The organism is Archangium sp. (assembly GCF_045802675.1).
GTDB lineage: Bacteria > Myxococcota > Myxococcia > Myxococcales > Myxococcaceae > Archangium.
Genome location: NZ_JBJMQO010000026.1, coordinates 115,343 through 171,311 on the forward strand (window position 1 = coordinate 115,343; position 55,969 = coordinate 171,311).

Here is a 55,969-nt window from a genome sequence, read left to right on the forward strand (position 1 = left end):
TGCCGGGAAACGCCGCCCTGCCGTCGTTCTCGCTGGAGGCCACCGGCCGCGCCGAGGTCACCGTCTTCCTGCACCTGCTGGAGGACACGCGCGGGACCGAGGGCGTGCCGCTCTACGCGGACGAGCCGCCCAACGTGCAGCGCGTGTTGCACCGGCTACAGCTCTCCAGCGAGCAGTCCGTGGACCGGGCCCTCTCCTCGTTGGAGCTGGCGCCCTTCTCCAAGGATCTCCAGGGCGCGTGGCGCCCGTCCGGCCGCAAGGTGCCCCCGCTGCTGCTGGTGGGCCGCAACCCCTTCCTCAACGAGCTGCTCGGCGAGCTGGATCTGCTGCTGGAGAAGGCCCACGGCCAGCTGCGCACGCTCCTGCTGGACAGCTATCAGCGCGGGGAGCGGCTCGCGGCCGCCCGCCGGACGCTGCTCGAGGTGCGCCGTCTGCAGGGCCTGCGCGACGACATGCGCGGCGGCATCTGCCCGCACCCGTACCACTTCTTCGACGCCCTGCGCCGGTTCTACTTCGAGGTCTGCTGCTACCTGGAGCTGGTGCCCGAGGCCGAGCTGCCCGTCTACCACCATGACAACCCCGGCGAGGGTCTCTGGGGGTGGATGAAGCTGCTCAACCGGGCCTTCCGCCCCGAGGACACGCGGCTCACCTACAAGCCCTTCGACTGTAAAGAAGGGCAGTTCGTCCTCACGCCGCTGCCCTCGCTGGAGGAGGGCATGCAGAGCGAGCTGTACCTGCTGGTGCGCAGCGAGGATCCCAGCCAGCCGCCCTCGCTGGAGGGCGTGAAGGTGGCCAGTCCCTCGCGCCTGCCCGTGGTGCGCCGGCTGGCGCTCCGGGGCATCCCGCTGCAGCACGTGCCTCACCCCGCCTTCCCCCACGCCTTCGGTCCGGAGATCTCCTGGTACAAGCTGTCGCTGGGGGAGGAGTGGCAGTACGCCGTGCGCGACAACGGCATGGCCTTCTACGTCACCCCGGCGCTGCAGGGCACCCAGGTGTTCCTCTTCTGGCGTAGGGCTTGAGATGGCGCGCCCTTCCTTCCTCGACAAGTTCACCGGCTCCTGGCAGCGCCAGGGGGCCGACGAGCGGGAGCAGGTGCGGGAGAACCTCGAGTCCGTGCTCAACACGAAGGAGGGTTACGGGTACTTCGTCGAGGGCTTCGGCCTGGGGCGCTACTCGGAGAAGTTCGGCACCCAGGAGCTGATGAAGACGCTCACCGGCGAGATGCTGCATTCGATCGAGCATCACGAGCCGCGCCTGCGTGAGGCGGAGCTGGAGCTGCGCGGCCAGGACTCGGGGCTGTGGCTGCACTTCGTGCTGACCGGCACGCTGCTCGGCACGCCCTCCACGTTGCGCATCCTCTTCCACACCGTGAGCGGCCAGGTACGGGTGGAAGAGGACGAGGAGGCATGATGGAGCAGCGCACCTTCGACGAACGGCTGGCCGTCTCGCTCACCCTCACCATCGCCGGCAAGGCCCACAAGGTCATCGCCGGCAGCATGAAGCGCTTCGCGATGGACCTCTGGAGCTGGGGTCTGGAGGGCGAGGCGGAGTTCCTGCTCACGGACAACTCGGCCCAGGGCGGCGGGAACAAGGACGAGCTGCTGCCCGACTTCCTCAAGCCGGACCTGGTCGAGGTGGTGCTCGAGCTCAAGGCCGTCCTCCCGGAGACCTCGGGGAAGCCGAGCCACAGCGCGCTGAAGATCAAGGCCTACGTCACCGAGAAGTCGCTCGTCGAGGAGTCCGTCACCACCAGCGGCAACAGCGACGTCATCCTCCACCGCCGCTACGGCATCCGCTTCCTGGACGCCGCGCGGCTGCTGTGGCGCCAGCACTACCCCTGTGCCCTCTACACGTCCAAGACGGTCCAGGACGTGCTGGACGCGCACAAGGGCGACAAGATCCAGCTCGCCTACGACTGGCAGGCGGGCCTGGGCAAGTCGCACTCCGTGCTCTTCCTCGGGTTGGAGCCCCAGGGCGCGGCCAGCTTCTACGACTGGGTGCTGTGGTACGTGCACGGCCACGACGGCGTGTTCACCCACGACTACGCCACGCACGGCTACAAGTTCGCGGCCGCCAAGGACAGCTCGGGCACCCCGGTCAAGCTCCACGAGGAGAACCTGGAAGCGCTCGAGGTGCTGCTGCCCGAGGTCATCCGCCACGACGTGACGATCCTCAACGCCACGGCCGTGAGCCCGCAGACGCAGCCCGTGACGCAGAAGCAGGCCGTCTCCGGCATCCGTCAGGACGTGCTGCTGTGCACCCCCATCTCGGACGAGGTGCAGGCGCGGGTGGACCTGGAGACGAAGCGGCTGCGGCTGCGCGGTGCCGAGATGGAGCTGGTCTGGCGCTCCTTCCCCGAGAAGGCCTTCACCCCCGGCGCGCTGGTGAAGCTGCCGGCCAGCGAGGCCTGGGGCGCCGCGGGCGTCGCCAAGGATCAGGTACTGCGCGTGCGCAGCCTGCACCTGTCCGGCGAGGTGCTGGAAGAGCAGGGCCACGAAGAGGTGTACGGCGACTCGGAGGCGATGTTCTCCTTCCGCATGAGCACCCGGCTGGAGCCCAAGGACGAGCCCCACGTGGACCTGCCCGCCTGGCACCCTCCGGTCTATCCCCGCTACGTCGAGGGCCTCATCGTCAGCGAGCAGGGCGCGGAGAAGGACGAGACGTGGCAGGTGTATACCGACTCGGCCACCTCGCAGGACGGGTACAAGGTGAAGATCCCCCTCTTCGAGGAGCAGATCGTCCCCGCGCCCTTCAATCCCAACCTGCTGCCCGGCCACTTCTACTTCCCCGCCTACAAGGGCGAGCGGGTCCTGGTGGGGCTCGACTTCCAGCGCGCGTGGATCAAGCGCTTCCTGGACTGGCGCACCGGCGCGCGCATGCCGCAGGACGGGCAGGGCGTGCAGCTGCTGGTGGGCAAGACGCCGGAGAACGGCACCGCGCTCAAGCACTACTACACGGACGACAAGCCCGTGTTCCTCATGCAGCGCACGCACGACAAGGACACGCAGAAGATCCAGCTGAACGAGGGCACCCTGCTCATCCAGGTGAAGGAAGAGCAGTCGTGAAGCCAGGGGGCCGCTGGCCCTCCACCGAGAAGGCGAGGAACCATGGGCAAGCTCGTCTGCACCGTTGAACTGGACAAGGAGAAAGGCGTCACCGTAAAGGTGGAGAACGCCGACGACCAGATCACCCAGACGGTGGTGATGGACGGCACCAGCATCACCATCACGGTGAAGGGCTCCGAGGAGACGAGCACCTACGTCCAGAAGCAGGACAGCGTGACCGTCACGTGCAAGGATTTCACCGTGGACGCCACCGGTACGCTCACCCTCAAGTCGGCGAAGGCCTCGAGCTGGACGAGCCAGGACGTGCTCTCGCTGGAGAGCACCAAGGACATGACCTTCAAGTCCAGCGCCAAGCTCACCCAGAGCGCCTCGCAGGATGCCAAGCTGTCCTCGAGCGCCAACGTGGCCATCGAAGCGACCTCCAAGCTCGACATGAAGGGCATGAATACGAGCCTGGTGGCCTCGGGGGGAGAGAACAAGGTGGAAGGCGTCACGCTGAAGCTGGCCGGGCAGTCCCAGGCGGAGCTGGCCGCGGCGATGATCAAGGTGGCCGCCCAGGGCAAGCTCGGCCTGGAGTCCTCGGGCATGGCGGATCTCAAGGGCGCGATGACCACCGTGGCCGGATCGCTCGTGAAGCTGGGTTGAGGGTGCGGTGAGCGATTCGTCGGAACGGGTGTACCTGGACTACCTCAACGAGTTGGATGCGCTCGAGCGCTTCCGGCAGCGTTTCCTCACCTCGCACCCCACCGTGCCGTTGGACCGGGAGGATCCGCACGTGCGGCGCCTCGTGGAGTCCATGGCCTTCTTCTCGGTGCAGACGCGCCTGGCCACGCAGCACAACCTGCGCTCCACCTGGCTGCGCCTGTTCGCCTCCTTCTTCGACTTCCTCCTGCAGCCGCTGCCGGCGGTGGCGCTCGTGCAGGCGCTGCCCGCGGAGAAGATGACGGAGACGGTGGTGCTCCCCCGGGGCACCGAGCTGCGGCTGTCTCCCTCGCACGGCGTGGCCGGCTCCTTCCGTACCCGGCGCCACCTGCGCATCCTCCCCATCTCCATGGCGGGCACCGACGTGGTGCGCCTGGCCGACGGGCGCTGGCGCCTCATCCTCCGCTTCGAGTCCGCCTTTCCGCGCCGGGATCCCGTGGGCCTCTTCAGCCTGCACGTGCGCCACCTGGACGAGTACAGGCCCTCGCTGGCTGTCTTCCACGCGCTGCGCCAGCAACTGCAGCAGGTGGGCGTGGTCTACGACACGGCGGCCGACGAGTCCTCCGCGTGCACCCCGTGCGAGTTCTCCCTCGGCCCCGCGCCGGCGGACCTGGATGACGCGGGCAACTACGAGCACCCGCTGCAGCGCGTGCGCGCCTTCTTCCAGATGCCCGGGCAGGGCCTGTACCTCCACGTGTCCGTGCCCTCGCACCGCAAGGAGTGGACGCGCTTCAGCCTGTGCCTGGACCTGGACAAGAACTGGTCCGTGGGCCGCTCCAGCCACCCGGACTTCCTCCAGCCCTTCGTCGTGCCGGTGGAGAACCTCAAGGCCGAGCCCGCCCAGCCCATCGTCGCCGATGGCACGCGCTCGGAGTACCCCATCCGCGGCATGACCGCCGGGCGCGACCTCCAGCTGCACTCGGTCACCGGCGTGTACGTGCTGGAGAAGACGGGGCGCATGGCCATGCGTCCGGCCTTCCTGCCGGGCGAGGGCCCCAGCTACGAGCTGGATGAGTCGCTCGACGAGGACCTGCGCGCGCGCCACAGCCTGCTGGTCCGCATGCCCGAGGCCTTCATCGAGCCGAAAAAGCTGCTGGTGGAGGCCCTCTGGTACCAGCCACAGTTCGTCTCAGAGGCCATTGGCCGGGTGAGCGTCTCCACCCCGGGCCGGCACGTGGAGGGCCTGAACTGGCAGCTGGTGGGCCGGCTCGAGCCCCACCGCGACAGCGCGCTGCGCAATGACGTGGCGGGCCTGACCCGGCTGCTCGCCTGGAAGGTCAAGTCCACCCTCGAGCGCAACGAGCTGGCCGCGTTGCTCAACTACCTCGGTACCCCCGCCGAGGAACCCTTCCGCCGCGTCCTGCCCTGGCTGCGCGAGCTCAAGGCCACGGTGGCCCCGGATGGCGCGCTGCGCGGCTCCGGCCTGCTGCACGTCTACGAGCTGCTGCTGGAGCCTTTCGACGCCAGCGCCGAGCCGCTCGTGTTCTGCTTCCTCGAGCAGGTGCAGCAGCTGCTGGAGGCGTGGAATGGCGAGGCCTCGGTGGTGCTGCGGCCCTCCATCGCCGGGGCCGGTCCCTTCCCCTTGAAGGCATCCTCATGAAACTCGAGCATTGGCAGAACGTCCTCCGGGCCCACCGGCAGGTGCGCTCGTTGTTGGATCAGTCCCTGCCCCCCGAGCCCGGCGCGGACGGGGAGCGCACGCGGGTCCTGGTGGGTCCTCAGGGCCTGATGCACCTGCAGCAGCTGCTGCTGGCCGAGGTGGGCTCGCTCCAGAAGCCCCTGGGCGAGGCCTACCGCGAGGAGGAGCTCGACGAGGCGCTGCGTCCCTTCGTGTACCTCGTGGACGAGATGGTGCTGCGCCGGCTCGCCGAGGCCGAGCAGTCGGAGTGGCCATTGCTGCAGTACAAACTGTACGGCATCGACTCGGGCGGCGATCGCTTCTACGAGCAGGCCGACGAGAAGCTGGTACAGCGCGGTGCGTCGCCGCTCGTGTTCGAGCTGCTGCACTTCTGCCTCACCGCCGGCTTCGAGGGCCGCTACGCGGGCAACACCGCCCGGCTGCGCGAGTACAAGGAGCGGCTGGCGGCACGCATCCCCAAGCCGGAGGCCATGCCCGCTCCCCCTCCAGCCGCGCAGCAGGCCCCGCTCGTCCACTCCTTCCCGTGGCGCTACTACGCCGTGTCTGGATTCGTGGTGGTGGCGGTACCGGTGGTACTGTGGTGGCTCTCCAGATGAAGGCCGCCGCGCAGCAAAAGATGATCGAGCCCGAGGGCCCCCGGACGCAGCTGATGCGTCTGGAGCGGATCCTCCACTCCGAGCTGGGAGCTTTGAGCGTGGGCGCGGAACCGTTGCTCGCCGAGGTGCGCGCCGGAGTGGCGGCGCTCTACCCGGAAGCAGGCGGCACGCGCCTGGCGCCCAAGGAGCACGAGGCCCGGCACGCGCAACTGCTGGCGTCCATGGATGAGCTGGAAGACGTGTTGGAGGCACTCCAACTGGCCGCGCGCTCTGGCCGTCCCGGGGCGAACGTGGCTCGCAGGGGGGGATGAGCCGTGGGGTCGCTGCTGCTGAATGAAGTGTTGGCGCAGGCGCCCGCGCCCGCCGACGTGGATCCGGTGAAGGCGCTCAACTCGGGCGTGCAGAAGCTCGATGCCGGGGCGAAGTCGGTCAGCGCGGACGTGACCACGCTCGGCAAGCTCTGGCAGATGGTGAGCCCGTACGTGATCTGGGTCCTGGTGCTGGGCGCCCTGGCCTTCCTCATCTACGCGGTGGTGAAGTGGGGGGTGCCGTGGTGGCGCAACCGGCGCTCCGCGTCCCCCGCCGCGGGTGGCCCTCCGCCCATGTCCTCGCGCCGGCTGCTGCAGGTGCGCCAGGCCTTCCTCTCCGGACTGCCCTGGGCCAACCGCGCCGCCGTGGTGGACCTGCCCAACGTGGTGGTGCTCGGGCCCGCCGGCGGCGGCAAGACGCAGCTGATCGGCCTGGACGTGGACTGGCAGCGCCAGGCGCGCCAGTTCCTCCCCAGCTACACGGTGGACTCGCTGCTGCAGATGTACCTGGGCCCCGACTGCGTGGTGCAGGAGGTGTCGGCCCCGCTGCTGGAGGATGAGTCGCCCGGTGCCCGCAGCGCCCTGCGCCGCATGTGGCAGAAGTGCTTCAGCCACCGGCAGAAGGGCCTGGCCGTGCTCGCGATGGTCGTGCGCTGGCTCGCGGACACCCCGCCCGATGAGCAGAAGCGCATGGCCCAGCTGCTGCGCGGCAAGCTCAACCTCATGTCCGAGGCCTGCCGCGGCCCGGTGGAGACCCGCCTGTGCCTCACGCACATGGACGGGCTGGAGGGCTTCGAGGATTTCGCCCGGCTGCTGAAGAAGCACGGCGTGCCGCTCTCCTTCGACATCCCCAAGCAGGGCGAGGAGAGCAAGCTGTCGTCGCTGCTACAGGGACAGGAGCAGTACCTGGCCCTGGGCCTCACCTCGCTGCCGGTGGACGACTTCGAGCGCCTGGAGCACTTCTACTCGCAGGGCGATCGCTCGTTCTCGGCGCTGGGCCGCTTCGTCTCCGCGCTGTTGGAGGGCGACACGCTCTCCTACAAGCCCAAGCTCACCCGGCTCTACTTCTCCTCGCTCACGCCCGAGGCGCGCGCCAGCGGCACGCTCTCCGTGGTGACCGAGGAGAACTCCACCGAGTCGCTGCGCCAGCTCTACCTGCGCACCCACCTGCGGCGCGCCGCGCTGATCGCCGCCGTGGGCTGCTTCCCGGTGCTCGCCGCGTACGCCCACTTCTACTCGTTGCTGGGGGACGCGCAGGAGCAGCTCCAGCGCTTCGAGGACACGGTCTCCGAGCTCAAGGAGCAGGGACTGGAGGGCAGGGGAGAGGTCGTCGAGCAGCAGGTGAACACCGCCGCCGACGCGCTGCTCCAGCTCAAGCGCGCCGAGCGTTGGTGGCCGCCGTTGAGCACCAGCTTCCCCGACGAGATGCTCGACCTGCGCCAGCGTCTGGCCCGCGGTATCCGCGAGAGCCATCTGCGGCCCGCCCTCGAGCGCTGCTCGAAGCGGCCCCAGGACTGCCGCCCCGAGCAGGTCGTCTACCTGCTGGCCACCCTCCACGCCTCGAGCTCGGACGGCCTGGGCACCTTCGTGAGCTCCAGCATCCAGCCCCAGCGCTCGCGGCGCTCGCCCAGCGGTTCGTCCAATGAGTCCGCGGCCGTCTCGTCCTCGCTCGAGAAGAGCCGCACGTGGATCTCCGCGCTCGAGCTGCGCGAGCCGCTGGTGGCCACCTACGTGCTCGCCAGCGATACGCCCTGGGAGCGCACGCCGCCCTGCCGCCGCGGCGCGGTGCAGGTGTCCAACAACAACGCGGACGAGGACTGGTCCTGCTGGCCCTACGTGGAGCGGATCACCTTCGAGAGCCAGCTCAAGCCCTGGGTGGATCACCTCCTCTTGCTGCGCAAGACGATGGAGGCCGGACCCAAGGCACTGCCGGAGCTCAACCTGCTCCGCGAGGAGCACGAGCGCCTGCAGGCGCAGCTGGCCGACCTCGACGTCTACGCCTCGCTGCCCACCGTGCTCAACCTGATCGACGCCTCCGCCGTGCAGGTCAACACGCGCCACTTCCAGGGCGTCGAGACCACCGTCGAGGTGCTCGAGTGGTTGAGGACGAACCGGGACACGCTCGCCGCCGTGCTGCGCATGGAGGAGGAGGCCTACGCGGGCTACCTCGCGGTGGAGAAGATGACTCCCTCCGAGCTGCTCACCCGCGATGGTCTCTGGCTCACCGGCAACAACAAGGGCCCGTACCGCATCGAGCTGCTCCAGCAGTCCTTCGAGTTCCGCCCGCCCCAGCTGTCGCGCGATCTGCTCCAGGCCCTGCTCGACTCCTACGAGAAGGCCGGCCGGCTGAACGTCGGTCCCCAGGCGGCGCCCCGCGAGGGGCAGCTGATCCTGACCCGCACGCCTTTCGACGCGGATCTCAAGCCGCTGGTGGACGACTTCACCCAGCGCCTGAAGAACGCCCAGCTCCCGCTGGAGGAGGCCGCCAAGCGCGAGGGGTACATCCAGAAGCGCGTGGCCGTGTTCTCCCAGGGCTACCGCGAGGGCCTCTTCCACACCATCCGCGGCTACCGCTTCACCGCGCCGCGCCGGTTGCTGCTCGACGAGCTGGCCCGGCTCACCCAGCCCTCGTCGGAGCAGGTGGACATGCTGCGTGACGTGGCCACCCGCGCCAACCTCGAGCCGCTCGAGGGCGCCTACTACGAGCCGCTGCGCAACGCCGTGGCGCCCTTCCGGCCCATCATCCAGCTCATGACGGCGGACAAGAACGGCTTCTACGCCGCGCTCGGCCCGTACCAGGCGCTGGTGGCGCAGATGCACGACGAGCTGGACGCCGTGTCCAAGCCCGGCAAGGACAAGGCCAAGGCGGGTGGCAAGGACGCCGCGGCCGCGGACGCTCCGGCCAAGGACAAGGACAAGGACAAGGCCTCGGGGGACGGTGACGCGGCGCAGCCGGAGACCGGTACCGGCGAGCTCGCGGACATGATGACGCCGCTGGAGAAGGTGGCCCTCACCATGCTCCTCGAGGAGGAGGGCTCCTACCTGCGCAAGGCCCAGGAGTGGTTGGATCAGCAGGGCATCACCGGCGAGCTACGCCAGCCCTTCCTCGAGCCGTTCCTCCAGGTGCAGCGCCTGGGCAAGCAGGAGCTGGAGAACACCCTGGCGCGCCAGTGGGAAGAGGCCACCGGCCGCATGCTCAAGCCCATGCTGGAGCGCTACCCCTTCAACCCCGACTCGAAGGAGGACGTGGATCCGGGCGAGCTCGAGGTGCTGCGCCGCAAGGACGGAGTCTTCTGGCACTTCGTGGACCAGATGTTCTCCCGCATCGCCATGGCGCGCGGCACGCAGTGGTCGCTGCGCGGCCCGCTGCGCGACAAGCTGACGCTGCCCGACGAGATGCTGCTGTCGCTCAGCCGGTTGGATCGGCTCGCGAAGCTGCTGTGGGACGACGACGGCCGGCCCCGGCCGCTGATGTTGAAGGTGCAGCCGCAGCCGCTGCCCGCGCCTCCCATGACGGGCGTGTTCGTCACCATGTCCTCGCTCAAGTGCGGGAAGACGGCCGCGTACGGCTTCAACCAGAGCCCCACCTGGCAGGAGTTCCCCCTGAGCTGGTGGGATCAGCAGGTGTCCTCCATCGTGCTGGAGCTGCGCTCGCCCGCGCGCGACGTGCCCCAGTACCTGTCCCTGCCGTGGAACCGCTCGGCGTGGAGCTGCTTCCGCCTCTTCGAGGAGGCCACCCTCACCACGGATCAGCGCCGGCAGTGGAGCCTCGCCCTGCAGGGCAACAACGTGAGCAAGCGCGGCGTGGACATCAGCTTCGGCCTCAAGGGAGATCCCTGGGTGCCCTTCCGTGAGGTGCCGCGATGAGCGCACGCATGTACCGGTGGACGGCCCTGGCGGCTCTGCTGCTGAGCGCCTGTGGCCCGAGCAGCATCAACCTCAGCATCAAGTCGCCCCCCGGGACGAACCTGGGCCGGCCCATGTACATGCTCGTCCGCAAGGTGGACCCCAAGCAGTACGCCAACGAGGCGTACTCCGAGGTGGCCGCCAAGGTGGGCGCGCCCGACAACACCGTGCTGCAGACGTCCGTCATCTACCCGGGCACCATCCAGCGCTTCCAGGTGAAGGCGCCCAAGGACGGCGCTCTGGCCGTCTCCTTCCTCTTCACCGCCCCGGACGGCAACTGGCAGCTGCTGCTCACCCCGCCGTCGCCGAACGCGGTGGATGTCGAGCTGACGGTGAGCCGCATCCTGAGCGACTCGGTGCCGCCGGCCCTGCCCTCGGACGGGCAGGAGGCCCCCGCGGCGCCGGAAGCCCCCAAGGGGCCGGAGCTGCCCAAGATGGAGCTGCCCAAGGGCCTGAAGCTGCCCGGCGCCTCCTGAGTCAGGCCGCCAGCGAGCGCACCTGGGCGTCGAGCGTGTCCATCGCCCCGTCCACCCAGGTGCGAGCCTGCTCCAGCGGCTGGGCGAAGAGGTTGGACTCCTGGATGGACTTCTCGAGCTTGTCCAGGGGCGCGAGCAGCTGCTCCCGGACCGTGTCCACCCGGCCGGACATCGCGTCGATCTGCTTCGCCGCCGAGTCCATCAGCCCCTCGGCCTTCTTCGCGAAGGTGTCGAGCGCCTGATCCACCTTCTGGGTGATTTCCGCCTCGAGCCGCTCGCGGGCCTCGTGGACCTCCGTGAGCGCCTTGCCCACCGAGCCGCGGGACGTGTCGAACCCGGACTTCATCTGATCATGCGCGGTGGTCACCTGCTTCTGGGCCGCGTCGCCCACGGCCTTCACCTGATCGGCCGCGGCCTTCACCCCGTCGGCGAGGCTCTGCTGGAGCGCTTCCAGCTTCTGCTTCACCTCGGTCTTGAGCTGATCCACGCGCGCGGAGACCTGCTTCACCATCGCCTCCACCTGCTTCACCACCTGGTCTCGCGCGTTGCCGATCTGCGTCGTCACCTGCGCCACGAGTTGCTCCACCTGCGTGACGGCCTGCTCGATGCTGCTCCGCACCGAGTCCAGCAGGGTCTGGATCTGCTGCACGATCTGCTGCTGCATGTTCTGCACCTGCTGCACGGCCTGCGTCTGGATCTGCTCCACCTGGGTGATGAGCTGATCCTGCAGTGACGTGAGCTGCTGCCCCACCTGGGTGGAGATGCTCTGGAGCTGGGTGGAGATCTGCGTCACCACCTTGCTGATGGCATTCATGGCCGGGTCCACCAGCGCCTTGGGCAGGTCCGAGGCGGGAACGGCATCGAGCAGCTGCACGGCCTTGTTCAGCAGGGACTCCAGCGTGCCGACCAGCGTCTTGTAGAGCGTCTGGAGCTGCTCGAGCTTCTCGGGCAGCAGCGCGAAGAGCTTCTGGAGCTGCTTCTCGAGCGTGGCCAGGGTGTCCATCAGCGTGTCGAGCACCTGGAAGGCGGCGTCGATCGTCTGGCGCACGGGCGCCTGGATGGACTCGAAGGTGGTCATCGCCGTCTTCATCAGCGTGTCGATGGCCTCGCTTCCCTGGGTGATGAGCGTGTCGATCTGCTTCGCGATCTGCTCGATGAGCTCCTCGACGACCTTGATGCCGTTGGCCAGCTGCTGCACCTGTCCGGCGAGCGTCTTCTCGATGGCATCGAGCGCGTGGTTGAGCTGCTCGCGCCCGGTCTCGAGGGTGTTGCCAACGGTCTTCTCCAGCACCTGGAGCAGTTGGTCGGCCGCCTCGGTGGCGCCCTTCACCTGGGAGCGGATGGGCGCCAGTCCCGAGCGCAGCTGGCCGATGAGCCGCCGGGCCTCGGTCTTCGAGGTTTCGCCCGCCGAGTGAATCTCGTCATGGACGCTCTGCAGAGCCTCGAAGGGCGGGGCGAGCACGTCGGTGATCGCCTTGTCCAGCCGCTCGGCCTCGGTGCCCACCGTCTCGCGGACCTGGGTCACCGGAACGAGTAGCAGGTTCGTCACCTCCTCGAGCTTCGCGGCCGCGCTCTCGAGCTCCTCTCCCGTGCGGGTCCGGACCTTCTCGAGCTCCTTTTCGAGCTGTTTCTCGCGCTCCTCGATCTCCTGGATCGGCTTCTCCAACTCCTTCTCCGCCTGGGCGCGCAGCTTCTCGAAGTCCTCCTTGAGCTGTTTCTCGCGCTCCTCGAACTTCTTCTTCTGCTCGCCCACCAGGTCGCGGACCTTCTGGATCTCCTCCTTGAGCTGCTTCTCGCGGGCGTCGACCTGGGCGGTGGCGTTCTTCACCTGCCCATCCACCTCGTCACGCAGCTTCTGGATCTGCTCCCGAAGCTGCTGCTCGCGGGCGTCGACCTCGGCGGTGGCGTTCTTCACCTGTCCATCCACCTCGTCGCGCAGCTTCTGGAGCGCCTCCTGAAGCTGCTGCTCGCGGGCATCGACCTGGGCGGTGGCGTTCTTCACCTGCTCATCCACCGTAGCGCGCAACTTCTGGAGCTCCCCGTCGAGCTGCTGCTCGCGGGCATCGACCTGGGCGGTGGCGTTCTTCACCTGCTCGTCCACCGTAGCGCGCAGCTTCTGGAGCGCCTCCTGGAGCTTCTTCTCGCCCGCCTCGAGCTGTTCGGCCGCCCCCGGCACGTTCTGCTCCACCTGGTCGCGGAGCGGCTGCAGCTCGTCACGCAGTTGCTGCTCGCGCGCCTCGAGCTCGGACTCGAGCTTCTGGACCTGCTCCTCGGCGGCGGCCTTCAGCTGCTGGATTCCCTCGTGCAGCTGCCGCTGGCGGGCCTCGAGCTCGGACTCGAGCTTCTGGACCTGTTCCTCGGCGGCGGCCTTGAGCTGCTGGATTCCCTCGTGCAGCTGCTGCTGGCGCGCCTCGAGCTCGGACTCGAGCTTCTGGACCTGCTCCTCGGCGGCGGCCTTGAGCTTCTGGATTTCCTCGTGCAGCGGCTGCTGGCGGGCCTCGAGCTCGGACTCGAGCTTCTGGGCCTGCTCCTCGGCGGCGGCCCTCAGCTTCTGGATTTCCTCGTCGATCTGCTTCTCACGGGCGTCGAGCTCGGCCGTGACCTTCTTCATCTCCTTCTCGGCCTCGGCGCGCAGCTTCTGGTACTCGCCCTCGAGCTGCTTGACGCGCTCGTCGAGCTTCGCCTTCAAGGCGTCCTTGCGCTTCTTGAGCACGGCCACCAGCTCGGCGGAGAGGGCCTCGGTGCGCGTCACCACCTGCTGCCCCAGCGCGTCGAGCTGCTTCACGAAGGACTTCTCCTTGTCCTTCGCCGTGTTCTCCAGGGCCTTGCAGCGCGAGGAGACCGCGGGCTCGATGGCCTTCACGGTGCTCCGCACCCGGCCCGCGGAGGACTCGAGCTTCTGGCGCAGGGCGAGCATCTCGTCCGCTGCCTTGTCGAATCGGGTCCACAGCTGCTTCACTCAGGGCTCCAGCTCCGCCAGTTCGGCGTCCAGTGCGTCAATCTTCTTGGAGAGCTCTCCCCCGAACGCGTCCACCTCGGGACGCAGGGTGGAGATGGCCGTCTCCAGCTTGCCCACCAGGGCATCCACCTCGGTGCGGATGGGCTTCAGTCGTGACACCACGCCCGTGCTGAAGGCTTCCAGTTCTCCGCGTAGCTCCGCGATCTTGCCGCGCAGTTCCTGCATGGGTGTGCTCCGTCCCCCGAATGGTTCCTACCGAAGCTTCGCGAGTGATGCCTTGGCCGCCTCCGCCGCCCCCGACAGCTTGCCCACTCCCTGGGACAGCCGCGAGGTCGCGCCCTGCAGCCCGCTCTTGGCCTCCGCCACCTTGGCGCCCACCTCCGCCCGAGCCCCGCTGATCGCCGCCTTGGCCTCGGCCTGGGCGCTCTTCATCTTCGCACGCACGGCGGCCATCGCGCCCTGGTAGGCGGCCGAGGTCTCCCCGATCGCTCCCCCCACGGCCGTGGACAGGTCGCCCTTGGTGGCCTCGACCTGGGGGGTGACATCGTAGGTGGGCGTGGGAGGCCCTCCGGCCTGCGTCTCCTTCACCTGGATGAAGAGGTGGCCCTCGCCCATGCGGACGATCTGCGTGTCCCCCTGGTTGATCCGGTGCATGCGCCACACCGGGTTCTCGTCCTGGAAGTCGTGGGTGAAGGCCGTCTGGCTCTTCTTGTTCCAGCCCAGGAGGATCTGATCTCCCTGGCCGTCCTGGGGCGTGCGCACGCCTTCCTTCCAGTCGATGAAGCGGAGGAACTCGGCGCGCTCGAAGTGCAGCCCCAGCAGCACCCGGGTGTTCTTGTACGGAGGGAAGAAGAACTCGCCCGTGGAGTGCATGGGCTCGGCGGGCACGCTCACCGTCTGGTTCCACAGCGGCACCGCCATCCGGAAGTACGAGAGCGACGTCTTCTCGTCATCGACGATGAGGTAGCGCCGGTCCTCGGCCTCTCCGCCCGGGCTGTGCACCAGGCCCTCGACATGGATGGGGTAGCGCGGGGCGCGGTAGGGGGGCAGGGTGGCCACTGGCTCCGAGGAGGACTCCAGCCGCGCCGACAGGAGCACCTGGTAGGTGGCCTCCTTCTGCTGTTGCTCGTCGTGCTGGCCCTCGTGCTCGGCGTGGGCCTCCAGCTCCAGCTCCAGCACCCGCTGGTCCTCGTCCAGCCCCGTCAACCCCGAGGGCCAGAGCGGGCCCTCCAGCTTCACCAGCGCGCCGGGGTACACGTCCACCGAGGGGACGCGGTTGAAGGACAGCAGGAGCTGGCGCTGGCGCACCTGGAGACGCGTCTTCTCCAGCTTCTGCCGCTGCTCGGCCTGGGCGGTGATGGGGCTGCGCAGCAGCACGTCGTGGGACACGCCCGAGACGGCCTGCTTCTGCTCGATCGCCTCGGTGGTGGGCCCCTGGGCCAGGGCGTTGAGCACGCGGGCGCCGTGGCGGATGGGCGGAGGCAGCTGCACCTGCACCTGCTGCACTCGCAGGCGGCTCAGCGGTTTCGCGTCACCCGCGGGCTTGCTGTCGGTGAACTGGTACTCGTTGCGCTGGCTGTCGTAGCTGAAGACGCCGTTGTGCGTGTGCACGTACCAGAGGACGAAGTCGTAGAAGCTCACCTCGGGGGCGTCCGCGCCCAGCGCGAGGCACAGCATCTCCTGCTTCTGCCGGAGCCCCGCCCAGTCGTAGGAGAGCTGGAGGCTGGCCTTGTGGGCCTCGAGCACCTCCTGCATCGAGATGTCGGTGTGCAGCTCGACGGGGCGGTGCTGGCGCCAGAGCACCTGGGCGGCGTCGGAGAACTCGAGCGTGTAGCGGCGGAAGACGCGCTCGGCCTTCTTGGCGCCACCGTGCGTCTCGGCCACCAGCCGGCGGCTGCGCACCAGCCCCTGGAGGACCAGGGGTGGGGGAGGCGGGGAGAGCTCGGGGTCCACCGCGGCGATGGACAGCCGCACCTGCACGAGGTCCGGCTTCTGGAAGGCGGTGAAGAGCGGGGCGTCCTTCTTCTCCAGCGCGGTCCAGAAGGTGACCGAGGCCGAGAAGCCATGGTTGGCCAGGCGGGCGGACAGGTGCTTGACCTGTCCGCCGGGGATGGAGAACGACTGCCCCCCGATGGTGAGCGTCAGCTCGAACCGGAGCTCCTCCTGGAATGCCGTCCTCACCGGGTGGGGCCTCCTCTCGTGCCAGGCGCCGGGCGCATCATCTCACATCTTCGCGCCCTTCGTCCCCGGCCAACGCGGCCCCGGGCCTCCTCCGGGAGCAGAGCCTCGCCCCGGCTCACCTTCTCAGGGGCAGGGTGAACTCCAGCTGCACGTGCGTGCCCGCCAGCTCGGGCTTCAACGCGGCCCGCACGTGCACGCCCCGCTCGCCATTCCCGGTGGGCACCACCCGCCCCTGGAGCTGACAGCTCTTCCCCGGGCCCAGGGGGAGGAAGGCCTCGGCGGCGCGCGTGAAGACGGCCGATACCGCGTCGGGGCTGGCTCCCGGGGGCAGCCGCTCGGTGATCTCCTGCGCGAGCCGCACCAGCCGGCCCGTGAGGAGCTGCGCGGGCAGCGGCGTGCCATCGCGGCCGCCGTACACCGTGGGCGCCTTCGCCAGCAGCACGGAGTCCGAGTCCCACCAGCCATTCACCCCCAACACGCCCCGGGCGGCCAGCCGCTCCTGCTCGTGCAGCGAGAAGCCCACCTCGGTCGCCACCGTCGAGCGGGCGTTGGGCCGCCACACCGCGGGCGCCCGGGTTCCGCTGCCCGGCCCCACCAGCCGGCCAAAGGTGCGCGTATCCCGGAAGCTCGCGGCCAGCAGCGCCGCCACCCCGAGCACCGGGTTGGTGAAGCACTCGCGGCGCACCTCCCCGTGCTGCTCGGCCATCATCAGCACGGGGTTGAGGGCGGCCCCCAGCCAACGCGAGGACTCATCGGCTCGCAGCCGCTGCCAGGCTTCCGGCGACCCGTCTCCGACGAACGCCGGAGGCACCGCCACCACCATGGGCACCCACGCCTGCTCGCCCAGCGCCGCGAGCCGGTGCAGCCTGTCCAGGCTGTCGCTCGTGTCCAGGAGGAAGCACGCATCGGGGCGTTGCAGCGCGGGCACGTCGAGGCACCGCTCGAGGGACTCCACGAGCTGATCCGGCCCGGTGTCGAGCACCTCGAGGTCCATGCCGGAGGCGGCGGGGCAGTGCGTCCACAGCCAGTGCAGGCCCCGCCACGCGGACTCCAGCTTCGCCACCTTCGGGTGCTGGAGGAGGTCGCGCGCGGTCTCGAAGAGGGCTTCCTCGAGGCAGGTGAGCACGGCGCGGCGGGCCTCCTCGGGCGAGCGTGCGCCCCGGAGGGCCTCGGCCACGGCGGCCGCCAGCCGGCCTCCGCCCACCAGGGACTTGAGGCGGTGGGCCTCCTCGGGGCCGAGTGTCCTCGCGCCCGAGAGCGCGCTCAGCAGATCGCGCAGGGCGCGCAGATCCGGAACGGACTCGACGACGCGCGAGAGCCGGAAGGCGTCCAGTCCGTCGAAGGAGAGCGCATGGGAGCTCGCGTCGCCCGAGCCGATGCGATCCGCGACGGTGACGTGCAGCCCGCTCGCGGCGCGGGCGAGCTGCTCGGCGAAGGACTCCGCGGTGAGGTGCCAGCGGCGGCCCGTGGGCGAGGGGTGGAAGGCTCCGGCGACGAGCCAGCGCACGCGCGCACCGGGTGGAGGGGTCGTGTCCATGGGGCTCCCGTCAGAGCGTGAGCGTGTTGGCTTCCACGCCGAGCAGCACGCTGCCGATGATCTCCAGGGTGGGCGGGGCCACCATGGCGTGCTGCGTGGCCACGTGGATGTCGCGCAGGCAGCGCTGCAGCGGGCTGGAGCGGTAGACGGATGCGCCTCCGCCCACCTCGTACATCCGGTCCACCACGCGCGCGGCGCTCCGCGTGGCGTGGGTATAGGCCAGGCGCAAGTCCGCCCGGTGGCGCAGGGTCACCTCTCGGCGCATGGCGGCGTCATAGGTGGTGTTCGCGGCCTCGAGCAGGAAGGCGCGCGCGGCCCGCCAGGTGGCCTCGGCTTCGGCCACGGCCTCCTGCACCGCGGGCCGGGTGGCGAGCGTATGGCGGCCGAGCGGCATGAGCTTCTTCTGGTTCGCCAGCGTCGTCAGCTCGTCGATGGCTCGCCGGGCGATGCCGAGCGCCACGGCCGGAATGCCCACCCCAAGCAGCCCGAAGGCGGGGAAGGCGTAGAGCGGCCGGTCGACCTGCGGGCGCGTGGTGAGCAGAGAGATGGCGCGCTCGGCGGGGACGAAGATGTCCCGCACCTCCATGTCACCACTGCCCGTGCCGCACAGCCCCGCGGCGTGCCAGGTGTCATGCAGCGTCACGTCCTCGATGGGGAAGAGGACGATGCGCGTCTCGGGCATGCCCTCGCGCATCACGGGGGCGCCATTCTTCGTCACCACCACGCCGCCCGTCAGCCAACGGCAGTTCTGGCTGCCACTGGCCCACGACCAGCGCCCGGTGACGCGATAGCCCCCCTCGACGAGCTCGGCGCGGCCCTGGGGCGCGGCCACTCCTCCGGTGATGACGTCCGGGGCTCCGTAGATGATGCGCGCGGCCGGCTCGGGCAGCCAGGCCGAGCACATCGCCGTGAGCGCGCCGATCATCACGCACCAGCCCGTCGAGCCATCCGCGTGGGCGATCGTCTCGACGGCCTCGATGACCTGGGCGGGGTGGAGCTCGAAGCCGCCGTAGGTCTCGGGCACCACCAGCCGGAAGAGGCCGGCCTCGGCCAACTCCCGGGCGAGATCGGCCGGCAACCGGCGCGCGGCTTCGATTTCCTCGGAGCGAGCGGACACCTTGGGGGCGAGGTGTCGGGCGGCGGCGAGCACCGGGTGCTCTCCGGGGCGCTTCGCGGCGAGGACAGAAGGGGTCGTCATGCCGGGAGCGTACGTGGAATGCGACCGGGCCCGCCACCCATGGACACGGGAGCCCTCCCGGGCGCGTTTTCGCCGGACTGGTCCGATGGTCGTACCAGTCGCGGAAAAACGCGCCCGGAGGGCTCTCCCCTCACGCCCGCTGTGGCTGCTGCGGCATGAGGGAATTGTCGATCTGGGTGGCGCGGGCGTACGCGGGGCGCTGGGTGACCCGGGCGACGAAGCGCTCGAAGGCCGGGCGCTTTTCGATGCCGCCGGACTGCATGCCCCAGCCGAGGTGAGCACCGACGTAGAGGTCGGCCGCGGTGAACCTGTCACCCGTGAGGTAGGCGTCGACGGAGACCGCCTTCTCCAGCGTGTCCATGACGTCCTCGTAGACACCATAGCCCGCCATGATGCGGCGCTCGGGCGGCGTCACGAACCCCAGGGAGCGATTGACCACCGTCTGCTCCAGCGGCCCGGACGCGAAGAACAACCAGCGGTAGTAGGGCCCGCGCTCGCGGCTGGCCGGCGGCGGAGCGAGGCCCGCCTGCGGAAAGGCGTCGGCCAGGTAGGTGCAGATGGCCGCGGCCTCGGTGACCACCGTGCTGCCATGACGGATGGCGGGCACCTTGCCCATGGGATTGATCGCCTTGTACTCGGGCGACTTCATGGTGGTGTTCCACTCCAGCAGCTCGGTGCGGTAGGGCTGGCCCACTTCCTCCAGCATCCAGCGCACGATGCGTCCGCGCGACATGGGGTTGGTATAGAAAACGAGCTCGTCGGACATGACGTTTCCTTTCGATGCGGGGAGGGGACAGCCTGGGCCGCGCCCGCGACTCTGTCCAAGAACTTCCTGGACGTTCCGTGGGTGTTCCGACAGGGGAGGGATGTGACATGCGCATCTTCGTCGCTGGCGCCACGGGCGCCATGGGTGTTCCGCTGGTGAAGCGTCTGGTGGCGGCGGGCCATCAGGTGACGGGATTGACCCGGAGCGAGTCCAAGCGCCCGTTGCTGGAGAGCCTCGGTGCCACCGTGGCGGTGGCCGATGTCTTCGAGGCCGGGCGGCTCGGGACCGTGCTCCGCGAGGCCCGGCCCGAGGTCGTCGTGCATCTGCTCACGGCCCTGCCGAAGACGGGCCCCATGCGCGCGGCGGACCTCGAGGGCACCAACCGCCTGCGCACCGAGGGCACGAAGAACCTCGTCGAGGCGGCCAGCTCGGCCGGAGCGCGGCGGCTCGTGGCCGAGTCCATCGTGCTCGTCTACGGCTACGACAACTCCGGCTCCGCTCCCTTGACCGAGGAGCACCCGTTGGCACGGACCGCGCCCCGGCCCTGGCTCCAGTCCACCGTCGATGCTGGCTTGGTGCTCGAGGAGACGGTGCTGTCGGCCGCGCGGGCGGGGCGGCTGGAGGGCCTCGTGCTCCGGTACGGCTTCATCTACGGCGCTGGTGCCGGCTCGACCGACGGCATGGTGGACAGGGTGAAGAAGCGCCGGATGCCCCTGCTGGGAGATGGGAGCGGGGTCTGGTCGTGGATCCACATCGACGACGCCGCCAGTGCGACCCTGGCGGCCATCGAGCGGGGCAGGTCCGGCGAGATCTACAACGTCGTCGACGACGAGCCGGTGACCTGGAGGGACTACCTCACGCATTTCGCCCAGGTGCTCGGCGCGCCGCGCCCCTTCCAGGCGCCGCTCTGGCTGGTGCGGCTCGTGAGCCCCTATGCCGCCCTCAGCCTCTCGAACCTTCTTCCCGTCTCCAACGCCAAGGCCCGGCGCGAGCTCGGCTGGCGGCCCGAGTACCCGACGTATCGCGAGGGCCTCGCGACCCTGGCCTCCGGAGCCCGGGCGCGAAAGGGCTGAGCCGCTCCGGCGAGCGCCGCGCGACTTCCCCGGCACCCAGGTGCCGTGGAAGGTGAACGGGAAGAAGTGCTCCAGCCAGGCGCGCGCCAGGGGGCCGGCCTCGGGCACCTTCGCATCCAGCACCGCGACATGCGTCCGGTCGCTCGTGGCGTCGTAGGTCCGCGCCAGCAGCCAGCCATCGTCCAGAGACCAGGCGTCTGGTTCCTCGCTCGCAGAGGGGACTCTGAGAGCCCCTCCCGGCCATCCCGCGCTTCCCTGGCCATGTGCACCCTTGAGCCAGGGGACAGGCATCAGGTCTCCGGGGAGGCGAGCATGCGTCGCGGTTTCGCCATCACCACGTCCACGCCCTCGGTCCGGTTGAGCGGGGCGGGCCGGGCGGAGGTCACCTTCACCGTCACCAACGCGTTGGGCCGGCCGGTGCGGGCCCGGGCCCTGCTCGAGCCCGAGGGGGCGGCGCGTCCGGAGTGGTTGTCGCTCGCCGGCGACCTCGAGCGCGACTTTCCCTCCGATGGGACGCACCAGTTCACCGTGCGGATCAACGTGCCTCCCGGCTCTCCCGAGGGCACGTATGCCTTCCGTCTCTCCGCGGTGAGCGTGGAGAACCCCGACGAGGACTTCACCACCGGGCCCTCGGTCGGCTTCCAGGTGTCACGGCCCCCCGTGCCGGCGCCGAAGAAGCCCTTTCCGTGGTGGGCGGTGGCCCTGGCGGCGGGAATCGCCTTCATCACCGTGACGCTGGTGCTCGTGGCCCACGGCCATCGCGAGCCCGCGGCCATCGGCGGCTCGGGCAATGCCGGGGAACCCACGTTCCTGCACTTCGATGGTACGGGGGTCTTCGTCGAGCTCGGCAACCCGAAGACGTTGAACCTCGAGGGCCCCATCACGCTCGAGGCGTGGATCCGCACCCAGGTCCTGGACAGTATGCGCGACGTGGTGGCCCATGGGTATTCCCTGGATCCCGCGCGCGAGGTCGTCCTGCGCATCTCCGACGGCACGTACCAGGCAGGCTCCTGGGATGGGCTGGAGCATTACGCAACCGGCCCGGCGCCAGCCTCGGACGTGGGGCAGTGGGTCCACCTGGCGGGCGTCTTCGATGGCGCTCAGTGGCTCATCTATCGCAATGGCGCACTGCTGGCCTCGTCCGGTCCCCAGCCGCCCGATTCCGTGCGCTCCTCGGTGGCCACGTGGGCCATCGGCGCCAAGGGCGGTGGCGAACAGCGTGCCTTCCTGGGCGACATCCGGGACGTGCGCATCTGGAGTGTCGCTCGCAGCCAGGAGGAGATCCTCGCCGACATGAAGCAGGCCCCGAAGAAGGATGCTCCGGGGCTCGCGGGCTACTGGCCGTTGGACGAAGGGCAGGGGACCCTCGTTCACGATCTCTCTCCCCATCAGAATCATGGGCTCCTCCGGGGCGCCGAGTGGGGGGGTGGTCCGGAGAAGAAATAAGGGGGCCTCCGCGTGGCCGGCATCCATTCGAGGCCCCGGCGTCTCGCTCGCCCAGGGAGCGGTGATGGCGCCGTTCGTCACAGGTGCGCGCATCACATGCGCGTCCGTCTTCCTCACCCTCATCTGGAGCTTCAACGGTCGGTCTCGACGGCTCCGAGGAGATCTACATGTTTCGTGTTTTCGCCATCACCACGTCCACCCCCTCCATCCGGCTGAATGCGGCGGGTCAGGGAGAGCTCACCTTCACGGTCTCGAATGCGTTGGGGAGACTCGTGCGGGGGCGGGCCGTGGTCGAGTCGGAGGGCGCGACACCGGGGGAATGGCTGACGCTCGAGGGGGAGCCCGAGCGCGACTTCCCTCCCGATGGCACCCACCAGTACACGGTGAAGGTGAACGTTCCGCCCGGCACGCCCCAGGGCCAGCACGCGTTCCACCTCTCCGTGGTGAACGTGGCCAATCCCGACGAGGAGTTCACCGTGGGGCCCTCGGCGAGCTTCCAGGTTCCACTTCCCCAGGCACCGGCGCCGAAGAAGAAGCTCCCGCTGCAGTGGATCGCGCTGGCCGCGGGAGTGCTCCTCATCATCCTGATCACGGCTCTCGTGGTTCATGGCCGGGGTGACAAGGAGGACAAGGGCGTTGGAGGCTCGGGAGACGCGGGGCAGGCCGCGGCGAAGAAGGCGTTCCTGAACTTCGATGGAAAGCAGTCCTTCATCGAGCTGAGCAACCCGCTGGAGCTGAGCTTCTTCGGCCCCATCACCATCGAGGCGTGGATCCGCCCGCGCTCCCTGAATGGTCTGCGCGACATCGTGGCCCACGGATACTCCAGCTCGCCCGTGAACGAGGTCTACCTGCGCATCAACGGCGGGAAGTACCAGGCCGGCGCCTTCCTCAACGGGCAGGACTTCTCCACGAGCGCCGACGTTCCCACCACGGACGTGGGCCGGTGGGTCTACATCGCCGCGGTCTACGATGGGGCCCGGTGGATCCTCTACCGGGATGGGGAGTTGCTCGCCTCCACGCCGCAGACGCTCGGCAACTTCTTCGTGGATGCGTCCTGGTCCATTGGCGCTCGGGGAGGCGGGCGCGATCGCTTCTTCCAGGGAGACATCCGGGACGTGCGCATCTGGAACCAGCCCCGGGGCCAGGAGGAGGTCCGGGGGGACAAGGACCGCACCTTCACGGGCAAGGAGCAGGGGCTCGTGGGCTACTGGCCCCTGAGCGAGGGCAAGGACGTCGTGGCCCGGGATGCCTCCTCCAGCAAGCTCGACGGGCTCATCCGCGGGGCGGAGTGGGCCGAGGAGTGAGGGGCGGGCCGCGTTGTTTCCGGTGCCTACATGGGAAGTAGCCAGTGGCTACATCTTGTGCGAGAACGGGTGTCGAGGGAGGAAGGCGGCATGGCCACCCGAGGCACCCGGAAGAAGGCGGCGCGGAAGCCCTACCACCATGGAGACCTGCGCCGGGCGTTGCTGGACGCCTCGCTGGCCCTCATCGCCGAGGAGGGCTTCGCCGCCTTGTCGCTCCGGGAGGTGGCCCGGCGGGCGGGGGTGACGCACGCGGCGCCCTACCGTCATTTCGCGGACAAGGAGGCGCTGCTGACGGCCGTGGCCGAGGAGGGCTTCCGCGCCATGACCACTGGCATGAAGGAGCGCATGGCCCCGGAGAAGACACCCGAGGGCCGTCTGGAGGCCTGTGGCGTGGCCTATGTCCTCTTCGCCATGGAGCACCCCTCGCACTTCCGGGTGATGTTCGGGCCGCACTTCACCCGGCCACCGGAGCTGTCCGCCGCGGGCGAGGCGGCGAATTCCTTCGGCCTGCTGCTCGGCTCCATCTCCGAGGGCCAGCGCGCGGGCGTGGTGCGCGCGGGTGAGCCCCGGGGGCTGGCGCTCACGTGCTGGTCCCTGGTGCACGGGCTGGCCTCGCTGCTGGTGGATGGGAAGCTGGCGTCGGCGGGCATCACCACCGTCCGCCAGGCCGAGTCGGTGGCCCGGGAGCAGACGCGTCTGTTGGTGCGAGGGCTGGGGCGAGCAACGAGCGATTGACCGGGAGTGCGCCTCGGCTAGGTTGGCGCCCCATGGCCAACCCACCGGAGACGGAGTCCCCCGAGAAGCGCGTGCGAGCCCGGGAACTGGGTATTCCCCTGGGCCGCTTCAAGACGGGCCGGCACAACGCCATCACGGACGTGGAAGGGGTGCTCGTCGGGCACAGCACCATCATCCGGGGCGAGGGCCCGCTGCGGCCCGGCCATGGCCCCGTGCGCACCGGCGTCACCGCCATCCTGCCCAACCTGGGCAACATCTTCATGGAGCGCCTGAACGGGGGCGGCTTCGTGCTCAACGGGGCCGGCGAGGTGGCCGGCATGACGCAGCTCATGGAGTGGGGCCTGGTGGAGACGCCCCTCCTCCTCACCAACACCATGTCCGTGGGCGCGGTGTCCGACGCCATGGCCCGCCACATGGTGGAGCAGTACCCGGGCATCGGCGACGAGCACGACGTCATCATCCCCATCGTCGGCGAGTGCGACGACAGCTACCTCAACGACATCGCCGGCCGGCACGTGCGCGCCGAGCACGTCTTCGAGGCCATCCGCAACGCCTCGGGCGGCCCGGTGGCCGAGGGCGGCGTGGGCGGCGGCACCGGCATGGTGACGTGCGACTTCAAGGGCGGCATCGGCACCTCCTCGCGCAAGCTCCCCGAGGCCCTGGGCGGCTACACCCTGGGCGTGCTCGTCATGAGCAACTTCGGGAAGATGCACAACCTGCGCGTGGGCGGCCTGCCGGTGGGCGAGGTGCTCGCCGAGAAGTTCAAGGACACGCCCCGGCGCGGGCAGACGTACGGCTCCATCATCGCGGTGGTGGCCACGGACGCCCCCCTGCTCAGCCATCAGATCAACCGCCTGTGCAAGCGCGTGGCGCTGGGCATCGGCCGGGTGGGCAGCTACGCGGCGCATGGCTCGGGCGAAATCGTGGTGGGCTTCTCCACCGCCAACATCATCCCCCGGCGCACCCAGAAGATGGTCTACAAGCTGAAGATCCTCCTGGATCAACGCCTGGATCCCCTCTACGAGGCGGTGATGGAGGCGACCGAGGAGGCCATCCTCAACTCCATGTGCATGGCCACCACGATGAAGGGCGTGAACGACAACTACGTCCCGGCGCTGCCGCTGGACGAGGTGCGCCGCTTCGTGCAGGCCTGCCGGCCCATCTTCGCCTCGGTGAAGAAGCGCCCCCAGCAGACGAGCGCCCCGGTGGGCCGGGACAAGCCCGTGGACGTGAACAAGGAGGGGGAGGTGACGGCCGGAGCGGTGCTGCCCACCGAGGTCCGGGGGGCGGAAGGCATCCCTTACCCCACACGCCCGGCCCCGGAAGACATCGAGGACTCCTCATCCGGGGGAAGTTCTGGTAGTTAGGCGCCCCTGTTTTGTCCTACCTCCTTCAGGAGACACCGACATGGCCCGTAGCAAGAGCAAGCACCGTCGCGTTCAGCGCAAGATCAAGCAGAAGTGGAAGCGCCAGGAGAAGCGCAAGGCGGCCAAGGCGGCCGAGGGCGTGAAGAAGTAACTCGTCCCGTTGCCTCGGACCCGCTCCGCGCGAGCACGCCCGCCTGCCTACTGGCGGGTCGCCGTGAAGGAGCGGGTCACCGAGCACCGTTTCGTGCCGCTGGCCGAGGTGCTCGAGAAGTTGCCCTGCCAGTCCCCCAACAACTTCGGCACGCCGCCGTCCCCCACGCCCGGGACGTAGCGCCCGGAGAGGCTCGCCGAGTCGAGCCCCGGGGTTCCCCCATCCGTGTCCTGTCCCAGACTGCTGCCCACCAGGCTGAAGTCATTCGTCTGGTAGAGCGTGCCGCGCAGCGTCAGACCGTCGAGCTCGGCGGAGATGTCGCTGTCCTGACGGCTCACCTCCAGCGGCCCCTCGGGGAGCGTCACCGGGATGTCACCGCAGGCCGGGGGATTGGTCCCTGGATCCAGCTCCAGGGAGTAGCGGCCCTCCATGGGTGCGCACTGGAGGCAGCCCTGAGAGGAGCCGCCGTGACACGCCGAGGCGCTCAGGGCGAGGGCTCCCGCGAGGACGAGGGGAAAGGTGGGAAGTTGGAAGCGTCCAGAAGTCATGGTTCAGCTCTTCGTCGGAGGGGGCCCGGGCTTCCCGAGAGGAAACGACGTTCCTACGTTCTGTCGCATCCTGGGCGGGCGTTGTGGGGTGGGGGTGGGGGCGTGACGGGTTTCGACAGCAAGCGGTGGTCCAATCTTATCTTCGCGGGGCTGTTCGCCCTGGCGTTGATTCTCTTCTCTCGGATTTTGCTGCCGTTCGTGATGCCGGTGCTGTTGGGTGGCTTCCTGGTGGTGCTGTTCCTGCCGCTCCAGGACTCGCTGCTGCGCACGCGGCTCAAGGGGTCCCCGTCGCTGTGCGCGGGCCTGTCCACGGCGGCCATCTTCCTGCTGATCCTCGTGCCCCTGGCGGTGGTGGGGTGGCTGGTGGTGCGCGAGGTGCTCGGGATGCTGGAGCACACGCAGGAGCTGCTCGACAGGATGGACCTGAAGCAGCTGGTGGCCACGTACGTGCCGCGCGGGCTGCAGCGCTACGTGCCGGCGAAGTTCGAGGGCGCGCGGACGGAGCAGGCGCTGATGGGCGCGATGGCCAGCAGCGCCTCGATGCTCAGCGAGGTGCTGGGCGCGGGCACGGAGCTGGTCATCGATCTCTTCCTGATGACGGTGGCCATGTACTACTTCTTCCTGGATGGGCGCCGCCTGTGGGCCGAGGCCACGCAGCTGGTGCCGCTGGACAAGCGCTACATCCAGGCGTTCGCGCAGGAGTTCACCGACGTGGCGCACGCCATCATCTACGGCAATACCATCACCGCGCTGGTGCAGGGGGCGCTGGGGATGGTGGGGCTGCTGGTGGTGAAGGTGCCGCACGCGGGGGTGTGGGGCGCGGCGATGGCGCTGGTGGCGATGGTGCCGGTGGGTGGCACGGCGCTCGTCTGGGGCCCCATTGGCGTGGTGCTGCTGCTCATGGGCAAGGTGAACGAGGGCGTCTTCCTGCTCGCCTGGGGCGCCTTCGTGGTGGGCACCATCGACAACGTCATCCGGCCGAAGCTGTGCGGCTCGCGCATGACGCTCCACCCGCTGCTCGTCTTCCTGTCCATGTTCGGCGGGCTGGCGGTGTTCGGGATGATGGGGCTGCTGGTGGGGCCGCTGATCGCCTCGATCTTCATGGCGATGGTGCGCATCTACCGGCGCGACTTCCTCAAGCTGCGGCCGGTGGCGCTGCCTCCGGTGTGCGAGTCCCCGGTGGGGGTGTCCGAGCCGGAGCTCGCGCCGCGGCCGGCCGTCGCCTCCGGGACCACGGCGGTGGTCGAGGGCTGAGCGGCACCACGAACCTGGACAAGGGCCCGCGCGGTGGGTGAGGCTGCCGGGCATCCATGAAGGCCTCTGGACGCTGGATGTGTCGCTGGGGCGCGGCGCTGGCCCTGGTCCTGCTGCTCACCTCTCGAGTCGCGCTCGCCGAGCGCGTCGCCGTCTCCGTGCTGGAGGGGGACAAGGGTTACAAGCTGCGGTCCCAGGTGACGGCGGCCCTGCGCAAGACCCGAGCGGTGCAGGTGGCTCCGCCCGCGGCCTGGGGCATGGCGGCCATGAAGCTGAAGCTGCGAGGCCCCGCCGCCGTGGCGCCCGAGGCGGTGTCGCGCCTGGCGCCGAAGCTGAAGGTGGATGCCGTGCTCGCGGGCACGGTGGGGCGTGAGGGCTTCAGCGCCCGCCTCCTGGCGAAGGATGGCCGCGAGGTCTGGTCCGGCAGCTATCCGCTGAAGCGCGGGCTGCTCTCGCCGGGGGATGCGAAGAAGCTCGCCCTGGAGGCGTCGGCGGCGGCGAACGCGGCGGCTCAGGCCGGGCCCGCGCCCGTCCAGCCCGAGCCCGTGGCGAAGGCCCCGCCCGAGACAGGCACCGAGCCGGTGGCGGCGCCTCCCGCCGCCGAGCCTCCGGTGGTGGCCCGGGTCGAGCCCGCGAAGCTCGAGCCGTCCGTGCCGCTGGAGCCCGTGGCGCCTCCGGTGCCCGAGGAGAAGCCGGTGCGCGTGCCCGAGGAGCCGTTGGCCCAGGCGCCCCGCGTGTCCGGGACGATGCCCGTCGCCGCGTGGGTGGAGCTGGACGACGAGTCGCACACGTACGCTCCGGCGCTCGCGGGCAGTGGCGGAGGCTTCCCCGAGCCCTCGGGGGCCGAGTCGCAGGAGGCGGAGGGCGCCTCGGTCCGGGGCCGGTTCCCGCCGAGGGCACGGGTGGTGCTCGGGGCCGCGTTGACGTGGCGCCAGTACTGCGCGCGGCCGGGGGTGACGTCGTGCGCCCAGTACGATGCGCTGCTGCCGGAGCAGCAGGTGGGGGACATCGCGGACTTCACCTCGAGCGTGCCCTACGTGGGCATCGCCGCGCAGGCGGAGCTCTTCCCCCTGTCGCACTGGCCCTCGCTGCTGCGGGGCGTGGGGATCGCGCTGGAGTACCAGCGGAGCTTCGCCAAGACGAAGGTGACGGTGTCGACGCCCGTGGGCTCGACGCCCGAGCGCGAGGTGTACGCGACGGACACGGCCTATGGGGCGATGCTCGCGTACCGCTATTTCTTCGACCTGGGGGCGAAGGGGACGCCGCAGTGGGGCTACGCGGGGTTGCGGCTGGGGGCGCATGGCCGCGAGTTCGAGGTGGACGAGTCGGTGGAGTCGCCGCTGCCGGTGACGCACCGGTTCTACCCGGTGGCGGGGCTGGACGTGTCGGTGCCGCTGATGCGCGCGGTGCGCATCGAGGGCGCGGGCCAGTTCTTCCTGCGGCCCAATCCCGGGCAGACGCTTGGCGGGGACGACAACGGCTCGCTGGTGGCGGAGGTGCGCGACTACGGCACGTCGGTGTCGAGCCTCGGCTGGGCGGCGGAGCTGGGCGTGGCGGGGGATATCTGGGGCCCGCTGGGCTTCTCCGCGCGCTTCCGGTTGGAGCACTACCTCGACCGCTTCGAGGGCCAGGGCACCCGGCGCGGGTGGACGCCGGGCCGCGTGCCCGGGATGCCCGGGTTGAGCGGCGTGGCCGAGGAGACCTACTCGAGCGTCCTCGTGGGCGTCACCGCTTCCTGGTGAGGCCGGGGCTCCGGCGCCTCACACCGAGATGAGGCCCTTGCGGATGCCCTCGGTGACGGCCTCCACGCGGTTGGTGACCTCGAGCTTGTGGTAGATGTGCTCGAGGTGGGTGCGGATGGTGGCCTTGGAGAGGTTGAGCAGCCGGGCCGCCTCGCTGTTGGACACGCCCTTGGCGATGAGCTGGAGCAGCTCCGTCTCGCGGTTGGACAGCGGCTTGTGCTGGGGCTCGGGGGCGGCGGGCGCTGGAGCGAGGGGCTCGGTGGGGACGGGGCTGGGATCCGGCTCCACGCGGAAGTGGCGCAGCAGCCGGCGCGCGAGGCTGGGCTGGATGACGGTGCCCCCGGCGCGCACTTCCTTGATGGCCTCGACGATCTTGTCCGCGGGCGTGCCCTTGAGCAGGTAGCCCGAGGCCCCGGCCTTCACGGCCTCGAGGACTTTGTCCTCCTCGTCGAAGATGGTGAAGATGAGGATCTCGACCTGGGGCCACTGCGCCTTGACCTGGCGGGTGACGTCGATGCCGCTCATGCGCGGCAGGCCCAGGTCCAACAGGAGCACGTCCGGGTTGAGCCGGGGCACGTCCTCGAGCGCGGCCTCGCCGGACAGGGCGGTGCCGACGATCTCGATGTCCTGATGGCTCTCGAGCAGGCGGAGCTGGTTCTTGAGGATGCGCGTCTGGTCCTCGACGACGAAGACGCGGATGGGGGAGGACGCGGTCGCTTCGGTCATGGGCGGGTGGGGAGGGAGAAGGACACGCGGGTGCCGTTGCCGGGCGCCGAGTCCACGATGAGGGTGCCGCCGAGCTTCATGGCGCGCTCGCGCATGTTGAGCAGGCCGTAGTGGCCGCGGGGGGTCTGCCGCGGATCGAACCCGTGGCCGTCGTCATTGACGGCCAGGTGCACCTTGTCCACGTCGTAGTCGAGCTTCACGTGCACCTGCTTGGGCGCGGCGTGCTTGACGGCGTTGGAGAGGCACTCCTGGAGGATGCGGAAGAGGGCGAGCTGGGCGTCCGGGGTGAGCTTGCGAGGCAGGCCGGTGCGCTCGAAGCGGATGTCCACCTGGGTGCGTTGCTGGAAGGTTTTCGCGTAGTCCTCGAGGCCCTGGGTGAGCTCGAAGTCCTCGCGCATCATCTGCAGGTTGCGGCGCAGCTCCTCGATGGACTCCTCGGCGGTGTCCTTGAGCTCTTGTAGCTCCGCGCGCAGCGAGTCGTCCTGCGCCATGCCGAGGATGAACTCGGACTGGATGATCATCGACGAGAGCGAGGCGCCCAGGCCGTCGTGGATTTCCCGGGCGAGCCGGCTGCGCTCTTCCACCACGGCCAGCTCCTTGAGATCGCTCTGGAGCTCTACCGTCTCGCGATGGGCATGGGCCTCGCGCTCGCTCAGGTACACCAGCACGTAGATGATGATGAAGTTGAGGGCCGAGTACCACAGGACGGTGAGCACCTCGACGGCGGTGACCTCCCGGTTGAGCAACAGATCCAGGCGCGCGGTGATGGGCAACGCCATCAGCGGAGGGAGCACCGCCAGCGGCTTGGGGAAGAGGATGGCGAAGAGGGTGGTGAAGAGCAGCTGGGTGCCGAGCAGCGGGCTCTGGAGGCCACCGCCGACCTGGGGCTTGGCGATGAGCACCACCATGATGACCAGGTCGAGGCACAGGGTGATGTACGTCACCCAGCGGCCGGCCCTGGGGTGGTCGATGACCATGAAGTTCGCGACGCTGTAGAGCAGCATCGTGAAGTAGCCGGCGAAGGCGAAGGTGCCCTGGAAGCCGAAGTAGCTGGACCACCGGGGCACGGCGAGGATGGCCAGGCCCAGGGAGAGGAACATGAGGCGCGCGTAGAAGAGGGCGCGGGCGCGGGCCACGAAGCGCTCCTGCTCCCAGGAGGCGGCGGCCTGCTCGGCGGAGATGCTGTCCTTGAGCTTGCGCCGCTCGAGCACGGCCCGGACGCGGGCGCGCCGGTGCGAGTCGGGCTTGTCGTCTTCGAGCGCGAGGGCGGGTTCCATCTGCCGGCAAGTCTAGGAGACCTGCCGGGTTCTCGGAAACTCCCGCACCCGGGAAGACGCCTGCCCCCCTGGTGGCGGGAGGCGGGGGGAGCTCCCTACTTCGAGCCCTTGCTGACGCAGGCCTTCTTGGCCTCGGGCTGGCGCGAGAAGACGTACTCGAGGCGGTCGCGGGTCTCGCCGGTGGCCTCGTTGAAGAGCGGGGTGCCGCCCGCGTACATGGTGCCCTCGGCGTTGCCGTATGGGTCCAGCTTGTGCTCCTGGAGCCAGCGATCCACGCAGGCCTCCACGGCGGCCCGGTCGCCGCCCGGCGCCTGGGTGCCTGCCTGGGCCTTGGTGGCGCCCGGGGCCTGGGTGCCACTGTCCGAGGACGCGGCGAGGCTGTTGCCAGTGGAGCCGGTGGTGTCGCCCGCGTCGCGGTAGGAGGCGTCGCCCGCGGGCGGGTTGGGGTTCTCCCCGGTGTTCTTGTGGCAGCCGGTGAAGAGGAGGGCGGCGGAGAGGAAGGCGAGCGCGTGTCTCATGGGTCCTCGCGAGGCGGAAAGAGGTGGGAGGGGGACGGAGCGGCGCGGGAAGATATTCGTTCGGTGTCCGGGGCGGGCGGCTTTTCGCCGAGTGGAGTTGACGGCGGACGGTGGCTCGGCGAGGGTCGCGCGCGTGGAACGAGTGGCCTCGGCGAGGGTGCTGGTGGTGGGCGCGGGCGGGTGGGGCTGTCCGGCCTCGCTGGCGCTCGCGCGCGCGGGGGTGGGGCGGCTGACGCTGGTGGACCCGGACCGGGTGGACGTGACGAACCTCCACCGGCAGCTGTGGCACCGCACCTCGGACGTGGGCCGGCCCAAGGTGGAGTCGGCGGCGCACGGGCTGCGGCGGGCCTTCCCGGCCTTGCGCGTGGAGACGCTCGCCGAGCGGGTGGACGAGCGCAACGCCGCCTCCCTGTTCCGGGCGCATGACGCGGTGGTGGAGGCCACCGACGGCACGTCCACCAAGCTCTTTCTGTCGGACGTGGCGGTGGCCACGGGCGTGCCGCTCGTCTACGGCGGGGTGCTGCGGATGCAGGGGCAGGCGATGCGCGTGGAGCCCGGTGGGCCGTGCCTGCGCTGCGTGTACGAGGAGCCGCCCTCGCCGGATGCGGTGCCCACGTGCGCGCAGGCGGGAGTGCTCGGCTCGATGGCGGGGTTGGTGGGGGCGCTGCAGGCCCTGTTGATTCTGGAGCGGCTGACGGGTGAGGCCCCGGCGGCGAGCGGGGAGGCGGTGTTGCACGTGCTCGACGGCGCCACGCTGCGAGGCCGCCAGGTGCGCGCGCGCCGCGCCCCCGATTGCGAGGGCTGTTCCCGCCCGCGCCCGCCTGTCTTCACGGAGGAGCCCGACCGATGCACGAGGTGACCCGGACGTTGGACATCACCCGCGAGGTCTGCCCGATGACGTACGTGCGCACGAAGCTGGCGCTGGAGTCGCTCGATGACGGCGCGGTGCTCGAGGTGCTGCTGCGGGGCGAGGAGCCGTTGAAGAACGTGCCGCGCAACGCGCGCGAGGAAGGCCACGAGGTGCTCGCGCTGGAGTCCCGGGGCGATGGGCTGCACCGGTTGCTGCTGCGCAAGCAGGGAGGACGCTGAGAGATGGCCACGGTCCGCATTCCCACGTCCCTGCGGAGCTTCACGGGCAACAAGGGCGAGGTCCGCGTCGCGGGCGCCACGGTGGGCGAGGTGCTCGGCAACCTGGAGAAGGCGCATCCGGGGATTGGCGCGCGGGTGCTCGACGACAAGGGCGCGGTGCGGCGCTACGTGAACGTGTTCCTCAACGACGAGGACATCCGGTTCCTGCAGGAGCTGGCCACGCCGGTGGCGGACGGGGATCGCCTCACCCTCATCCCGGCCATCGCCGGAGGGTAGGGGCATGGCGCTGCGAGAGGAGCAAATCCTCCGGTATTCGAGGCAGATCCTCCTGCGCGAGGTGGGTGGGCGCGGGCAGGAGAAGCTGCTGGCGGGAGGCGTGCGGCTGAAGGCCACGGGAGCGGCGGGGCTGACGGCGGCGGCGTACGTGGCGGCGGGAGGCACCGCGGTGGAGGCGGGCCCCGACCCCCTGACGCCGGGAGCCGAGGGCTTCCTCGTGTCGGCGGAAGAAGTGGGCCAGCCAGCGTCCGAGGTGCTCGCGAGGGCCTTGCCGGACGTGAACGCGGACGCGCTGCCCGGGCGCGGTGCGGGGCGGCTGGCGGAACTGCCGGCGGAGTGGGACGGCGAGGGCCCGTGGGTGGCACTCGGCGGAGACGGAGCGCGGGGCGTGGTCGTCTTCCGGGGCGCGGCAGGGTGTGCCGGGTGCTTCGAGGCCACCACGGCCGTGCTGGGGCCTCCACCCTCGGGGGCGCTCGGGGTGGGGCTGGGCGCGCTGGGCGCACTCGTCCTCCAGAGACTGCTGCTCGGGCTGGGACCGGCGCTGGGCGCGTGCGGATGGGCGTCGCCGGGCGTGCTGACGGACGTGGGCGTGCGGCGCTGCGGCCGGTGCGGCTGATCGGCGTGGGCCCGGAACTGCCCGAGGATCTGTCGGACATCATCCGACACCTGGAGGCCTGCTACCCCCGGGAGGGCTGTGGGGTGCTGCTGCGAGCGGGGGAGGGAGGGGCCTGGCGGGTGTGCCCCCTGCGCAACGCCCAGGACGAGCTCCACGCCCAGGACCCTGTGCGCTTTCCTCGCACCTCCCGCACGGCCTTCGCCTTCGAGCCGCGCGAGTGGCTCGGCGTCCTCATGGAAGCCGACGCCCGGGGCGAGCACGTGGCGTGCGTCTTCCACTCACATGTGGACACAGGTGCCGATTTCTCCGACGAGGACCGACATCATGCGACCCCCGAGGGCCAGTCCCTGCTTCCCGGAGTGGGCCATCTCGTGATGGCTGTCCACTCCGGGTATGTCAGGGATATGAAAATTTTCTGGTGGGAGTGCGGAGAATTTCAGGAACGTCGTGTTTTACTTTGATTCGAGACGCTCCACCCGTTGGAAATCCCTTGAGAAGGCGGGCACTTGGCCGCCTGCCCCCCCTACCTGCGGAAAGGTGGGTACGAATTGTCAAACGGTGTGATTTTCGTCTATAACGCCCCCGACTTTTGATCTGCCGCGCTCCGGGGGGCACGGAGTTGACGCCCCTGGAGGCGCAGGGAGTTTGGGACCCGTATGGCGCAGACGATTGGTTTTACCGTTTGGCTGACCGGCATGTCCGGGACCGGCAAGAGTACGATGGCTGCCTACATCGCGGCCCGGCTCAGGCAGGTGGATCGCAACGTGGAGATCCTCGACGAGAACAGTCTCGGGGACGACCTCTGGCAGGGCATTGGGGATAGCAAGGACGAGCGCAACACCATCGTCCGCCGGCTGGGGTTCGTGGCCGGGCTGCTCACGCGTAACAACGTGGCGGTGCTGGTTCCCTGCGTGAGCCCTTACAAGGCGGTCCGCGAGGACAACCGCCGGACGATCGGCCGCTACATCGAAGTGTACGTGGACTGCCCGACCGAGAAGCTCATCGAGCGCGACGGCACGGGCCGCTACAAGAAGGCCCTGAGTGGGGAGATCCCCAACTTCATCGGCATCACCGAGCCGTATGAGCCGCCCGCGTCGGCCGAGGTGGTCATCCACTCGGATCAGGAGAGCGTGGAGGAGGGCGCGGGGAAGATCTTCCAGTCGCTGCTGGACCTCGGCTACGTGACGAGCGAGGAGCTGAAGATCATCACCGGCAAGAAGATGAAGGCGCAGCCGCCGACGAAGACCGAGGTGACGCGGGTGTCGTCCGCGAAGCCGGCGGCCACCAAGGCGGCGGCCAAGCCCGCGGCGAAGGCCTCGTCGGGGGCGGCGGGCAAGGGCGCCAAGGCGCGTCCGGCGGCGAGGGCGGCCCGGGTCGCCAAGCCGGCGGCCAAGAAGGCGGCGGCTCCCAAGCGCAAGGCCCGCTAGCCGGGCCTCCACTGCCTTCCTCCCCAGGAGGGCCGTGGACGGAGAGGCACAGTCGTGAGGACCCCCAGGTTGCATGGGCAACCCGGGGGTTCTTCGTTTATAGAGGTGCCCCCATGCTGACCCCCGAGCGGATCCAGGCCCTGTGTGACTCCTCCCGACCCAAGCTGGAGGCGATGCGAGCGGCGTTGCGCGCGCACGGCTCGGCGCTGGTGGCGTTCTCGGGCGGGGTGGACTCCACCTTCGTGCTGAAGATCGCGGTGGAGGAGCTGGGGGAGCGGGCGTTGGCGCTGACGGCGCTGTCGGCGTCGGTGGCCCCCGAGGAGGAGCGGGATGCGCGGGAGCTGGCGGCGAAGCTGGGAGCGCGGCACGTGGTGGTGTCGAGCGACGAGCTGGCCAATCCCCAGTACGCGGCCAACCCGACGAACCGCTGCTACTTCTGCAAGACGGAGCTGTACGACCTGTGCGAGGTGAAGCGGAAGGAGCTGGGGCTCGAGGTGGTGCTGGACGGCTTCAACGCGGACGACTTCAAGGACCACCGGCCGGGGCACCAGGCGGCGAAGGAGCACGCGGTGCAGTCGCCGTTGGCGAAGGCGGGGCTGACGAAGGAGGAGATCCGGGCGTGGAGCCACGCGCTGGGGCTGCCCACGTGGGACAAGCCGCAGATGGCGTGCCTGGCGTCGCGGATTCCGTACGGCACCTCGGTGACGCGCGAGCGGCTCTTCCAGATCGCCGGAGCCGAGTCCGAGCTGCGCAAGCGGGGCTTCCGGCAGTTCCGGGTGCGCTACCACCAGGAGATCGCCCGCATCGAGCTGTCGGCGGACGAGTACGAGCGCTTCCTCTCGGCGGAGGTCCGGCGCGAGGTGGACGCGGCCCTCAAGGCATTGGGGTTCAAGTTCGTGGCGTTGGACCTGGAGCCGTTCCGCTCGGGACGCATGAACGACGCGGCGGGCATCCAGCGCCCGGCGGCGGAGCCCCACACCCATCCGCTTCCGGTCATCTCCTGATCCGAAAGCTGATCCCCGCCTGATCCGGGCTGCTGATCCCCGCCTGCTCCTCCCTCGCCCTCCGGGAGCGGGTCGGGGTGAGGGGAGCTGGCCCCCATTTCCCCCCTGTTTCCGAGCCCCTGAAGGGTCGGGATTTGGATCCGCGAACGGATCAGTCGTAGAGCATTGGCCGGCGCGCGCCAGGCCCCGTGATCGGCAACTGATCCCCGGGTGATCCCAGAGGTCGGATGATTTTCTTGCGATCCGGCACGTCTGTGCGACTTTGTGCGCACCTGTAGGAGACAACGCACATGGACATGAATCCTCGCCTCACCTCGGTGGTGTTCCGTCTCAGCCGCGAGAAGCTGGATGCGCTCAAGGAGCTGTCGCGTTCGACGAGGATCCGCCAGAGCGAGTACCTCCGGGAGGCGATCTCGGACTTGCTGACGAAGTACGAGGATCGCCTGGTCGACTGAGACCCGGCGGCCTGGCTCAGGCGGCCTGGGTTTCGGCCCCGTCGGGGAGACAGAAGGGAGGCGCCGAGGGGAGACCCGGGGCGCGGGCCCGCTCCTCGGAGGGGAAGGGATCCTTGTCGGACGGGTAGCGCACCTCCCAGAGCACGAGCCCCTTGGCGGGGGCCTTGAGGCCGGGGATGGGGGTGCCCGACTCGAGGGCGGAGCGGAAGAGCTCCTCGGAGAGGCCGCCCGCGGCGGTGAGCAGGGTGGAGCCCACGAGGTAGCGCACCTGGTAGCGCCCGAAGCCATCGCCGCGCAGGCGGAGCTCGAAGAGGCCGCCGCCCAGCTCGTGCAGGGTGGCCGACTCGAGGGTGCGCGGCTTGCGCAGGCTGGAGTGCTCGTGGAAGGCGTAGAAGTCGCGGCGGCCCACGGTGGCGCCGAGCAACTCCGCCACGCGCTCGGGCCGGAGCGTCAATCCCTCCAAGCGGGGCTCGAGCGAGGCCTCCATGGCGAAGGGCCGCCAGGCCTCGGCGACGGAGCCGCCGAGCTGGACGCGGTAGCGGTACTCCTTGCCCACGGCGCTCCACTGGGCATGGAAGCCCTCGGGAGGACGCCGGGCCACGCACAGCCCTATCCCGGGAGGCGCGTGGGGAGGGAGCCGCTCGGCGAGCATCTCCGAGGTGTAGCAGGGAGGCAGCCGGACGCTCGCCACCTGCATGCGCGCGTGGACGCCGCGGTCGGTGCGGCCCGCGGGCATGATGGGGTAGGGGACGCCGGCCTTGCGCATGGCATCCTCGAGGGCTTCCTGGACGGTGAGGCCCTCGGGTTGGCGCTGGAAACCGAGGAAGTCGGTGCCTCGGTACCAGATCCACAGGGCGGCGGGGGTTCTTTTCACGGAGCGTAGGGGGGTTGAGGGGCGTTGTGATGACCCGTGCGGCCTGGGATACTTCCCGGCCCATGTCGGCCGCACAAGATCTCCATGACCTCGAGAGGACGCAGCTCGATTCCCAGTGGCTCTACCGCCAGGGGGACCTCGTCCTCGGTCCCCTGACGGGCCACCAGCTGGTGGAGAAGCTGAACGCCGGAGTGCTCACCGGAGACACGGAGGTCTCCGCCTCGGGCCCGAGTGGTTTCCGCAAGCTCAAGGAGCTGGACGCCTTCCAGCTGCACGTCTCGAAGGCGGCGGTGAAGCAGCGCGTGGAGGCCGAGGCCCGGGCGCTCCAGTCCAAGCGGACCCAGGTGCGGCTCATCACCGGAGGCGTGGTGGCGCTGGTGCTCGGCGGGTTGGGCGTGGGGGCGTGGCAGATCGCCCGCTACTCGTCGGTGTACATGCCCGGCGACAGCGGCGACCTCTCCATCCAGGTGGAGCCGCCGGTCATCACCCCGGCGAAGCCCTCGATGCCCGGGGAGCTGTTCGACTACCCGGGCGAGCCCAAGCACGCCCCGGACAAGACGCCCACGAAGCCCCCCGAGACGGCGTCGGTGGACAAGCCGGAGAAGCCGGAGAAGCCGCCGGAGAAGGTGGCCTCGCTGACGCAGAAGCCGGATCGCCGCCCCGCGGGAGGCCGGATGACGGGCAAGGTCTCCACGGATCCGGACGGCATGTCGACGGAGGTCAACTACGACCAGGCCTCCATCAACGCGGTGGTGAAGAAGTCCCAGAGCTCGCTCTTCCACTGCTTCAAGGAGGAGGCCGAGCGCCGTCCGGGCTTCGCCGCCAAGGTGCCGCTCGAGTTCACCATCGGCAACGATGGCCGGGTGGCGCAGCTGTGGGTGGATCATCCGCAGCTCAAGAAGGGCCCGATGTACGACTGCCTGCTGGTGGAGATGAAGAAGTGGCCCTTCAAGTCCTACACGGGGGAGCGCGCCACGGTGAACCTGGCGTTCACCATCGGTAAGAAGTGAGGGGCGGCGCGGGCCCCTGACGAGGCGGCGGCGGGCCGCTTTTTTGCCCCCCCCGCTTTCCTGCCCGATACAGGTGGGCATGGTGACCGCCGCAGAAGCCGACATCGAGAAGAAGGCCGCCTCCGTGCCCCCGGGCACCTTCCGCCACACCATCCTGGTGGCGGCCAAGCGCTTCAAGTCCACCTGGGCCGAGCTGGGCAAGCTGCTCGTGCAGGTGAAGGACGAGAACCTCTGGGAGTCCTGGGGGTACGCCTCCTTCGAGGCCTACTGCCTCAAGGAGCTCCACATCAAGAAGCAGACGGCGCTCAAGCTCACGCGCTCCTTCAGCTTCCTGGCCAAGCACGAGGACCCCGAGGACGTGTCCCAGCCGGACTTCCCCCAGAAGGCCCCGGCCTTCGAGGTCATCGAGGTGCTCGCCGACGCCGAGGAGCGCGGCCAGCTGTCGCCCACGGAATATCGTTCACTGCGCGACAGTATCTGGAACCCGGAGAAGCCGCCCAACGAGCTGAAGAAGGAGTTCTCCGAGCGCTTCCCCAAGCCGCCCCCCGAGCCCCCTCCGGAGAGCTTCCAGGTGCGCAAGCTGGCTCAGCTGGCCCGGAAGCTGGCCGCCGAGGTATCGGGGTGCCGCCGGGTGCCTGCCGCCATCGCCGAGCGGGCGGGCGCCCTGGCCGAGGACCTGGAGGAGCTCGCTTCGGGCGTGAATGACGCCTGAACGAGTGTTACTCAACGCTGACCTCGTCCGGCGGTGCACAGCCCGCCGGGCGACACATCCGAGATGGGCTTCCTGCGCGTTCAGCTGGAGCCTATATTTTGGCGGACGGCTGTTCGAGACGTGGGCAGCCAAACGACTTGGGTGTGGTGGTGTCGGCTGATAGGCTCCGGGGAACCGGGGTCGGTGAACTCGGAGGCGGCAGTGAAGAAGGAGCACCACGTCAACCTGTCCTGCTCGTTCTGCGGCAAGTCGCAGCGCGAGGTCCGCAAACTCATCGCGGGCCCGACGGTCTACATCTGCGACGAATGCATCAAGCTCTGCAATGACATCATTGCGGACGAGAACGAGCGCGAGGAGGGCAAGCCGCAGGTGAGCTTGCCGACGCCGATGGAGATCAAGGCGTTCCTCGATGACTACGTGATCGGGCAGGACCAGGCGAAGAAGGTCCTCTCGGTCGCTGTCTACAACCACTACAAGCGCATCTACCAGAAGAAGCCGACGGCACGGCCTCGTCCGGGGATGAAGCCCTCGGGCTCCGAGGATGTGGAGCTGAGCAAGAGCAACATCCTGCTCGTGGGCCCCACGGGCAGCGGCAAGACGCTCCTGGCCCAGTCCCTGGCGCGCTTCCTCAACGTCCCCTTCACCATCGCGGACGCCACCAGCCTCACCGAGGCCGGCTACGTGGGTGAGGACGTGGAGAACATCATCCAGAACCTGCTCCACAACGCCGATTACGACGTGGAGAAGGCGGCGCGGGGCATCGTCTACATCGACGAGATCGACAAGATCGCCCGCAAGGGTGACACGCCGAGCGCCACGCGCGACGTGGGCGGCGAGGGCGTGCAGCAGGCGCTGCTGAAGATCATCGAGGGCACGCGGGCCAACGTCACGCCCAGGGGCGGGAAGAAGTACAACCAGCAGGAGTACGTGCAGGTTGATACGACGAACATCCTGTTCATCTGCGGCGGCGCGTTCCACGGCATCGACGGGGTCATCAAGCGCCGCGTGGGCGAGAAGGGCCTGGGCTTCGGGGCGAAGATCACCCACCGGGAAGAGCGCAGCGTGGGCGAGCTGCTCGCCATGGTGGAGCCGGAGGACTTGATGAAGTTCGGGATGATTCCCGAGTTCATCGGCCGTCTGCCGGTGGTGGCGACGCTGAACGATCTGAAGGAAGAGGATCTGATCACGATCCTCACGCAGCCGAGGAACGCGCTGATCAAGCAGTACCAGAAGCTCTTCGAGATGGAGAAGGTGAAGCTGACCTTCACGAAGGAATCGCTGAAGGCGATCGCGCGCGAGGCGATGCGGCGCAACTCGGGAGCGCGCGGCCTGAGAGCCATCCTCGAGGACGCGATGCTGGACATCATGTACGACGTCCCGTACCGGGATGGCGTGAAGGAGTGCAAGATCACCGAGACGGTGGTGACCAAGCACGAGCCGCCGCAGCTGGTGATGGAGAAGGAGAAGAAGTCGGCCTAGCCGCCGGGCTTCGCCTCTTCACGGTGAAGACCCCCGTTGCCCACCGAGGCACGGGGGTTTTTCCTTTTCCGCGCTCAGCTGCTCACGCGCACGGTGGTCTTCATCTCGCGGCCGGTGGCCGGATCCCTCGCGCGCATGGTGAGGATGCCTTCCACGTTCACGTCGAAGGTGATCTCCACCTGCACCGAGCCCGCCCGGGCCGGACGGATCCCCGAGAAGGTGAACTCGCCCAGCAGATCGTTCTTCACCACCTGCTCGTGGTCGCCCTGGAAGATGCGCATGGCCAGCTCGGTCTGGTTGTCCATGCTCGTGGTGGCCACCACCTGCTTGGCGTTCGGAATCGGCGCGTTGCGCGGGAACACCGTGTGGAAGGCTCCGCCCGCGCGCTCCAGGCCGATCGCCATCGGAATCACGTCCAGCAGCTGCAGCTTCATGCTCGAGTTGTCCTCGAGCGACTTGGCGTAGAGCGCCGCGCCCACCGCCACGGCCTCGTCCGGGTGGACGCCCTTGCTCGGCGTCTTGCCGAAGAACTTCGTCAACCGGTCCTGGACGATGGGCATGCGCGTCTGCCCGCCCACGAGCAGCACCTCGTCGATGTCCTTGGTGCTCAGCCCCGAGTCCACCAGCACCCGCGCTACCATCTGCAGCGTGCGGTCCACCAGGTGGTTGGTGAGCTGCTGGAGCATCTTGCGCGTGAACTTCATCTCGATGTTCAGCGGCTGGCCCTGCGCCGTCATCGTGATGAAGGGGATGTTGAACTGCACCTCGTCGCGCGCGGACAGGTCGATCTTCGTGCGCTCGGCGAGGTCCTTGATGCGCTGCATGGCCACGGGGTCGGTGGCCAGATCGATGCCCGCCTTCGCCACGAAGTCCTTGAGGACGTGGTGGATGATGGCGTTGTCGAAGTCGAGGCCGCCCAGGAAGATGTCACCGCCGGTGGCCTTCACCTCGAAGACGCGATCGCGGATGGCGATGATGGACACGTCGAAGGTGCCGCCGCCCAGGTCGTAGACGAGCACCTTCTTGTTCACGCCCTTGCCGGCACCGTAGGCGAGCGCCGCGGCGGTGGGCTCGTTGATGATGCGCACCACGTCCAGATCGATGAGCTTGCCCGCCTCCTTCACCGTCTGGCGCTGCCGGTCGTTGAAGTAGGCCGGCACCGTCACCACCGCGCGCTTGATGGGCGTCTTGAGGTAGTTGGCGGCGACGTCGCGGATCTTGTTGAGGATTTTCGCGCTGATCTCCTGGAGGGTGAATTCCTTCTTGCCCACGTCCAGGACGACGTCGCTCTTCTTGCCGGGGCGCACCGAGTACGCCACGACCTTCTTCATGGCCTCGACGACGTCGCTCTGGAAGGGCCGCCCCACCAGCCGCTTGGCGCCGTAGATGGTGTTCTTGGGGTTGAGCTGCCACTGGCGCTTGGCCTCGTAGCCGATCAGCTCGTTGCCCTTGTCGTCGATCGCGAAGATGGAGGGGATGGTGTACTCGCCGCCCTTGTAGGGGATGAGCTTCACGTTCCCACCGTCCTCGACGATCGCGGCGCACGAGTTGGTCGTGCCGAGGTCGATGCCGATGATGGGATCCTTGTGCATCTGGCGTGGACTCCGGGCAAAGGGGGGGCGCGAGGCGGGTAGGGGTTCGCCTCACAACCATGGACCCGCGAGGTTAGTTCAAGTTCACGGGGGTCGCGAGCGAGAGTAGGCGTCCAGCACCACCGGCAGCTGGAGCAGGTTCACCCCGGGGGCGTCCAGGAGCCCCTCGGCCGACAGGCCCTCGGAGAGCCGCAGCGCCGTGACTTCCAGGGAGACCCCGGCCTGTCCGGCGGGATCCGCATCCGCCCCGGCGGGCGAGTCGGGAACCTGGAGCGCCCCCGCGCCCGAGTCCAGCGCGAGGAACACCACGTGCCGCCCCTGGGCTCCGGTGAGCGTCACCCGCGCGAGCCCCACGCCCGCTCCGGCCAGGGTGCTCCAGCTCGCCGCCGAGGGCGTGAAGGTGCGGCTCGCGGGGGTGTAGGCGGCGGTAGGCACGGGCAGGAAGGCGGGTACGGCGACGCGCGTGGGGAGGGTGGGCCCTCGGACGATGCGCCCGCTGACGGAGGCCCCCGAGGTGGCGGACGTGGCGAACACCCACACTCCGGGTGTACCCGCCTCGGCGCCGCCATACGGAGAACCACTGCGCAGCAGCACCGGCTGGACGGGCCGGGTCCCATCCGCCCCGGCCGCTCCGCCCGTGCGCGAGGCGATTCCCATGGGCATCAGGCCCGCCTCGGCGGAGAGCTCCACGGCGGCGACCACGGCGGTGTCGAAGCCGGAGGGCAGGTTGGGGAGCACCACCTCGGTGCGGCGGAGCTGCTCGCGGCGGGGCCGATGGGTGAGGCCGGTGAAGTGGTTGTAGTCCGGGAGGTCCTCACTGCCCTGGCAGCGCGTGGTGTCCGAGCACAGGCCATCCCCATCGAGGTCCGTCTCGTCCGGCACGTAGGGCAGGTGGGTGAACGAGGTGAAGGCCTGGAGCGAGTAGTCCATGGCGCCCGACCAGGCGAGCAGGTCCGTGGAGCGGAGGCTCGTGGCCTGGGAGAGGGGCAGCCTACCGGCGAAGGCCACCGCGGTGCGGCGTCCGGCCCGTCCCAGTCCATACGAGCGCGGTTTGATCTCCGTATTCCCCGCGAGCCCCAGGTTCGCGTAGGCCACGAGGCTGCCCGGAGCGGGGACGCGCTGGGTGAGGCCGGGGACGGGAACGAGGAACGTCTCTCCGAGGAGGTTGGAGAGGTCCACGGCCGTGGGGTCTCCGGCGGACAGCACGGAGAAGCCCACTGACAGCTCGCCGGAGGAGTGGACCTCGTTGAAACTGATGCCGGCGTTGAAGCCAGCGGCGCCGTGGACGGGGTTGTCGCTGAGCGGCAGCAGCACGTCACGCGCGGGCGTGGAGACGACGGAGACGCGGTCGTAGCGGGGGTAGCCATCCGCGCGCAGCTCGGACGCGGCGGCGGAGAAGCTGGCGGTGGTGCCGGCGAAGCCGGGGAAGAGGGCCGTGCCCCGGGCATCCGTCGTCACCAAGACGGGGGCAGGGCAGGGGCCCGAAGCGGGAGGCGCATCACAGCCGAGCACCTCCACCCCCGCGAGCGGGCGCCAGGTGGCCGCGTCGACCACGGTGACGCGCCGGCCGCTCTCCACCGCGCTCAGCACGGTGAGGGAGAGCTCCTGGGGAGACACCGCCGCGCCCGAGGGCGAGGCCTTCACGCGCACCGCTCCAGCGGACACGGCCGTGACGAGGCCCGAGGAGGACACCGTCGCCGCGCTGCTGGGAGCGCCGCTCGCGTCCACCACCGAGAAGGAGCCCTGCGTCAGCGGAACGCTGGTGCCATCCAGCAGGTAGGCCACGAGCGAGAGTTGCAGCGTGTCCCCCACTACGAGCGTGGACGCCTTGGGGCCGAGGGCGAAGGAGGTGATGCTGGAGGCGGCGGGCGCGGGACGGCAGGCACCATCCGAGCAGAGCTCGCCCGAGGCGCAGTCCGCATGGCCCCGGCAACCGCCCGGCACGCACCGGCTCGCCACGCAGGTGAGTCCCGAGGGGCACGTGACGCCGTCCGTGCACACGGGGGTGGGCTGGCAGTGCGAATCCCGGCAGTACGCGCTGGCCGAGCAGTCGGTGTCCACGAGGCAGCGAGGCAATTCCTGGCAGATCTTCGTCGCGCAGTCGAAGCCCGGAGGACAGGTGGCCGAGGTGAAGGCCCGGCACTCGGTGTTGGGGCCGCACCCGGTGGTGGAGGAGCAGGTCTGGTACTCGAGGCAGCGGCCCGCGGTGGCGCTCGTGCAGTACTGGCCCGAGGGGCAGTCGGCCTTCGTGGTGCACCCCGCTTGGGCGCACGTGCCGGCCTCGCAGATGAAGCCCGCGCCACACAATGAGTCGTTCAAGCACTGCCGCAGACAATCGCCCTGGCGGCACACGTAGAGCAGCGAGGCCACGCGGGGATCCACGCCCGGCGCGCAGTCCGTGGCCTGAGCACATGGCGCCTGGCACACGCCCTGGACGATCTCGCAACGCTGTCCGGCCGGGCAGTCATCCGCCGAGGTACACGCGGAAGCCGTCACGCACTTCCCCTCGCGGCAGGCCTGGTTGGAGGCACAGGCCGCGTCCGAGCCGCACTGACAGCGGCCCTCCGTGCAGGCGAAGCCCTCGGCGCAGTCGGTGGCCTGGGTGCACTCGGGACGAGGGGCGCAGGAGCCCGCGGCGCACACCTGGTGGCTGCCGCACTCGGTGTCGTCGAGGCACGCCGGCCCACAACCGCCATAGCGGCATCGGCCGGCAGGACAGTCGGCGTCCGTGTCGCACGGCGTCGTCGAGGTAGGCGGGCAGGCGGAGAGCACTGCCAACAACACAACGGAAACAAGAGCCCTGGACATCCCGCTCCCCGAGGGGAAAGTTCCGGGGGTCCACGCGCTGCATGGCGTCGACCGACCGGCGTGGTTAGTGGGTTCCTGAACTACAGCACAGAGGAGTCATCCCGTGGAAGCCAAGCGATACCTGCAGGAAGTGGGCGCCCAGGTGTCCGACGACTTCGTCAAGAATCGCTCCATCCTGTCCTTCGAGGAGTACGTCACGCTCTTCATGAGCGATCCACGGGGGCAGTCGCGCAACGCCGCCCAGTACTTGCGCGATGTGATGGACCACTACGGCACCGAGATGGTGTCGCATCCCACGGGGAAGGTCCGCCGCTTCAAGGTCTTCGACGTGCCCTCCAGCGACCGGGATGGGCGGGTCGCGGGCCAGGAAGAGGTGCAGAACGCCATCTACCGGCTGCTCGGCAACTTCACGCGCGCCGGCCGCATCAACAAGCTCATCATGCTGCACGGCCCCAACGGCAGCGCGAAGTCCACGCTCGTCAACGCGCTCAAGGCCGGCATGGAGGCCTACTCGCGCCAGCCCGAGGGCGCCCTCTACCGCCTCAGCTGGATCTTCCCCTCGGAGAAGCTCGTCAAGGGCTCCATCGGCTTCGGGGGTGATCAGCGCGCGGCGGCCGCGGCCGCTGCCGCCGCTCCGGGAGGCGATCTCTCCTCCTTCGCGCACCTGGATGCCGAGTCCATCGACGTGCGCATCCCCTGCGAGCTGAGGGATCATCCGCTCTTCGTGGTGCCCCCCGCCGAGCGCCAGAAGCTGCTCGAGGGCGCGCTGAAGAAGAAGGGCCTGGGCAACGGAAACGGCAACGGCGGCGCGGAGGCGCAGGGCGACGCCGACTTCGTGCTCTCCGACTACGTGCTGCACGGAGGGCTGTGCCACAAGTGCCGCAGCATCTACACGGCGCTGCTCGCCAACTACAAGGGCGACTACCTCCAGGTGCTGCGCCACGTGCGCGTCGAGCGCTACTACATCTCGCGCCGCTACCAGGTGGGCACGGTGACGGTGGAGCCGCAGATGAGCGTGGACGCCATGTACCAGCAGGTGACGGCGGACCGGGCGCAGATGCTCAACATGCCGCCCGCGCTCCACAACGTGGCCCTCTTCGAGCCCCACGGCCCGCTGGTGCACGCCAACCGCGGCCTCATCGAGTACTCGGATCTGCTCAAGCGTCCGCTCGAGGCCTTCAAATACCTGCTCGGCTTCAGCGAGACCTCGCAGGTGCCGCTCGAGCACTTCGTGTTGCAGCTCGACGAGGTGCTGATCGCCTCGTCCAACGAGAAGCACCTGGGCGCCTTCAAGGAGCTGCCGGACTTCGCCTCGTTCAAGGGCCGCATCGAGCTGGTACGCGTGCCGTACCTGCGCCGCTACAAGGTCGAGCAGCAGATCTACGACGCTCAAATCACGCCCACCACCGTGGGCAAGCACGTGGCCCCGCACGCCACCGGGGTGGCCGCCATGTGGGCGGTGCTCACCCGGCTCAAGAAGCCCATCCCGGATCGCTACCCGCCCGACGTGAAGGAGCTCGTGGATCAGGTGACGCCCGTGGAGAAGATGCACCTCTACGAGGAGGGCGTGGTGCCGGACCGGCTCAGCATGTCGCACGGCAAGGAGCTGCGGAAGCTGCGCACGGACATGTACGAGGAGTCCGACGCCTATCCCAACTACGAGGGCCGCAGCGGCGGCAGTGCCCGGGAGATCAAGACCGCGCTCTTCAACGCCGCGCAGAACGCGGACTACAAGTGCCTCAACGCCCTGGCGGTCATCGAGGAGCTCGAGGCCATCTGCAAGGACAAGAGCGTCTACGAGTTCCTCCTGCAGGAGGTGGTGGACGGCTACCACGACCATGAGGAGTTCGTGCGCGCGGTGGAGGCCGAGTACCTCGACCGGGTGGACGAAGAGGTGCGTGAGTCGATGGGGCTCGTCTCCGAGGGCCAGTACCGCGAGCTGGTGGAGCGCTACGTCTACAACGTGAGCCACTGGGTGAAGGGCGAGAAGATCCGCAACCGGATCACCGGCTCCAACGAGCGCCCGGACGAGCAGCGCATGGCGGAGATGGAGGCCATCGTCATGCCGAGGGGCGAGGACCCGGGCGAGTTCCGCCGCGGGCTCATCTCGCAGATCGGCGCGCACAAGCTGGACAACCCGGACGTGGAGATGGACTACCCGCGCATCTTCCCGGACATGTTCCGCCACCTGCGCGACCACTACTTCGAGGAGCGCAAGCGCGTGCTGCGCCGCAACAAGGAGAACGTCCTCAAGTACCTCTCCGAGGAGCGCGGCACGCTGTCCTCGCGCGAGCAGGCCCAGGTGGAGAGCACCCTCAAGACGATGCACGAGCGCTACGGCTACTGCGAGCACTGCGCCAAGGACGCCATCCTCTTCCTCATGAAGAAGCGCTACGGCTGAGCTGGCGGGGGTAGACGAGCGGACGGGCGCCCGGCGGCCGCGATGCTTCCCGAAAATGCGTCGCAAGTGGAAGATGGGGACTCAATAGAGGTTGAAGGCTGTTGTTCCCTCTCCCCCCTCGCTGCTTCGGAGCGTCGATGACTCGTTTCGCGCTGGGCCTGCCTGCCCTCTTCGCCATGCTGTCCTGCGCCGCGGCGCCGAGCTCGCATGCGGTCTCCGAGACACCGGGTACCGGCGGCGCGCCCGTGGTGATGAAGCAGGTGGGCGCCCTCACCCCGAGGCCCACGCGCAAGGAGCAGGTCAAGCGCATCCTCCCGCACAACGTGCGCCTCGCCATCGTCGAGGACGGCAAGGCCCGGCGCACCGCCTCGGGCGTGGTGATCGGCAACGAGAAGACCGCCGAGGGACTCGTCAGCTACGTGCTCACCAACGCGCACGCGGTGGAGATGGAGGATCTCAAGGACCCGAGCCTCGTCATCATCGTGGACGACCGTGCCGACTCCACCGAGTACCGGGCGCAGGTGGTGGCCTCGGGCTCGGTGCCGGACATGGACCTGGCGCTGGTGAAGGTGCCGGGCCTGCCGCTGGAGCCCGCGCAGCTCGCCTCGGACTCGGAGCTGGAGCTGGGCGATGACGTGGTGGTGGCCGCCTCGCCCTTCGGCCGGGCCCTGTCGCTCTCCGGCGGCATGGTGTCCCAGGTGGAGTGGGACAAGGACAGCAAGAAGCCGCGCATGGTGAAGACGGACGCGCCCATCGGCTACGGCGCTTCCGGTGGCGGCATCTTCAGCCTCGAGTCCGGCAAGCTGCTCGCCATCGTCGAGGGCTACCGCACCGCCAAGGTGGGCTTCGCCGTGGCCGAGCAGAACTACAGCTTCGACGTGCCCATGCCCGGGGAGACCTTCGCCGCTCCCACCTCCAAGGTGCGCGTGTTCCTCCAGCAGAAGGGGTTCTCCCGGCTGCTCGGCGGCACCGCCTCGGCGGCTCCGGCCACGGACGGCTCGCAGACGGCCAGCCGTTAGCCGCGCGCGCCCAGGGCCTCCGGCCGGAAACTCGACAGCGGGCCCCTCCACGGTAGATGCCGGAGGAGGGGAGGCACGCATGAGCAACCGGAGCTCCTGGGATCAGTACTTCATGGACATCGCGCGTCAGGTGGCGAGCCGCGCGACATGCGACCGAAAGCACGTGGGCGCGCTGCTGGTGCGCGACAGGACCATCCTCTCCACGGGCTACAACGGCTCCATCCGCGGCCTGCCGCACTGCAACGACGTGGGCCACATGATGGAGAACGGGCACTGCGTGGCCACCGTCCACGCCGAGGCCAACGCCATCCTCCAGGCGGCCAAGAACGGCGTGCGCATCGACAGCGAGCGCGAGAAGCCCACCACGCTCTATACCACCGCCAGCCCCTGCTGGCCGTGCTTCAAGCTGATCTCGAACACGGGCGTGCAGCGCATCGTCTACGGCGAGTTCTACCGGGATCCGCGCATCTTCGAGTACGCGGCGCGGCTGAACATCGAGCTGGTGGGCCCCGGCCCGGCGGAGCAGCCAGCCGAGCGCTGAACACTGCCGCACACTGTCGACGGGTACACGGATTCCGCGTGGACCCGTCCCGCAGTACAAGTGAAGCGTCCTATGCGCGACACCTGATTGGCCGGGTGGACGACGCTTGGCGGTGGGAATTCGTCGCAGCCAGCAAGAATTACCGCCCCAGGGTTGACGGTATTTGTGGGGCTCCCTAAATCCTCGCAGCGACAGGGCGGCGGGAGTGAAGGGCGCCAGTCAACCTCTAGGAGCTTTCGTGATTACCTCCACGGCTGCGAGCAGCAGTGCGCCCCCCGTGCGTGAAGGGGCGGACCCGGTGGTGGACGCCGCGCGTTACGGCGCGGTTCCCACACTGATGGACAGCCTCCTGCACGACGTGCGCAATCCCTTGAACGCACTCTCCATCCACCTGGAGGTGCTGACGGAGAAGCTCAAGGTCGAGACGGGCCAGGTGCCTCCCTCCCAGGAGAAGAACCTCAAGGCCATGCGCGATCAGATCCAGCGCGTGGACGGGATCCTGCGCCGCTTCGCCGAGTTCATCGTGAACCGCGCGGGCGCTCCCGGTGAGGCGGACCTCTCCGAGACGGTGACGCGCGCCATGGAGGTGCTGGCGCACGAGAGCCGCAAGCGGCGCCTGCAGGTGCGTCCGGTGCTCGCCCCCGGAGTGCGGGCGCGCCTGGCGGACACCGGCGAGCTGGGCTTCCTGGTGGTGCAGTCCCTGATGAGGGCCTACGGCCGCTCGGAGCAGGGCGCCGAGGTGTCGGTGACGGTGCGCGCCGAGGACTCGCGGGCGGTGCTCGAGGTGGTGGATGCCACCGTGTCGCCCGCGGAGACCGTGCCGGAAGCCGCGGCGGCGCTGGAACTGCGGTGTGGGCAGCTCGGCGTGGAGCTGCACCTGCGTGCCGGGATGTGCCGGCTGTCCTTCCCGCTCGCCTGATCCGGCGGACGGGGCTCGAAACGATTTCATCACCCGTAGTGTCTGATGTCTGGAGGTTCTCACGTGGGCAGCGCGCGAATTCTGGCTGTGGACGACGAGCGCGATACGTGCGAGGCGCTGGCGGAGATGTTGACCGCCTGGGGCCACAAGGTGGAGACCGCGTTCGACGCGCACGACGCCCTGCGCAAGGCGGGCGAGTTCCGGCCGGACGTGGTCCTGTCGGACCTGGCCATGCCGGAGACGGATGGTCTGGGACTGCTGCGAGCCCTGCGGGACGAGCTGCCGGATTGCCCGGTGGTCTTCCTCACCGGCCACGGCACCATCGATGGCGCCGTGGAGGCCATCCGCGAGGGGGCCTATGACTTCATCGTCAAGCCGCTCGACACCGCGCGGCTGAAGGTCTGCATCGACCGGGCGCTGGAGAAGAAGGAGACGATGCGCGAGGTGCAGGGCCTGCGCCGGCGCCTCAAGCAGCTCGGCTCCTCGGACTTCATCGGCCAGTCGGTGGCCATGCGCAAGGTGTTCGAGCTGATTGAAAAGGTGGCCCCCTCCAAGGCGAGCGTGGCCATCACCGGTGAGTCCGGCACGGGCAAGGAGGTGGTGGCGCGCGCCATCCACAACCTCTCCCAGCGCCGCGACAAGCCCTTCATCGCCATCAACTGCGCCTCCATCCCCGCCACCCTCATCGAGTCGGAAATCTTCGGCCACGAGAAGGGCGCCTTCACCGGCGCGGATCAGCGCCGGCCCGGCGTCTTCGAGCTGGCCCACGGCGGCACGCTCTTCCTGGACGAGCTCGGCGAAATCCCCATCGAGCTTCAGGCCAAGCTGCTGCGCGTGCTGGAGGAGAGCAAGCTGCGGCGCCTGGGCGGCAAGGTGGAGCTCGAGGTGGACGTGCGCGTGCTGTGCGCCACCAACCGCGACCTGCGCAAGGAGATCGAGGCCAAGCGCTTCCGCGAGGACCTCTTCTTCCGCCTCAACGTCTTCCAGGTGCAGCTGCCGCCCCTGCGCGAGCGGCGCGAGGACGTGCCCATCCTGGTGCAGTACTTCGTGGAGAAGTTCCGCGGGGACTCGGCCAAGCGCGTCACGGGCATGCACCCGGACGCGATGGAGATCCTCAAGAACCACGAGTGGCCGGGCAACATCCGCGAGCTGCGCAACGCGGTGGAGCGCGCCGTCATCCTCTGCGACGGCGAGCTCATCATGCGCGAGCACCTGCCCCCCGACATGGCGGGCAAGAGCCCCGAGCGCCACACCTTCCGCCTGCCCTACGGCCTGTCGCTCGACGCGGTGGAGCGCGAGTACATCCTCGGCAGCCTCCAGCGCAACGGCAACAACAAGGCCCGGACGGCGGAGATCCTCGGGGTGAGCGAGAAGACGCTCTACAACAAGCTCAACCGCTACGCGGCCGAGGCCCGGGGTCAACCCGGCGGTAAGGGCACGGAGGGCAACACCCTCTCGGGTCACGCCGGCCCCCTGCTGGGCAGTACCTCGGAAATCCGCTGAGACGTCGTCTCACCGCTGTCTACCCACCTTGGCGGATCCCATTCCGGAGCCGACCTCCGCGGTTGGCTCCGTCTCGCACTCCCGGTGCTCGTGAAGAGACCGGGAGAGCGAGCGCCAGGGCGCATGTCCCTCATGAGACCGAGGCATGACGCGGTGCGCGAGCCATGGGGTGCAACACCCCGTCTTCACTTGACTCATGGGCTCTCTGCGGGCGATCCTGCGGGTCACACACACCCCCGAGGCACCCGGTAACTACAGCTCCCTACCCAGGGATACTTCCGGTGTGCCTTCTCCGCGGCTGTCCAGTATGGGACGGAGACCGGCCTCGCCGGGGGGGTCAAGGAAGGCCACGTTTTCATGAGCGACGCGCGAGTTCTTCACTTCTTCGGCGGCAAGGGCGGGGTGGGCAAGACCACGCTCGCGGCGGCGTACGCCCTGCGGCTCGCGGATGAAGCGCCCAAGGAGAAGGTGCTGCTCGTCTCGTTGGACCCGGTGCGCTCCCTGTCGGATCTGCTGAAGAAGAAGCTCACGGCGAAGCCGGTGAAGCTGGAGGCGGAGGAGGGCGAGGCCGCCAAGGAGCCCAAGCCGGAGCCGAAGGGCAAGGGCAAGGCGGCGAAGGGCAAGGCGGACGGCGGGGTGTGGGCGATGGAGGTGGAGCCCGCCGCGCTCGCCAAGGGTTTCCTCGCGAAGTACGTGCCCGCGCTGCAGAAGGTGGCGGGCAAGGGCACCCACCTGTCGGAGGAGGACCTGGGCAAGCTGTACGCTCAAGCCACTCCGGGCCTGGAGGAGCTGCTGGGCCTGCTGCACGTGGTGGAACTGCTGGAGGGTGGTGAGTTTGAGCGCGTGGTGGTGGACACGGCGCCCACCAGCCACACGCTGCGCCTGTTCGACATGCCGGTGGGGCTGCGCAAGTTCCTGGGCCTGGTGAAGGCGGGGGCGGAGCGGAGCGCGGGCGGCAAGGGCAAGAAGGCCCCCGTGGCGGCCGAGGAGCAGGCGTTCCTCGAGGAGTTCGCGGGCAAGGCGGAGAAGCTGCTGGGGCTGCTGAAGGATGGAGCGCGCTCGGCCTTCCACCTGGTGGCGCTGGCCGAGCCGGTGCCCGAGGCCCAGACGCGCATGTACTTCGCGCAGCTGCGCGAGCGCGGCATCCCGGTGGTGGAGGTGGTGGTCAACCAGGTGGAGGACAAGGAAGGCTGTACGGCCTGCCTGGGCCGCCGCGGGTTGCAGGCGCCGCACGTGCGCAAGTTCCAGGCGCTGGACAAGAACGTGCCGGTGCACCTCGTGGGCAAGCGCGAGGTGGCGCCCCGGGGCCTGGAGCTGCTCCAGCCCTTCGCCAAGGAGTGGGCGAGCGGCAAGGAGACGAAGTCGCTCGAGTTCGCCGCGTCCGAGGGCCCTCCGGCCCTGGTGCGCGCCCCGTCCATGCCGCCGATCGCGGCGCCTCCGCTGCCTCCCACGCGGCTCATCTTCTTCGTGGGCCAGGGCGGAGTGGGGAAGAGCTCGTGCGCGGCCGCCGCGGCGGTGACGCTGACGGAGAAGGAGGGGCCGGTGCTCCTCATCTCCACGGACCCCGCGCACTCGCTGTCGGACGTGCTGCAGAGCCGCCTGACGGATGTGGAGACGCAGGTGAAGGGCACCAAGGGCCTGTACGCGCGCGAGCTCGACATGGCCGGCTGGTTCAACAACCTGCGCAAGCGCTGGAAGGAGAAGGCGGAGAAGGCCTTCGAGGGCGCGCCCAAGACGGGCAACGACGTGCCGGTGGATCTGCTGCTGTTCCGCAACCTGCTGGACGCGGCGCCTCCGGGCATCGACGAGCTGGCCGCCATGTCGTGCCTGACGGATGCGCTGGTGCAGGAGCGCTTCAAGCGGATCGTGGTGGACGGCGCCCCCATGGTGAGCTCCATGCGTGTGGTGGAGCTGGCGGACACGGCCAAGGGCTGGTTCACGGCGCTGCACGGCGTGCTGTCCAAGTACAAGTCCAAGGGCCTGGGCGAGCTGGCCGATGACATGGCCGCCTTCCTCAAGCACATCAAGCGCTTCGAGGACGCGCTGGCCTCGCCCAACGAGTCGCGCTTCGTGGTGGTGACGCGGGGTGAGGAGCTGGCGGCGGCGCGCACGGAGCGGCTGGTGGAGTACCTGAAGGAGCGCAAGCTTCAGGTCGAGCGCGTGCTGGTGAACCGGGTGGGCCCGAAGGCGGACTGCGCCAGGTGCGAGAACCGCCGGAAGAACGAGCTCAACGCGGCCAAGGTGATCGAGAAGAAGATCGGCCTGCCCGTCACGGTGGCGCCCGCGCTGGGCCGTCACCCGGCGGGTCTGCGCGAGCTCAAGGCCTTCCGTACGGCCTGGTACGCGCTGAGCGCCACGGCGAAGACGAAGGCGGCCTGATCCGAGTCACCTCTCCCTCGCCCTCCGGGTGAGGGTCGGGGTGAGTTCACCAGGGATTCACCTGGGGCAGGCTCGGGAGCACCCGGGGCAGCTGCTGCCGGAGGCGCTGCGCCAGCTCGCGCGGCGACTGGAATCGCTCCTGGGCAGCGTGGGGCAGCACGGCCTCCCCGCGCTCCAGGCGCAGGGCGAGCGCGGGCCCCGCGAGCAACAGGCACAGGGCGGGCACGATGCACAGCCCCATGGGCACGAGCGTCGCCCCGATGAGCCCGAAGACGCGCCGGATGGGCGAGGTGTGGAACCCGGGCGCTTGCGACAGGCCGCTGAGGCCTCCAGCGAACACCGCCCCCCCCAGGAGGCCCAGGAGCGCGGCGAGCAACCAGCTCGCGCCGCCCAGGGCCGTTCCGAGCACGGGCTCGACGAGCCCCGGAGACGCGGCCGCGAGCAGGAAGGCGACGACGAAGGGCGTCCCCGCCACCATGGCCACCAGGCCCCACTGCCGACCCTCGAGTCGCACCATCCCCCGTCACCTCCTGACGGGGAGGGTGGGCAGGGGGGGCTCGGCCGCCAAGTCCCTCGGGGGGAATCCGTCCTACGCCTCGCACTCGGACGGAGAGTCCAGGAACGTTCCGAACTCCTTGAAGTCCAGCACTCCACGAGGGGTCATCGTGCCGCGGAGGGGCTCCCCTCCCGGAAACGTCAGGATCACGGTGCGCCCCTGGAGGGTAAAAGTCCCCGGGAGCTCCTCGGTGCGGCCGGGCCTGGCGTCGTCGTCGATCACCCGGCGCCACAGCACCACGCGCTTGCCCTCGGGGAAGGTGAGCCTGCGAGTGGAGCCGTAGACGCCCTCGCCGGGGGAGTACCAGGTGACGCGGCGGAGGATCTCCGGGACATCGGCCTGCTTCGCGGGGGAGCGGCCCAGGAGGCGCTGCCAGCCCACGGTGTCGCGGATGGGATCCAGATCCGCGTCCTCCTTGGCCCGGGTGAGCCGGCGGGGATCCAACCGGACGGCGGTGTTGAGCCGCTCGAGGATCGTCTGCCGGTGGGCCGAGTACTCGCAGATCCGCCCCTGCTTGCGCAGCACGCCCAGGGTGGCGGCCACGTTGTAGTGGGCGAGGGCGAGCTTCGGGTCGGCCCGGGAGGCGGCCTCGAACTTCTCCAGGGCCTCGGGGTACTTGCCGGCCTGGTAGAGGCGGAAACCCTCGGTGTTGAGGGCGCGGGCCGGCTGGGCGGACGAGGGGGCGGCCAGGACGAGGGCGAGCAGGAGCAGCAGGCGGTGCATGAGACTCCGACGGACGGGGGAGGGCGGGGATTCTACGCACTGCGTAATGGGTTGCGCGTTGTAATGCCCTGGGGGCAGGTGATAGGGGTCCGGCGCCATGGCGAACGGCATCAACTATCCACTCGATTTCGAGCGACCGCTCATCGAGCTGGAGAAGAAGATCGACGAGCTCAAGGCCCTCTCGGCGAGCGGCTCGGTGGATTTCACCTCGGAAATCTCCAAGCTGGAGAAGAAGGCCAAGAAACTTCAGACGGAGATCTTCAGTGATCTCACGCGCTGGCAGGTGGTGCAGCTGTCGCGCCACAGCTCCCGGCCGTACTTCCTGGACTACGTCCAGCACCTGTTCACGGACTTCTTCGAGATGGCGGGCGACCGTCTCTTCGGAGAGGACCCGTCCATCGTGGGCGGCTTCGCGCGCTTCGATGGTCAGACGGTGATGCTGATCGGCCACCAGAAGGGGCGCAACACCAAGGAGAACATGCTGCGCAACTTCGGCATGCCGCGCCCCGAGGGCTACCGCAAGGCGCTGCGGCTGATGGAGCTGGCCGAGCGCTTCGAGAAGCCCATCCTCACCTTCGTGGACACGCCGGGCGCCTACCCGGGCATCGGCGCCGAGGAGCGCGGCCAGGCCGAGGCGATCGCCTACAACCTCGAGGTGATGAGCCGGCTCAAGGTGCCCATCATCTCCACCGTCATCGGCGAGGGCGGCTCGGGCGGCGCGCTGGCCATCGGCGTGGGCAACCGCGTGCTGATGATGGAGAACAGCGTGTACTCGGTGATTTCCCCCGAGGGCTGCGCCTCCATCCTCTTCCGCGATGCCACCAAGGCGGACAAGGCGGCGGACGCGCTCAGGCTGACGGCGAAGGATCTCAAGGAGATGAACGTCATCGACGAGATCATCCCCGAGCCGGCCGGCGGCGCGCACCGCGACTACACCAAGAGCGCGGAGAACCTGGGCAAGGCGCTGCGCAAGAACCTCGGCGAGCTGTCCGAGCTGACGGGCGGCGAGCTGGTCCAGGACCGCTACCAGAAATTCCGCGCGCTCGGCGTGTTCTCCGGGCGTTAGCCGCACACAGGAAGCCATCACCTCATGAGACCGCTCGTCCCCCCGT

At 69.4% G+C, this 55,969-nt stretch carries 51 protein-coding genes and 1 pseudogene (2 of these 52 cut by a window edge); 36 read left to right on the plus strand and 16 right to left on the minus strand.

The genetic code is table 11. The annotated features are described in order from the left end of the window. The 9 genes in view from tssK to ACJ8AN_RS07405 are tightly spaced (at most 42 nt apart) and all read left to right on the plus strand, a layout consistent with a single transcriptional unit that may run on beyond the window. On the plus strand, positions 1–1,019 hold the 3' portion of the coding sequence (gene tssK, locus ACJ8AN_RS07365; RefSeq protein WP_407754531.1) for a type VI secretion system baseplate subunit TssK. Its footprint begins 235 nt before the window's first position; 1,019 of the gene's 1,254 nt are visible here — the last part of the coding sequence; its start codon lies beyond the left edge, outside the window; it ends in the stop codon at positions 1,017–1,019. 1 nt (position 1,020) lies between these two features. Continuing rightward, entirely contained in the window at positions 1,021–1,410 is a 390-nt protein-coding gene (locus tag ACJ8AN_RS07370) for a GPW/gp25 family protein (protein WP_407754532.1), read from the plus strand. Then, positions 1,407–3,065, plus strand: a complete 1,659-nt coding sequence (locus ACJ8AN_RS07375) for a hypothetical protein (protein ID WP_407754533.1) — start codon at positions 1,407–1,409, stop codon at positions 3,063–3,065. Before ACJ8AN_RS07370 ends, ACJ8AN_RS07375 begins: the two co-directional genes overlap by 4 nt. Positions 3,066–3,107: 42 nt before the next feature. Continuing rightward, entirely contained in the window at positions 3,108–3,710 is a 603-nt protein-coding gene (locus tag ACJ8AN_RS07380; protein WP_407754534.1) for a hypothetical protein, read from the plus strand. A 7-nt stretch (positions 3,711–3,717) separates the two neighbouring features. After that, complete coding sequence (locus ACJ8AN_RS07385; RefSeq protein WP_407754535.1) at positions 3,718–5,367, plus strand: type VI secretion system baseplate subunit TssF; 1,650 nt, start codon at positions 3,718–3,720, stop codon at positions 5,365–5,367. After that, positions 5,364–6,002, plus strand: coding sequence for a DotU family type IV/VI secretion system protein (locus tag ACJ8AN_RS07390; RefSeq protein WP_407754536.1), 639 nt, complete (start codon positions 5,364–5,366; stop codon positions 6,000–6,002). The genes ACJ8AN_RS07385 and ACJ8AN_RS07390 overlap by 4 nt, the downstream gene beginning before the upstream one ends. Next, positions 5,999–6,313: a hypothetical protein gene (locus ACJ8AN_RS07395; protein ID WP_407754537.1), complete on the plus strand. Its 315-nt coding sequence runs from the start codon at positions 5,999–6,001 to the stop codon at positions 6,311–6,313. Before ACJ8AN_RS07390 ends, ACJ8AN_RS07395 begins: the two co-directional genes overlap by 4 nt. A 3-nt stretch (positions 6,314–6,316) precedes the next feature. After that, positions 6,317–10,177 (plus strand): hypothetical protein, encoded by a 3,861-nt coding sequence (locus tag ACJ8AN_RS07400; protein ID WP_407754538.1) that lies wholly within the window; start codon positions 6,317–6,319, stop codon positions 10,175–10,177. Then, positions 10,174–10,692 carry a hypothetical protein gene (locus tag ACJ8AN_RS07405; RefSeq protein WP_407754539.1) on the plus strand — a complete coding sequence of 173 codons (519 nt, stop codon included), beginning with the start codon at positions 10,174–10,176 and terminating at the stop codon, positions 10,690–10,692. The genes ACJ8AN_RS07400 and ACJ8AN_RS07405 overlap by 4 nt, the downstream gene beginning before the upstream one ends. A 1-nt stretch (position 10,693) precedes the next feature. Here the strand turns inward: ACJ8AN_RS07405 and ACJ8AN_RS07410 are convergent, their stop codons facing one another. The 6 genes from ACJ8AN_RS07410 to ACJ8AN_RS07435 form a co-directional block, all read right to left on the minus strand. Beyond that, positions 10,694–13,651 carry a hypothetical protein gene (locus ACJ8AN_RS07410; protein WP_407754540.1) on the minus strand — a complete coding sequence of 986 codons (2,958 nt, stop codon included), beginning with the start codon at positions 13,649–13,651 and terminating at the stop codon, positions 10,694–10,696. Further along, positions 13,652–13,876, minus strand: a complete 225-nt coding sequence (locus ACJ8AN_RS07415; protein WP_407754541.1) for a hypothetical protein — start codon at positions 13,874–13,876, stop codon at positions 13,652–13,654. Positions 13,877–13,903: 27 nt separating this feature from the next. Beyond that, positions 13,904–15,832: a hypothetical protein gene (locus ACJ8AN_RS07420; RefSeq protein WP_407754542.1), complete on the minus strand. Its 1,929-nt coding sequence runs from the start codon at positions 15,830–15,832 to the stop codon at positions 13,904–13,906. Between the two features lie 115 nt (positions 15,833–15,947). Further along, positions 15,948–17,369 carry a type VI secretion system contractile sheath domain-containing protein gene (locus tag ACJ8AN_RS07425; RefSeq protein ID WP_407754543.1) on the minus strand — a complete coding sequence of 474 codons (1,422 nt, stop codon included), beginning with the start codon at positions 17,367–17,369 and terminating at the stop codon, positions 15,948–15,950. 10 nt (positions 17,370–17,379) lie between these two features. Continuing rightward, positions 17,380–18,567, minus strand: a complete 1,188-nt coding sequence (locus ACJ8AN_RS07430) for an acyl-CoA dehydrogenase family protein (protein WP_407754544.1) — start codon at positions 18,565–18,567, stop codon at positions 17,380–17,382. 130 nt (positions 18,568–18,697) lie between these two features. Beyond that, positions 18,698–19,333 carry a glutathione S-transferase family protein gene (locus ACJ8AN_RS07435; RefSeq protein WP_407754545.1) on the minus strand — a complete coding sequence of 212 codons (636 nt, stop codon included), beginning with the start codon at positions 19,331–19,333 and terminating at the stop codon, positions 18,698–18,700. Between the two features lie 107 nt (positions 19,334–19,440). On the opposite strand from ACJ8AN_RS07435, the gene ACJ8AN_RS07440 reads away from it, so the two are divergent. Beyond that, positions 19,441–20,406 carry an NAD-dependent epimerase/dehydratase family protein gene (locus tag ACJ8AN_RS07440; RefSeq protein WP_407754546.1) on the plus strand — a complete coding sequence of 322 codons (966 nt, stop codon included), beginning with the start codon at positions 19,441–19,443 and terminating at the stop codon, positions 20,404–20,406. A 42-nt stretch (positions 20,407–20,448) separates the two neighbouring features. Here the strand turns inward: ACJ8AN_RS07440 and ACJ8AN_RS07445 are convergent. Further along, positions 20,449–20,697: pseudogene (locus ACJ8AN_RS07445) on the minus strand (carotenoid oxygenase family protein); the annotation flags it as partial. A gap of 21 nt (positions 20,698–20,718) precedes the next feature. Between ACJ8AN_RS07445 and ACJ8AN_RS07450 the strand changes: the two are divergent. The 5 genes from ACJ8AN_RS07450 (at position 20,719) to ACJ8AN_RS07470 (ending at position 25,409) form a co-directional block, all read left to right on the plus strand. Further along, on the plus strand, positions 20,719–21,852 hold the full coding sequence (locus tag ACJ8AN_RS07450) for a LamG-like jellyroll fold domain-containing protein (protein ID WP_407754547.1): 1,134 nt from the start codon (positions 20,719–20,721) through the stop codon (positions 21,850–21,852). Between the two features lie 167 nt (positions 21,853–22,019). After that, on the plus strand, positions 22,020–23,156 hold the full coding sequence (locus tag ACJ8AN_RS07455; RefSeq protein ID WP_407754548.1) for a LamG-like jellyroll fold domain-containing protein: 1,137 nt from the start codon (positions 22,020–22,022) through the stop codon (positions 23,154–23,156). A 90-nt stretch (positions 23,157–23,246) separates the two neighbouring features. Beyond that, positions 23,247–23,891: a TetR/AcrR family transcriptional regulator gene (locus ACJ8AN_RS07460; protein WP_407754549.1), complete on the plus strand. Its 645-nt coding sequence runs from the start codon at positions 23,247–23,249 to the stop codon at positions 23,889–23,891. A gap of 32 nt (positions 23,892–23,923) precedes the next feature. Continuing rightward, on the plus strand, positions 23,924–25,258 hold the full coding sequence (locus ACJ8AN_RS07465) for a P1 family peptidase (protein WP_407754550.1): 1,335 nt from the start codon (positions 23,924–23,926) through the stop codon (positions 25,256–25,258). Between the two features lie 40 nt (positions 25,259–25,298). Then, complete coding sequence (locus ACJ8AN_RS07470; RefSeq protein ID WP_407754551.1) at positions 25,299–25,409, plus strand: aminopeptidase; 111 nt, start codon at positions 25,299–25,301, stop codon at positions 25,407–25,409. Between the two features lie 47 nt (positions 25,410–25,456). On the opposite strand, the gene ACJ8AN_RS07475 is transcribed toward ACJ8AN_RS07470, so the two are convergent. Further along, entirely contained in the window at positions 25,457–25,957 is a 501-nt protein-coding gene (locus tag ACJ8AN_RS07475) for a hypothetical protein (RefSeq protein WP_407754552.1), read from the minus strand. Positions 25,958–26,059: 102 nt separating this feature from the next. Between ACJ8AN_RS07475 and ACJ8AN_RS07480 the strand changes: the two genes are divergently transcribed. Beyond that, a complete protein-coding gene (locus ACJ8AN_RS07480) occupies positions 26,060–27,211 on the plus strand; it encodes an AI-2E family transporter (RefSeq protein ID WP_407754553.1) in 1,152 nt (383 codons plus the stop codon). A 77-nt stretch (positions 27,212–27,288) separates the two neighbouring features. Continuing rightward, on the plus strand, positions 27,289–28,953 hold the full coding sequence (locus tag ACJ8AN_RS07485; protein ID WP_407754554.1) for a hypothetical protein: 1,665 nt from the start codon (positions 27,289–27,291) through the stop codon (positions 28,951–28,953). A gap of 18 nt (positions 28,954–28,971) precedes the next feature. Here the strand turns inward: ACJ8AN_RS07485 and ACJ8AN_RS07490 are convergent, their stop codons facing one another. The 3 genes from ACJ8AN_RS07490 to ACJ8AN_RS07500 all read right to left on the minus strand — a co-directional run bounded on the left by ACJ8AN_RS07490 (position 28,972) and on the right by ACJ8AN_RS07500 (position 31,474). Beyond that, positions 28,972–29,679, minus strand: coding sequence for a response regulator (locus ACJ8AN_RS07490; protein ID WP_407754555.1), 708 nt, complete (start codon positions 29,677–29,679; stop codon positions 28,972–28,974). Then, positions 29,676–30,956, minus strand: coding sequence for a sensor histidine kinase (locus tag ACJ8AN_RS07495; RefSeq protein ID WP_407754556.1), 1,281 nt, complete (start codon positions 30,954–30,956; stop codon positions 29,676–29,678). Before ACJ8AN_RS07495 ends, ACJ8AN_RS07490 begins: the two co-directional genes overlap by 4 nt. Positions 30,957–31,051: 95 nt before the next feature. Next, on the minus strand, positions 31,052–31,474 hold the full coding sequence (locus ACJ8AN_RS07500; RefSeq protein ID WP_407754557.1) for a hypothetical protein: 423 nt from the start codon (positions 31,472–31,474) through the stop codon (positions 31,052–31,054). 133 nt (positions 31,475–31,607) lie between these two features. Here ACJ8AN_RS07500 and ACJ8AN_RS07505 point away from each other — a divergent pair, with 133 nt between their 5' ends. The 8 genes from ACJ8AN_RS07505 (at position 31,608) to ACJ8AN_RS07540 (ending at position 36,341) form a co-directional block, all read left to right on the plus strand. Beyond that, entirely contained in the window at positions 31,608–32,333 is a 726-nt protein-coding gene (locus ACJ8AN_RS07505) for a HesA/MoeB/ThiF family protein (RefSeq protein WP_407754558.1), read from the plus strand. Further along, the gene (locus tag ACJ8AN_RS07510; RefSeq protein ID WP_407754559.1) at positions 32,321–32,563 is read left to right on the plus strand and encodes a sulfurtransferase TusA family protein; all 243 of its coding nucleotides are present in this window, start codon (positions 32,321–32,323) and stop codon (positions 32,561–32,563) included. The genes ACJ8AN_RS07505 and ACJ8AN_RS07510 overlap by 13 nt, the downstream gene beginning before the upstream one ends. A 3-nt stretch (positions 32,564–32,566) precedes the next feature. Next, a complete protein-coding gene (locus ACJ8AN_RS07515) occupies positions 32,567–32,839 on the plus strand; it encodes a ubiquitin-like small modifier protein 1 (protein WP_407754560.1) in 273 nt (90 codons plus the stop codon). Positions 32,840–32,843: 4 nt separating this feature from the next. Continuing rightward, the gene (locus tag ACJ8AN_RS07520) at positions 32,844–33,455 is read left to right on the plus strand and encodes a ThiF family adenylyltransferase (RefSeq protein WP_407754561.1); all 612 of its coding nucleotides are present in this window, start codon (positions 32,844–32,846) and stop codon (positions 33,453–33,455) included. Further along, entirely contained in the window at positions 33,446–33,916 is a 471-nt protein-coding gene (locus ACJ8AN_RS07525; protein ID WP_407754562.1) for a Mov34/MPN/PAD-1 family protein, read from the plus strand. Before ACJ8AN_RS07520 ends, ACJ8AN_RS07525 begins: the two co-directional genes overlap by 10 nt. Before the next feature lie 195 nt (positions 33,917–34,111). After that, complete coding sequence (cysC, locus tag ACJ8AN_RS07530; RefSeq protein ID WP_407754563.1) at positions 34,112–34,882, plus strand: adenylyl-sulfate kinase; 771 nt, start codon at positions 34,112–34,114, stop codon at positions 34,880–34,882. Positions 34,883–34,995: 113 nt separating this feature from the next. Next, positions 34,996–35,886: an ATP-dependent sacrificial sulfur transferase LarE gene (larE, locus tag ACJ8AN_RS07535; protein WP_407754564.1), complete on the plus strand. Its 891-nt coding sequence runs from the start codon at positions 34,996–34,998 to the stop codon at positions 35,884–35,886. Positions 35,887–36,176: 290 nt separating this feature from the next. Beyond that, positions 36,177–36,341 carry a ribbon-helix-helix domain-containing protein gene (locus ACJ8AN_RS07540; protein WP_108065063.1) on the plus strand — a complete coding sequence of 55 codons (165 nt, stop codon included), beginning with the start codon at positions 36,177–36,179 and terminating at the stop codon, positions 36,339–36,341. A gap of 16 nt (positions 36,342–36,357) precedes the next feature. Here the strand turns inward: ACJ8AN_RS07540 and ACJ8AN_RS07545 are convergent, their stop codons facing one another. Then, entirely contained in the window at positions 36,358–37,215 is an 858-nt protein-coding gene (locus ACJ8AN_RS07545) for a tRNA pseudouridine synthase A (RefSeq protein WP_407754565.1), read from the minus strand. Between the two features lie 62 nt (positions 37,216–37,277). Between ACJ8AN_RS07545 and ACJ8AN_RS07550 the strand changes: the two genes are divergently transcribed. From ACJ8AN_RS07550 to clpX, 3 genes are all read left to right on the plus strand, one after another. Then, entirely contained in the window at positions 37,278–38,225 is a 948-nt protein-coding gene (locus ACJ8AN_RS07550; RefSeq protein WP_407754566.1) for an AgmX/PglI C-terminal domain-containing protein, read from the plus strand. Between the two features lie 79 nt (positions 38,226–38,304). After that, entirely contained in the window at positions 38,305–38,937 is a 633-nt protein-coding gene (locus ACJ8AN_RS07555; RefSeq protein WP_407754567.1) for a hypothetical protein, read from the plus strand. A gap of 201 nt (positions 38,938–39,138) precedes the next feature. Beyond that, a complete protein-coding gene (gene clpX, locus ACJ8AN_RS07560) occupies positions 39,139–40,416 on the plus strand; it encodes an ATP-dependent Clp protease ATP-binding subunit ClpX (RefSeq protein WP_407754568.1) in 1,278 nt (425 codons plus the stop codon). A gap of 74 nt (positions 40,417–40,490) precedes the next feature. On the opposite strand, the gene ACJ8AN_RS07565 is transcribed toward clpX, so the two are convergent. After that, complete coding sequence (locus ACJ8AN_RS07565) at positions 40,491–42,008, minus strand: Hsp70 family protein (RefSeq protein ID WP_407754569.1); 1,518 nt, start codon at positions 42,006–42,008, stop codon at positions 40,491–40,493. Positions 42,009–42,092: 84 nt separating this feature from the next. Then, positions 42,093–44,786, minus strand: coding sequence for a hypothetical protein (locus ACJ8AN_RS07570; RefSeq protein WP_407754570.1), 2,694 nt, complete (start codon positions 44,784–44,786; stop codon positions 42,093–42,095). 133 nt (positions 44,787–44,919) lie between these two features. Between ACJ8AN_RS07570 and ACJ8AN_RS07575 the strand changes: the two genes are divergently transcribed. The 6 genes from ACJ8AN_RS07575 (at position 44,920) to ACJ8AN_RS07600 (ending at position 53,578) form a co-directional block, all read left to right on the plus strand. Then, positions 44,920–47,217 (plus strand): PrkA family serine protein kinase, encoded by a 2,298-nt coding sequence (locus ACJ8AN_RS07575; protein ID WP_407754571.1) that lies wholly within the window; start codon positions 44,920–44,922, stop codon positions 47,215–47,217. 137 nt (positions 47,218–47,354) lie between these two features. Next, a complete protein-coding gene (locus ACJ8AN_RS07580; protein WP_407754572.1) occupies positions 47,355–48,236 on the plus strand; it encodes a serine protease in 882 nt (293 codons plus the stop codon). A 79-nt stretch (positions 48,237–48,315) separates the two neighbouring features. Further along, positions 48,316–48,777: a deoxycytidylate deaminase gene (locus tag ACJ8AN_RS07585; protein ID WP_407754573.1), complete on the plus strand. Its 462-nt coding sequence runs from the start codon at positions 48,316–48,318 to the stop codon at positions 48,775–48,777. Between the two features lie 238 nt (positions 48,778–49,015). Further along, positions 49,016–49,696: a histidine kinase dimerization/phospho-acceptor domain-containing protein gene (locus ACJ8AN_RS07590; RefSeq protein ID WP_407754574.1), complete on the plus strand. Its 681-nt coding sequence runs from the start codon at positions 49,016–49,018 to the stop codon at positions 49,694–49,696. Positions 49,697–49,759: 63 nt separating this feature from the next. After that, positions 49,760–51,199, plus strand: coding sequence for an enhancer binding protein Nla6 (gene nla6, locus ACJ8AN_RS07595; protein WP_407754575.1), 1,440 nt, complete (start codon positions 49,760–49,762; stop codon positions 51,197–51,199). Between the two features lie 357 nt (positions 51,200–51,556). Further along, a complete protein-coding gene (locus ACJ8AN_RS07600; RefSeq protein WP_407754576.1) occupies positions 51,557–53,578 on the plus strand; it encodes an ArsA family ATPase in 2,022 nt (673 codons plus the stop codon). Positions 53,579–53,624: 46 nt separating this feature from the next. Here ACJ8AN_RS07600 and ACJ8AN_RS07605 read toward each other — a convergent pair whose 3' ends face one another. Both ACJ8AN_RS07605 and ACJ8AN_RS07610 read right to left on the minus strand, forming a co-directional pair. After that, the gene (locus tag ACJ8AN_RS07605; protein ID WP_407754577.1) at positions 53,625–54,095 is read right to left on the minus strand and encodes a hypothetical protein; all 471 of its coding nucleotides are present in this window, start codon (positions 54,093–54,095) and stop codon (positions 53,625–53,627) included. Between the two features lie 72 nt (positions 54,096–54,167). After that, complete coding sequence (locus ACJ8AN_RS07610) at positions 54,168–54,857, minus strand: tetratricopeptide repeat protein (protein WP_407754578.1); 690 nt, start codon at positions 54,855–54,857, stop codon at positions 54,168–54,170. Positions 54,858–54,954: 97 nt separating this feature from the next. On the opposite strand from ACJ8AN_RS07610, the gene ACJ8AN_RS07615 reads away from it, so the two are divergent. Then, entirely contained in the window at positions 54,955–55,923 is a 969-nt protein-coding gene (locus ACJ8AN_RS07615; RefSeq protein ID WP_407754579.1) for an acetyl-CoA carboxylase carboxyltransferase subunit alpha, read from the plus strand. Positions 55,924–55,947: 24 nt separating this feature from the next. Further along, positions 55,948–55,969, plus strand: the 5' end (the start) of a protein-coding gene (gene hisC / locus ACJ8AN_RS07620) for a histidinol-phosphate transaminase (RefSeq protein ID WP_407754580.1). Its footprint extends 1,073 nt past the window's final position; the window shows 22 of its 1,095 coding nt (coding positions 1–22); it begins with the start codon at positions 55,948–55,950; its stop codon lies off the right edge, out of view.

Bases quoted from the DNA above. Each gene is read 5' to 3' on its own strand.
- ACJ8AN_RS07485 (WP_407754554.1), top strand. From the start codon at position 27,289: ATGTGTCGCTGGGGCGCGGCGCTGGCCCTGGTCCTGCTGCTCACCTCT.
- ACJ8AN_RS07390 (WP_407754536.1), top strand. From the start codon at position 5,364: ATGAAACTCGAGCATTGGCAGAACGTCCTCCGGGCCCACCGGCAGGTG.
- ACJ8AN_RS07600 (WP_407754576.1), top strand. From the start codon at position 51,557: ATGAGCGACGCGCGAGTTCTTCACTTCTTCGGCGGCAAGGGCGGGGTG.
- ACJ8AN_RS07380 (WP_407754534.1), top strand. From the start codon at position 3,108: ATGGGCAAGCTCGTCTGCACCGTTGAACTGGACAAGGAGAAAGGCGTC.
- ACJ8AN_RS07455 (WP_407754548.1), top strand. From the start codon at position 22,020: ATGTTTCGTGTTTTCGCCATCACCACGTCCACCCCCTCCATCCGGCTG.
- larE (WP_407754564.1), top strand. From the start codon at position 34,996: ATGCTGACCCCCGAGCGGATCCAGGCCCTGTGTGACTCCTCCCGACCC.
- cysC (WP_407754563.1), top strand. From the start codon at position 34,112: ATGGCGCAGACGATTGGTTTTACCGTTTGGCTGACCGGCATGTCCGGG.
- ACJ8AN_RS07540 (WP_108065063.1), top strand. From the start codon at position 36,177: ATGGACATGAATCCTCGCCTCACCTCGGTGGTGTTCCGTCTCAGCCGC.
- ACJ8AN_RS07415 (WP_407754541.1), bottom strand. From the start codon at position 13,876: ATGCAGGAACTGCGCGGCAAGATCGCGGAGCTACGCGGAGAACTGGAA.
- ACJ8AN_RS07405 (WP_407754539.1), top strand. From the start codon at position 10,174: ATGAGCGCACGCATGTACCGGTGGACGGCCCTGGCGGCTCTGCTGCTG.
- ACJ8AN_RS07605 (WP_407754577.1), bottom strand. From the start codon at position 54,095: ATGGTGCGACTCGAGGGTCGGCAGTGGGGCCTGGTGGCCATGGTGGCG.
- ACJ8AN_RS07580 (WP_407754572.1), top strand. From the start codon at position 47,355: ATGACTCGTTTCGCGCTGGGCCTGCCTGCCCTCTTCGCCATGCTGTCC.
- ACJ8AN_RS07515 (WP_407754560.1), top strand. From the start codon at position 32,567: ATGGCCACGGTCCGCATTCCCACGTCCCTGCGGAGCTTCACGGGCAAC.
- ACJ8AN_RS07475 (WP_407754552.1), bottom strand. From the start codon at position 25,957: ATGACTTCTGGACGCTTCCAACTTCCCACCTTTCCCCTCGTCCTCGCG.
- ACJ8AN_RS07425 (WP_407754543.1), bottom strand. From the start codon at position 17,369: ATGGACACGACCCCTCCACCCGGTGCGCGCGTGCGCTGGCTCGTCGCC.
- ACJ8AN_RS07490 (WP_407754555.1), bottom strand. From the start codon at position 29,679: ATGACCGAAGCGACCGCGTCCTCCCCCATCCGCGTCTTCGTCGTCGAG.
- ACJ8AN_RS07555 (WP_407754567.1), top strand. From the start codon at position 38,305: ATGGTGACCGCCGCAGAAGCCGACATCGAGAAGAAGGCCGCCTCCGTG.
- ACJ8AN_RS07395 (WP_407754537.1), top strand. From the start codon at position 5,999: ATGAAGGCCGCCGCGCAGCAAAAGATGATCGAGCCCGAGGGCCCCCGG.
- ACJ8AN_RS07465 (WP_407754550.1), top strand. From the start codon at position 23,924: ATGGCCAACCCACCGGAGACGGAGTCCCCCGAGAAGCGCGTGCGAGCC.
- ACJ8AN_RS07585 (WP_407754573.1), top strand. From the start codon at position 48,316: ATGAGCAACCGGAGCTCCTGGGATCAGTACTTCATGGACATCGCGCGT.
- ACJ8AN_RS07565 (WP_407754569.1), bottom strand. From the start codon at position 42,008: ATGCACAAGGATCCCATCATCGGCATCGACCTCGGCACGACCAACTCG.
- ACJ8AN_RS07440 (WP_407754546.1), top strand. From the start codon at position 19,441: ATGCGCATCTTCGTCGCTGGCGCCACGGGCGCCATGGGTGTTCCGCTG.
- ACJ8AN_RS07370 (WP_407754532.1), top strand. From the start codon at position 1,021: ATGGCGCGCCCTTCCTTCCTCGACAAGTTCACCGGCTCCTGGCAGCGC.
- ACJ8AN_RS07495 (WP_407754556.1), bottom strand. From the start codon at position 30,956: ATGGAACCCGCCCTCGCGCTCGAAGACGACAAGCCCGACTCGCACCGG.
- ACJ8AN_RS07435 (WP_407754545.1), bottom strand. From the start codon at position 19,333: ATGTCCGACGAGCTCGTTTTCTATACCAACCCCATGTCGCGCGGACGC.
- ACJ8AN_RS07500 (WP_407754557.1), bottom strand. From the start codon at position 31,474: ATGAGACACGCGCTCGCCTTCCTCTCCGCCGCCCTCCTCTTCACCGGC.
- ACJ8AN_RS07460 (WP_407754549.1), top strand. From the start codon at position 23,247: ATGGCCACCCGAGGCACCCGGAAGAAGGCGGCGCGGAAGCCCTACCAC.
- ACJ8AN_RS07450 (WP_407754547.1), top strand. From the start codon at position 20,719: ATGCGTCGCGGTTTCGCCATCACCACGTCCACGCCCTCGGTCCGGTTG.
- ACJ8AN_RS07520 (WP_407754561.1), top strand. From the start codon at position 32,844: ATGGCGCTGCGAGAGGAGCAAATCCTCCGGTATTCGAGGCAGATCCTC.
- ACJ8AN_RS07610 (WP_407754578.1), bottom strand. From the start codon at position 54,857: ATGCACCGCCTGCTGCTCCTGCTCGCCCTCGTCCTGGCCGCCCCCTCG.
- ACJ8AN_RS07550 (WP_407754566.1), top strand. From the start codon at position 37,278: ATGTCGGCCGCACAAGATCTCCATGACCTCGAGAGGACGCAGCTCGAT.
- ACJ8AN_RS07510 (WP_407754559.1), top strand. From the start codon at position 32,321: ATGCACGAGGTGACCCGGACGTTGGACATCACCCGCGAGGTCTGCCCG.
- ACJ8AN_RS07375 (WP_407754533.1), top strand. From the start codon at position 1,407: ATGATGGAGCAGCGCACCTTCGACGAACGGCTGGCCGTCTCGCTCACC.
- ACJ8AN_RS07430 (WP_407754544.1), bottom strand. From the start codon at position 18,567: ATGACGACCCCTTCTGTCCTCGCCGCGAAGCGCCCCGGAGAGCACCCG.
- ACJ8AN_RS07615 (WP_407754579.1), top strand. From the start codon at position 54,955: ATGGCGAACGGCATCAACTATCCACTCGATTTCGAGCGACCGCTCATC.
- ACJ8AN_RS07470 (WP_407754551.1), top strand. From the start codon at position 25,299: ATGGCCCGTAGCAAGAGCAAGCACCGTCGCGTTCAGCGCAAGATCAAG.